This is a genomic window from Ruegeria intermedia (assembly GCF_900129345.1).
Lineage (GTDB): Bacteria > Pseudomonadota > Alphaproteobacteria > Rhodobacterales > Rhodobacteraceae > Ruegeria > Ruegeria intermedia.
Genome location: NZ_FQVK01000019.1, coordinates 1 through 54590 on the forward strand (window position 1 = coordinate 1; position 54590 = coordinate 54590).

Below are 54590 nucleotides of genomic sequence, written 5' to 3' on the forward strand. Positions count from 1 at the left end.
GTTAATTGGAGACTACGCAGCGTCGGGCCTGCTAACCACCAAAGGGGGTCAAAATTGGATGCCGATACAGGGTCAGTTTTGAATGCCGATTGACATGCTGACTTCAGACAATCAAGCGGAGAGTGCGATGCGACTCGGCGGCATTCGTTGACACGGGCTCGGAGCGCGAAAGGCCTCCCGTTCGGGGGCTCTTAAGCGGTTGTATCTTGTTGGGAAGTTTGGTTGCGGGGAGAGGATTTGAACCTCTGACCTTCAGGTTATGAGTCGTGTCAAACGAAACACGATGAAGCGCGACGAATCGCGCTTTCTTTCGCATATCTTGCCAATTGCGAGATAGGCCCACAAGCACAAACTGCGCGCGGATTGTCAGGATTGCGCAGCGGTTTTTCCCCTCGTGCTTCCACCATGCTTCCACTGGGTCGCGGAATGATTTTCCGGTAGCACGTCCATCATCCGTCCATCCGCGACCAGAAGCCGGTCTTCTTGCCATGCTCGGCCTTCAGGCGCGCGGCATAGGCAGGGTGCGGCTCGACCAGTCCGAAGTCCTCGATCCGTCCGGCCAGGTCGGCACAGGTTGCCAAGTGCTGGGCAGCATAGCCATAGCGCTTCTGCCTCCCCTCGGTCAGCGTGAAATCGATCATCGCCCTCAGCGCCACCGTCGCGGCCAGCGGATGCTTCTCGGCCAATGTCTCGGCCGCCGGGGCGAGGAATTCGTAGTGATCGCCGTCGACCTCGTCCTGCCTGTCGACCAGCAGGCGCGCGGCGTGTCCAAGCGATGGCCAGTTCAGAAAGAAGGCCAGGGCGGTCAGCAGGTCGGGATGGGCAGCGGCATGCGCCATCGCGCGCTCCTCGGCCTCGATGTCTTCGAAGTCCGGTAGCCGCTTTAGATAGGCCCGCAGGTGCTCTCCCGACAGGTCGCGCTCGAAACATGCCCAGCGGAACGCCTGCGCCTCATCCTTCCGGTCAAGCGCCTCCAGTACAGCCAACCGGGCGTCCTGCCACTCGGGCGGGATCCAGCGCGCATTGTCCACTTCCGCCCGCTCGATGAAGCCAAGCGCGTCCCCTGCCCTGCCAGCCGCCAGCAGGCGCTGCGCGATCTCGGCCGCGATCTTCGGCACCTTGCGGGTCTTCGGGTCATATTGCGCTATGAAGCCATCCACATCGCCCTGCACGTCGGCGATGTCCTTCAGCGCCATTTCGACCGTGCTCTGCCGCGCGCGTTCCTCCATCTCGTGGTCATAGCGCGTGCCGCCGCTGCCCCAGCCGACGGCTTGCCACTCACTCTTTGGCGGCACCGGCACCGGCGTTCGGCCGAGGTCTTCGACCAGCGCCTTCAGATGAGCGACGCCGTCGGGGCCCAGCGCCGGGGCGATGATCGCGATCAAACCGTCATACTGACCAAAGCCGTTGTCCTGCAGCGCATCGAGAACCTGCCGGGCCAGTGCCTCGGGCGCGGCATCAGCCGCCTTGGCCACCTCGCCCAGATCGGCGCAGGCCTGGTGGAAGATGTCGATGACCGTGCCGCTGCTGTCGTCGCACCGTTCGAACACGGGCGTGGCCAGTCCCATGAACCGCCACAGGAGCGCCAGCGCCTCACCAGGATCATGCGGGGCAATCTGTTCCATTATCGCGCTGCGCTGAGTCTGAAGATCCTTCACCAGCGGCTTGCGGTTCTGCCAGTTCACGAAGGTCCGCGCCTTTGCAATGCTGGTCAGCCGCTTGGTGATCTCCCGCGCCGCCTCCCTCGGTCCCTCAGCTCCGGCGAGCGCCAGCCGCAGCTTGCGCTTGGCAGCGGCATCGCCTGTGCTGATCTCGATCAGCAGCTGCGCCAGACGCTCAGTGCCGAGCGCCTCCAGGTTCTTTGCATTGAGGGTGGATTTCGACGCCATGTGGATTCCGTTTCTTTTCGTGGACCTTAGCAGCGCGACTGGGCGACCGGAACCTGCGTTCTGATTCGCGGCGACCAGAGTTTTCGCCCACGGCTGCGATTCACGCCCTGCGTGAGACTACGCTGATTTTCCTTTTTACACGCAATATCAATGTGTTCGTTGACTATCCATGCGCATTGCACACTGTGGAAGCCAGACAACCCGGAAGCCGATCTCCCATGCCCAGACTCACAAAGCGCATCATCGACGCCGCCGAGACCCAAGCCGCCGAATACTTCGTCTGGGACAGCGACATCCCCGGCTTCGGACTTCGGGTGCTGCCAAGCGGGCGGAAAGGCTATGTCGTGCAATACCGCGCCGGACGCCGATCCCGGAGGATCAGCCTCGGGCCCAGCACCGTGCTGACCTGCGAGCAGGCGCGCAACCGCGCCATCGCCATCATCGCCGCCGCGCGCAATGGCGAGGACCCCGCCGCCGCCCGCGACGCGGGACGCAAGGCTATCACGGTGAAGGAACTGGCGGAGAGGTTCGACCGGGAACACATCTCGGTGCGCCTGAAGGCCAGCACGGCGAAGGAATACCGGCGCAACCTGCGGCGCTTCATCCTGCCCGCGCTTGGGCAGCTTACGGTCACCGGAATCACCCGCGCGGACGTCGCGAAATTCCATCACGACCTGCGCCACATCCCCTATCAGGCGAACCGTTGTCTCGAGGTGATCTCGAAGATGTTCAGCCTCGCCGAGATGTGGGGCCTGCGTCCGGACGGCACCAATCCGCGAAAGCACATCCGGAAGTACCCAGAGGAGAAGCGCGAACGCTTCCTCAGCGCCGCCGAACTGCGCCGGATCGGCGAGGTGCTGCGCGAAATGGAAGCGGAAGGGGTGGAACTGCCCTCGGCCATCCTCGCCGCGCGCCTGCTGATCCTGACCGGATGCCGCCTGAACGAGATCATGACGCTGAAATGGTCATACGTCGATCTGGCCGAGCGCGTCTTGCGCCTGCCGGACTCCAAATCCGGCGCCAAGGTCGTCCATTTGGGCCAACCTGCTGTCGATCTGCTCCGCGACGCCCAGCGCATCGACGGGAACGCATGGGTCATCTTCGGCACCCTGCCGGGCAAACGCCTGAGCGATCTGCAGCCATTCTGGCAGCGCGTCCGCGCGCGCGCCGGCGTCAAGGACGTCCGCATCCACGACCTGCGCCACACCTTCGCGTCCACGGCCGTCGCATCGGGTCAGGGCCTGCCGATGATCGGCAAGCTCCTTGGCCACACGCAGGTTCAGACGACGGCTCGCTACGCGCACCTCGCTGCCGAGCCGGTGCGGATGGCTGCCGATGCAGTGGCGCAGAACCTCAGGCAATCCTTGGGATAATTGCTTGGCCTCCTAAGATCGAATGAACCCTCGCCAGCCGGCCCTGTTCATGGCAACATCGGTTTTCAGCGAGGGTCGGGAAGGAGTTTGAACGTGCACATAGTCGCTTTCGGCCCAAAGCGGCCGATCAGCCCTCCCGATTGCTGTGCCAATGACGCGCCAAAGTAGACACGTCAATAGTGGAGCGACCAAAACCGGTATGCGTCACCAGCCGGTAAACTCGGCAGGTGCCGTCTCGTCGATACGACCCGCCTCCAAGTCCAGAATGACATCATCCAGCAGGGATAAAGCCTGCCCGATGTCATGGTCTGTAATGGTCAGGGGTGGGGTCAGTTCGAGCACGTTGGAGGAAGGGCCGACGCAATAGACCACAAGGCCTCGCTCGTGAGCGCGGAACATTAGGCCAGCGGTGGCAGCGGCGTCACTGAGCAGTGTTGTTTCCGCACCCCGTATTTCAACACCGATCGCGAGGCCGCGCCCGCGTATCGCACGGATGCAAGGATGGCGCAGCGCAAGATCATTCAGACCTGCCATCAGGGTTTCGCCCTTGCGAGCGGCTTCTTCGGGTAGGGACTCGGCGACGATGGTGTCCAGCACCGCGAGACCCGCCGCGGCGCAGACCGGGTTGCCGTGCAATGTCTGCATCGCAAAGGAGGTTGCGCAATCCATCACCCATTGCGGCCCGATCACAGCAGAAAGCGGCAATCCTCCGCCCAACCCCTTGCCTAGAACAAGAATATCGGGCCGGAAGCCCTCATGCTCGAAGGCGTGCATGCGACCCGTGCGCCCCAGCCCAACCTTCACCTCGTCGCAGATCGTCAGGATGCCATGCTGGCGGCACAACGCATCCAGCCCGGCCAGAAAGCCCGTCGGCGGAACGACAAGCCCGCCATCCGACAGGATCGGCTCGAAGATGCAGGCCGCGATTGTGTCTGGCCCGGCCTCGGCCAGATTGCGTTCCAGCAGGGCAAGGATACCGCCGGCGTCGGGGCCATGGGGATCGGCGCCAGGATAGGGTAGCTGGATCAGGCCCGCCGCCTTGTCAGAGGCCAGCGTCGGATGGCCCGAAACCGCCATCGTGCCGAGGGTGCAGCCGTGATAGGCACCAGCAAAGCCAATAATCCCTTGCCGCCCGGTGGCACGGCGCACGGCGCGAATAGCCGTTTCATTGGCATCTGACCCGGAATGACCAAGCCAGACCCTTTGCGGCTGTTCCGATGGAAACAGCGCGATGAGTCGTTCCGCCAGCGCGGTGGCCTGGGAATTTGCCGCAGACAGGACCGAGGCCCCTGCCGGATCGGCAACGGCGGCGCTGACCGCTGCCACCAGCGCGGGGTGGCCATAGCCAAGGCTCGCCGCGCCCCAGGTCGCCGACAGGTCGATCAACGCGCGCCCGTCATCTGCGCGCAGCACCGCGCCCTTGCCGCCAACCACCGCCTGGGGAAAGAACCGCAGCTTCTGCAATCCCGCGACCGAGACCGCATCGCGGGCGTAAAGGCCGCTCATCTTCCGGCTTCCATCGACAGCCGTAGGCATCGCTCCAGCCGCACGGCCCATTCGGCAACGCCCTGCGCGTTGGAAATCAGGTCGTGCCGCACCTCGATCAGCAAGCCCGGCAGTCCACGAGCGTCACCATGCACCGGCACGGTATAGTCGTCATGGTCGATCCGGTATGGCTCGTTGTCGCCGATCACCAGCCCCTCTTCCTGTGCAAGCGCGCGCATCATCCGGCCGGCAAATTCAGTCGCTCCGGCATAGAGGATTCCCGCATGCCAAGGCCGCGCTACCCCCTTATAGACCGGCGTATAGCTGTGGATGCCGACGACAAAGGTCTGTTTGCTTGCGGCAGTGCGCAGGTCAAGTCGGCGGCTGATGGCAGAGTGAAACGGGTGGAAGAAGGTCTTCAGTCTCTCAGCCCGTTCGCTGGCACCAAGGTCGCGATTCCCCGGAATGGCGGTGGTTTCGCTGGTTTCCGGTATCAGTGACGGGTTGTCGAGCGGGCGGTTGCAATCCACCACCAGCCGCGAATAGCCAGTGTGAAAAAGCGGCGCGTCGAGCCGTGCCGACAGGTCGCGTGCCAGTGACAGTGCGCCGATGTCCCAGCCGATATGGCGCAGCCGTTCCGATTTCGGCAGGCCCAGATGCGCCAGCCGCCGGGGAATGCGCGGCAAGGCATGTTCGCACAACAGGAGCAGATCCGATGCGCCGTCCGGGTTGATGACGCCATAGGGTGGCGGCTCATCAAGATCCAGCATGGGTGCGGGGGCTGTCGAGGCTCGGTTCAGCATCAGTAGACCCCGGCATAGCGGCGGCAAAGTGCTGCGTCATCCAGTCCGTCGACGATCTCCAGTTCTTTCAGGCGCATCCCCTTCCAGCAATCAAGAAACGTGGGCGACATCCATCCGCAAACCACCGTGTCGGCCTCCAGAGCGGCCAGTGCCTCGTGCAGGCTGGTCGGAAGGCGACGGATGCCAAGGCGGGCGCGTTCATCGGCCGACATCTCTTCCGGGTCGCCCTTCACGATCGGCGGAGTGCTCAGGCCGGCCTTCAAGCCCTCGATCCCGGCGCGGATCAGCATGGCCAGCGCCAGATGCGGGCTGGCGGTGGCATCAGCGGCGCGGAACTCCATATTGAAGGCGCGCGAAGGGTCATGCCCTGGCCGTTCCGAGGTCGGGCAGATTCGCAGGGTCGCCTCGCGGTCCTTTTCACCCAGCGTGTTCCATGAGGCCGACCAATGGTGCGGCTTCAGGCGCTGATATGAGACGGCACTTGGCGCTGCGAGTGCCGTCAGCGCCGCCATGTGGCGCACGATCCCGGCGGCAAAGGCTCCGGCCTGCGCCGACAGCCGCCCCGGCCGTGCGGCATCGAACGTGACCGGATTGCCTTGCAGGTCGGTCAGCGACAGATGGATATGAACGCCGTTGCCCACGCCGTTCGGGTCGGTCTTGGGGCAGAAGCTGGCCCGCCAGCCCATCGTGGCAGCCAGTTCCCGGGTGACTTCGCGGATCGTCACGGCGCGGTCCGCAGCCTGAACTGCACCAGCGGGACCGCAGACGATTTCGAACTGGTCGCGGCCATACTCGGGCAGGAAACATTCCGGCGCGCAGCCCGCTGCGCCAAGTGCTGCCATAAGCATCGGCCCGAACGGATCGGCCCGCCGCTGAGCGGACAGCGCGAAGGACGGTGCCAGGGGCCAGCTGGCACCCAGTATTTGAAACTCCTGCTCAAAGGCCGCGACCACGCGCAGGCCCAGCGCCTCCAGATCGGCCACCGCCGCCTTAAGCATGGAACGAACACAGCCTTCCCACGGGGTGCCGTCAAGATTGGTGATGTTTGAATGGTAGAAGTGCAGCGGGGTCCGCCCGCCCAAGCCCTCGATACGCACCCCTGCCTCGGGATCAGGCATCAGCCGCAGATCGCCCGAGGATCCAAAGGGGTTGGGACTGGCAATCTCATCGAACGGGGTCAGCGACAGGTTTGCCGGCACCCATCCCACACCCTTGGACAATGCATCCGGCAGGTTGGCGGCAGCGACCGACCGGCCCCGGGTGATGGCGGCGATGTCGGTGGTGACAAAGGTCACCAGTTCTTCGGCTTTGATCATGATCCCCTCATGCACCAAGGGCCGCAAGGCGGGCCAGAACGGTTTCGGTATCGGTGATCCAGCAGTAGCCACCATAGGCGCGCAAGGCAGCCTCATGCCGTTCGGGCGTGTAGGTGGCGCAGGCATCCCTGACCACCGTCACCAGATAGCCCCGGTCTGCCGCATCACGCACAGCCATGTCAACGCACTGGTCGGTAACGATCCCGGCGATGACCAGAAAGCGGGTATTCAGGTTGCGCAGCACATAATCGGCGTTGGTCGAATTGAAGAGACCCGACGATGTTTTCGGCAGCACCGGCTCGTTTTCTGTCGGCGTCAGGGGTGCGATGATGGCGCCCTCGGGTGCGCCCCTCGGCACATGCATGTTCGACAGCTTGTGATCGAGCGAGCGGTCCCGGCCGTCGGCGGTCAGGCTTTCGATGATGGTGTGGCAGACGTTTTCCCCCGCCTTGCGGAAGGCATTCAGGATCTTCACCTGATTGGGGATGACCACTTCATGCACGCACTGCATGAAATAGCTGTCGGCGGGCATCGGATGGGTCGGGTCCATCATCGGCTCAACCCAGATGCGCTGCATGTCCACCAGCAGAAAGGTGCAGGCGCCCTTGGCGTAGGCGCTGTCCCGGCGGATGGTGTGGCCGCCATATTCGATGGAAATCAGGTCGCTCATCTCACTCTCCGGCTTGGTCCGCCTGGCGCGGCATTTTCATGGGGTTATCGACAGGTTGGTCGTCGGTGATGCCTGACAGACTGCGCAGCGCCTCGATCTCGGCGATGCGCGCGCGAGAGGTGGCCGACAGCCGCATGGTGACGGCGGCAATCAGCGCCTCGACCTGCGCAAGGGCGGGAACCATGGTGTCAAAGGGTGAGAGCCCTTCAACCGGGGCGGCCAGCACAACTTTTGCATGGGTCGCCAAGGGCGAGGCCCAGGGGTCGGTGAAGAGGATCACCTGCGCACCGCGCTCGGCCGCGGCGGTGACAAACTGGATCGTGTCGACCTGGTAGCGACGATAGTCAAAGGCAATTATCAGGTCACGCCGCCCGATGTCGATCAGCGAATCAACCCTGTCTGGCCCATTGCCGTTGACCATCTGACAATCGCCGCGCAGTTGGCGCAGGTGCTGCCACAGCATCCCCGCCAGATAGCCTGAGAACCGCCCGCCGATGAAATGCAGCCGCAGGGCAGGGTCAGTGACCAGCCGTGCGGCGGTGTCAAAATCTGCCGCCGGCACCATGCCCGAGGTCGCTTGCAGCATGACGACATAGGACCGGATCACTTCCCGATAGATCTGTTCCTGGGGCACCGCGGCGGCTTTGCCTGCGTCGATCATGGCAAGCGGAGAGTTCATCCGCGCCTGGACCTCTGACAGCAAAGCTTTCTGGAAATGGGGAAATCCGTCAAAACCAAGTCGCGAAACGAAACGCACAACCGTCGGCCCGGACACCCCGGCCAGCGCCGCCAGCTGCGCCACAGTATTCAGGCCTGCCGCCGGATAGTCCGCAAGCAAGGCTCGGGCAACCTTCAGCTCTGACGGGGTCAACTGAACGCTGCCATCGGTCAAGCGGTCGCGGATCGCCATAGTTTCTTCCCTTGCACGGTCGCACCCTTTGTTGCTCACTATGTAACATACGATACAAACGTCAATCGTTTTGATGTTTATGGAATGATATTGACATGATGACCATGGGTGCACCATACTTTGTGCAGCACCGGGCTGTCGCCGTGTTTGGGAGGGATGATGCCGCGAATTGGGATACAGGCTGTCAAGGGCACGATCACGCTGGCCCTGCCGCTGATCGCGCTTGCCTTCGTTGCCGAGTTTTTCTTGCCGGCGGCGTTGGCGCGGCTGGCAACCCTGTATTTGATTTATGTGACCGCCGTGGTCGGCATGCAGATCTACAGCGGCAATTCCGGGATCATCTCGTTCGGTCACGCCGGTTTCATGGCAGTAGGAGCCTACGGCGCGTCGCTGCTCACCATCCAGCCTGCAGTGATGTCCACAAGCCTGCCCGATTTGCCGGTATGGCTGGCCGGAATTGCCGGGGGGCAGCCGCTGCTGGTGGGTATGTTGGGTGCCCTGCTGGTTGTCGGCGTTGTCGCAGCCCTTTTCGGCCTGCCTCTTTCGAGGCTGGGTGGAGCAGCGGCTTCAATCGCCACCTTGGGATTTCTGGTCATCATCCATGTCACGCTGGTTGCGTCGGCCGACATAACCCGCGGCACCCAGACCTTCTTCGGCGTCCCGCGCGGTGTATCGACCCTTACCGCGCTTCCGGTGGCGCTGATCGCGGTGGCGGTCGCACGGATCTATCGTGACACCAGAGGCGGACTATCCCTGCGCGCCGCGCGTGAGGACGAGATCGCCGCGCGGGCCAGCGGGGTGAACGTGGTGCGCCAGCGGTTCCTGGCTTGGGTGCTGGGCGGCCTGGTTTCCGGCGCGGCGGGTGTGCTTCTGGCGCATTTCCTTGGCGCCTTCTCGCCCAAGGATTTCCATTTCAACCTGACCTTCCTTCTGATGGCTATGCTGATCCTTGGCGGCATTTCCACGGTATCGGGGGCGGTTGGAGGCACGGCCTTGATCGTGGTGATGGTGGATCTACTGCGCCGTCTGGAAGGTGGGGCCGAAGTCTTTGGCCTTCAACTGCCCCAGGTCTTCGGGCTGACCGACATCGGTGTCGGCCTCGTCATCCTTGCCGTGATGTATCGCCTGCGTGACGGCTTGTTTGGCCTTCGCGAAGTGGATGAGCGTCTGTTCCCGGAACCTGTCGTCAAAGCAACGCCTCCCGCGCAATCGGGTGCCTCCGATAACGTTTCGCTGGCTATCGAAGGCGTCGGGTGCCGCTTTGCCGGGCTTGTTGCGCTGGATGATGTCAGCTTCGCCGTGCGCCCCGGTCTTGTTACCGGGCTGATCGGCCCGAACGGTGCGGGCAAATCCACACTCATCAATGCGATCTCTGGCGTCGTCCCCCCTAGTTCCGGCCGTGTGCTGCTGAACGGCACCGATACCGCGCTTGTGCCGGTGCATGAGGTTCCCACGCGCGGTCTGGGCCGCACCTTCCAGAACATCCGCCTGTTCCGCAACCTTACGGTCTTGGAAAATGTCATCGTCGCCGCCGATGCCGTTGCTGGCCCGGGTGAGGACAGCCGCGCCGCGGCCATGGCGGCGCTGGCTGTCGTGGGCATGCAGGATCTAGCCAGCCGGCCCGCCACCTCTTTGCCCTATGGCGCGCAACGTCGGCTGGAAATCGCGCGCGCCCTTGCCCTGCGCCCATCGTTCCTGCTTCTGGACGAGCCCGCCGCCGGCATGAACCCGGCCGAGACCGATGCGCTGATCTCTGTGTTGCGCCAGATCCAAGCTGCTCATCGGATTGGGCTTCTGGTGGTTGAGCATGACCTGAAACTGATCATGCGGCTTTGCGACCGCATCGTCGTGCTCAACAAGGGCCAGATGATCGCCGAAGGAACGCCGGAGGAGATCCGCGCCAATCCCGCGGTGATCGAAGCCTACATCGGCAAGCGCCGTGCTGCCGCATGACTCTTACGCCCACCAACAGAGGAAGACCGAACATGAAAAAGAACAAACTCTTGCTGATCTCTGGCGCCTTCGCGCTGCTGGCATCGGTGCCGGCGATGGCCGAGGATCTGGTCATCGGCCTTGCGACCGCGCAGACCGGCGGCCTTGCCCCCTATGACCAGCCGAACCTTGCCGGCCTGCAAATGAAGATCGACGAGATCAATGCCGCAGGCGGCATTGCCGGGAAGTTTCCGATCAAGACCATCATCAAGGACACCCGGTCGGACTCGGCCCAGACCGCACTTGTGGCGCAAGAACTGGTGGATGCCGGAGCGCAACTCATCATCACGCCTTGCGACGCCGACCCGTCGATCGCGGCCGGCATGATCACCCAAGGTGCCGGCATCCCGGCGATTTCCTTCTGCGCCACCACGCCGACGCTGCCGCTAGCGGTGGGCGACTTCATGTTCTCGAACTATCCCGCCGACAACGTGCAGGCCGCGATGCTGGCCGCCCATGCCATCGAAAGCGGCTACAAGACCGCCTATATCCTGACCTCGCCTGACAGCGCCTATACCCTGAAACTGCCGCAGTATTTCGGCGAGGCATTCACCGCCAAGGGCGGCACCGTGCTGGGCGAGGGCACCTTTTCGATGGGTCAGCAGGATTTCAGCGCCGAGGTGACCAAGATCGCCGCAATGGACCCCAAGCCTGATGTCATCATGACCTCGGCCTATGAGCCCGATTTCCCCGCCTTTGTCCGCCAGCTGCGCGGCGCGGGCGTCATGACGCCGATCCTTGGATCAGACGGGATCGACAGCCCGACAACCTTCGGGCTGGGCGATCTGGTCGAGGGCGTCGTGTTCTCGACCGCAGGCCACGCCACCGCCGGCAGCCCGCTGGAAGCGTTCAATGCCAAGTGGACGGAAAAGACTGGTGCGGCCCCGGATACCATCTACATCGCCAACGGCTATGACCTAGGTAATATCATCGAGGCCGCCGTCACCGCCGCCGACAGCGTCGATCCGGCCGCCATCCGCGACGGCATCGCCAATCTTGAAAACCTTCAGGGTGTGACAGGGCCAATCACCTACAAAGGCACCATCGGCATGCCGCTGCGCTCGGTTTCTCTGGTGCGGATCAAGGCGGGCGATCGGGAACTGGTCGCTCAGGGTCAGCCCGATCCGGCTGACATCCCGGCCCCCTGAGCCTGTTCATCGCACGGCCCGGGCTCAGCCCGGGCCATTTCCAAACCCGTCAGCCCCGCAGGATGCCCATGACAACTTCGGATGAAATCCTTCTGTCGATCGAAGGCCTGACTGTCAGCTATGGCGCGGTCGAGGCGGTGCGCGGCATCGACCTGACGGTGAAACGGGGCGAGATCGTCACCCTTCTGGGCGCCAACGGGGCGGGCAAAAGCTCGACCCTGAACGCGCTGGTGGGGCTTGCGCCGCGCAAGGCAAGACGGATGCTGTTCGACGGCACCGACCTTCTGGCCTTACCGCCCGAAACCATTGTCCGGCGCGGAATGACTCTGGTTCCCGAAGGTCGCCGGGTGTTTTCCTCGCTGACGGTGGACGAAAACCTGATGCTGGGTGGCGCCAAGCATGCCGCCCGCGGCAACCCTGCTGCAGTGAAGACCAACATGCTGGAGCTTTTTCCCATTCTGGCCGAACGGCTGCACCAGAAGGCGGGCTCCCTTTCGGGGGGTGAACAGCAGATGCTGGCCATCGCGCGTGCACTTATGTCCTCACCGGATCTCTTGCTTCTGGACGAACCCTCGCTTGGCCTTGCACCGCAGGTCGTTGACCGAATCTTTGATCTGATCGGCAATCTGCGCGATCGTGGGCTGACCATCCTTCTGGTCGAACAGAACGTGGTGCAATCGCTCGAAATCGCAGATCGCGGCTATGTGCTGGCCAATGGCCGGGTTGAGCTGCAGGGCAGCGCAGCCGACCTGCGTGCTTCCCCGGAAATCCAAGACGCCTACCTCGGCGCATAAGGCCACGGACATGAGCATGGACATCTTCTTGCAGCAACTTCTCAACGCCCTCAGCCTCGGTGGGACTTACGCGCTTCTGGCGCTCGGGCTGGCGGTGGTGTTCTCGATCATCGGCCTGATCAACTTCGCGCATGGCGAGTTGATGACAGTCACCGGCTATGCGATCTGCTTCGCGCTGATCTGGGGCTTGCCTTTCCCCTTGGCCGTTATTGCCGGACTGGTGGTCGCTATAGCTGCGGCCCTCTTGATGGAGCGCATCGCCTTTCGCCCGGTGCGAGGGGCATCCGGCACAACCCTGCTGCTGACCAGCTTTGCCGTCAGCGCCATCCTGCGCGTTCTGTTCCAGAACATCATATCGGCCCGCCCGATCCCGGTTTCCATTCCCTCTTCGATGTCAGGCGTTGTGACCATCGGACCGCTGCATCTGGGCATGATCCAGCTGATCTCGATCGTCGTGACACTGGTCATGCTTCTCGGGCTTAACCTGTTTCTGCACCGCACGATGGCGGGCAGGGCAATGCGCGCCGCTTCAGAGGATTTCGCGGTGCTGCGCCTGATGGGGATACGCGCCAATTTCGTCGTGGCCACCGCCTTTGCGATCTCGGGCCTCCTCGCAGGGGTGGCGGGCCTTCTCTGGGTGGCGCAGCGCGGCAGCGTCGATCCGCTGATGGGGGCGCTGCCGGTACTGAAAGCCTTCATCGCCGCGATCATCGGCGGGCTGGGCAGCCTGTCAGGAGCGGTTGCCGGAGGCTTCCTTCTGGGGTTCATCGAGGTGATACTGCAAGCTTACCTGCCCGACAGCCTGCTGCCTTACCGCGATGCCTTCGCCATCCTTCTTGTGATCGCGGTCCTGCTGTTCCGACCTCAGGGCCTCCTGGCGCGCAAGACGCTGGTCAAGCTTTAATCAGCCTATCACCTTGTCCAAAGGAACGCCCATGAACGTCCAGACCCGTGCGCGGAACACGGTGCCCTTCGTCAGCGTCGAGAACATGATGAACCTTGTTCGCGACATCGGAGTGGAACGGTTCCTGACCGAACTGTCGCTCTTCATCGCCGAGGACTTTCGGCGCTGGCCGTTGTTTGACAAGACCCCCCGCGTCGCTGCGCATTCCCGCGACGGGGTGATCGAGCTGATGCCGACCTCTGACGGCATAGCCTATGGGTTCAAATATGTGAACGGTCATCCGAAGAATACCAAGATTGGGCTACAGACCGTCACCGCCTTCGGCGTCCTGTCCGATGTGGCGACCGGCTATCCCGTACTGATGACGGAAATGACCATCCTGACAGCGCTTCGCACTGCCTCTACCTCGGCGTTGGTGGCGCAATATCTGAAGTCTACTGGGGCGACGGTGATGGCGCTGATCGGCAACGGCGCCCAGTCGGAGTTCCAGGCGTTGGCCTTCAAAGCGATCTGCGGGATCGACGAGGTCCGGCTTTACGACATCGACCCCTCGGCTACTCGGCGTTGTGCGGCAAACCTTGCGGGCCGTGGCCTGAAGGTGACCGCCTGCAACAGTGCGCCAGAGGCTGTCCTAGGGGCGGACATCATCACCACGGTCACAGCGGACAAGACCAATGCCATGATCCTGACCGATAACATGGTTGGCGAGGGCGTGCATATCAACGCGGTGGGCGGCGACTGTCCGGGCAAGACCGAGCTGCACCGCGATATCCTCACCCGGGCGCGCATCTTTGTCGAATACTCCCCGCAGACCCGGATCGAGGGTGAGATCCAGCAGCTTCCTGCCGATCATCCGGTCACCGAGTTCTGGCAGGTGGTGAACGGCACTGCCAAGGGGCGGACCTCGGACAAGGAGATTACCCTGTTTGACAGCGTCGGGTTCGCCACAGAGGATTTCAGCGCACTTCGCTATGTGCAGGAATTGCTGCAGGATCACCCGCGATGCGAAGATCTTGATCTGTTGGCCGACCCGGACGACCCGCGCGATCTGTTCGGAATGCTTCTGCGCGCAGGAGTTGCCTGACCGCACCACCAATCGGCACGTTCAGCCTTCGAGTGTCCGCTCTATCTCCCTCACGAAAACCTATTGCCTTGTGGTCAAGGACCGCTTGCCGCACAGATCGACGGAAACCCTCAACCGCCGTTCGCTTGCCAAACCAAACAGTTCGACCGTCTCGCGCTGGCCGCTTCGCTTATCCACAGTTACATTTTCTTCACCCTCTTGCTCCGAATCGAGCGCCCGTGCAGGTTGTGCGAGTGGGGAGAGCAGTCCTCAACCAAAAGCAAAACAGGTCTATCGGAAAAGCAGTTTCGGCGGCTGAAGGCGCGACAGCGTCTCTTATGTCGTTGTGTCCGGTCACTTACCCCGCGCCGTCGTGGCGCGGGCTGCAGGCGGTTTGAGCACAGATCATCCTCGGTTCATTTGAGGATGTTGTAGACATGGCTTTACCCGCCCGCGTTTATCTGACCCTTCACGAAACCTCAGCGCGCTGGGGGTGCAACATCGCAGATATCGCGGGGTGGGCCGATGCAGGCAGGTTCCGAATCCTGACCGGCATTACCGCAGTCCGCTGTGGCGACGAGGTCATCGCAGGCAAGGTTACCTTGTCGCCAATGGAGTTGATGCCGCTTTTCCGGCGTGAGAACGGCGGTGAGAAATTAGGCCACGGAAGCGGCGGCATGGAGCTGCTGCGGGCGGCGTAAAAGTCGTCCACCCTTTCCCTTTCTGCGACAGCAGGGAGGGCGCGAGGATTTTCAGCGTGGAACTATATCTCAGGGTTCGCCAGGCCTGCGCGGCAGGCATGAGCCAGCGTCAGGCGGCGAAGGCCTTCAACATCTCCCGTGATACGGTTGCGAAGATGATGACGTTCTCGGTGCCACCGGGCTACCGGCGGACGGCCGAGGTCAGGCGGCCGAAGCTTGATCCCTTTATCCCGATCATTGAGGGCTGGCTTGAGGCGGATCGCTCCATGCCGCGGAAGCAGCGGCACACCGCGAAGCGGGTGTTCGACCGGCTGCGTGACGAATGCGGGTTCACCGGCGGCTACACGATCATCAAGGACTACATTCGGGAGCGGGAACGGCGGGGCCAGGAAGTGTTCGTGCCGCTGGCGCATCCCCCGGGCCATGCGCAGGCTGACTTCGGCGAGGCGATGGTCAGGATCGGCGGTGTCGAGCAGAAGGCCCACTTCCTTGTTCTGGATCTGCCGCACAGCGACGCCTGTTACGTCCGCGCCTGTCCGGCGGCTGTGGCCGAGGCCTGGGTGGACGGCCATATCCACGCCTTTGCCTTCTTTGGGGCGGTCCCCCAGTCGATTGTCCATGACAACGACCGGTGCCTGGTGGCGAAGATCCTGCCCGATGGCACCCGCAAGCGGGCCGCCCTGTTCAGCGGGTTTCTATCCCATTACCTGATCCGGGATCGCTATGGCCGCCCCGGCAAAGGCAACGACAAGGGGAATGTCGAGGGCCTGGTGGGCTATTGCCGCCGCAACTTCATGGTGCCGCTCCCCGAGTTCGCGACCTGGGAGGCGTTCAACCTCTGGCTGGAGGAGCAATGCCGCAAGCGCCAGCAGGATGTCCTGCGCGGTGAGGGCGAAACGATCGGCGAGCGGCTGCAGCGCGATCTGGCAGAGATGCGATCCTTGCCTGCTTCACCCTTTGACGCCTGCGATCAGGACACCGGCCGCGTCTCGTCGCAATCGCTCGTGCGCTACAAGACCAATGACTACTCGGTGCCGGTCGCCTTTGCCCATCAGGATGTCTGGATCCGGGCTTATGTCCATGACGTGGTGATTGGCTGTCGGGGCGAAGTCATTGCCCGCCATCCCCGGTGCTGGGATCGCGATGAACTCATCTTCAACCCGATCGGTCGTGTCTCGGAAGTGGTAGAAATTGGATGGCGGCGTAATCTCCGGGTGAACTGACACCCACCCAGCCGGCGGCTGCAACCGCCAGGGAGATCACGCCATGAAGCAGATTACCGACAGCTCGTCCTTTTCGCTACTGCCCGACGCAGGCGGGTATGATCCGATCGAGGACCGCCTGCGGGCGAATGTCCGGGCCACCATTGAGGCCATGTTCGAAGAGGAACTGGCCGACTTTCTTGGTCGGCTTCGTTACGGCCGCGGCAACGAGCGGGCCAAGGGCTACCGCCACGGGCATCGCGATCGGCAGCTGACCGGCACATTCGGCACTGAGACGGTGCGGGTTCCTCGTGCCCGGATCGAGAACGAAGCCGGCAAGATCACCGAATGGCGCTCGAAGGCACTGCCCCGCTACAGGCGGCTGACAAAGAAGGCCGAGGCCCTGATCGCGGCGGTCTACCTGGCCGGCACCAACACGCGCCGGGTCAAGCGGGCGCTGTTCGGACTGTTCGAGGGGGCGGTGAGCAAGGACGTGGTCAGCCGGGCCTGGCGCAAGGTGAAGGTCGATTGGGACGCCTGGTCCACCCGCGACCTGGCCGAGGAGGATATCGTGCGGCTCATCCTCGACGGCACCGTCATAAAGACCCGGCTGGACCGCAAGGCCACCAACATCTCGGTGCTGGCGGCGATCGGTGTTCGGCGCGACGGACAAAAGGTGCTCCTCTCAATCAGGAACATGGGCGGCGAAAGCACGGCTGCCTGGAGCCAATTCCTCGCCGATCTGGACGCGCGGGGCCTGAGGCGGCCCGAGTTCGTGATCGTTGACGGCGCCCCCGGCCTTGAAGCTGCGCTTGTGGCACTCTGGGGCGAGGAACTGGCCATTCAGCGCTGCACGGTTCACAAGCACCGCAACCTGCTTGGCCACGCGCCCAAGCGCCTGCATGACGAGCTGAGCGAAGATTACCGCGACATGATCTACGCCGACAGCGCCGCCGAGATCGAGACGCGCCGCAAGGCCTTCCTCCGCAAATGGAAGCTGAAGTGCCGGGCCGTGGCCGACAGCCTTGAAGAAGCGGGCGACCGGCTCTTCAGCTTCACCCGCCTCGACCCGTCGCAATGGAAGTCGGCAAGGACCACCAATGCCATCGAGCGTCTGAACGAGGAGTTCCGCCGCCGCATCAAGACCCAGACCGTGCTGCCCTGCGCCGAAACCGTGCCGATGCTGCTCTGGGCGCTGCTGGCTTCCGGTCAGATCCAGATGCGAAAGGTCGATGGCTGGGAAACTCTGTCCCAGCCTCTCGAGCCAATGTCCCTTGACCTCGCGGCCTGACTGGAGCCATCGTTACATGCCCGGAGCCCGCTGCTCGGCAATTTCCACCACATTCGCGACACGACCCCCGATCCACTACCTTTGAAACTCAATGAGTCCAGACCCTAGGGTACGAGCGGCAGGATGGCGGATCGGGTCTCGGCTAAGGCGAACCCCTGGTCGGATCGGGGGGGCTTCGACATCTCCCACCGCCGCTCACCCCACCTTCACGCCCCAGAAGGACGTATGGTCGGCGGCGAAATATCCATCTGCCGCCCGAAAGGTGCCCTGCAGCTCAACAGTGTCGCCTTGGGCGAGTGACGCCATGGTCTGCAGCCAGAGCGCCGTCGCCTCGGAGGTGTGCGCCCCGGATATCTCGCCGAACGATCCTCGGATCTCGGTCGAGCCGTTCAGCACGAGTCGTCCGCGCATCCGCGCCGTGGTGCTGGAATTGACCTTGTAGAGCAGCGTGGCGCCGAAGAGGTAGGTGCCGGCAACCGGTGCGACGAAGCGATTGTTGCCGGCATCGAATGCGCCCTGATCGTTATAGTCGGTGTTGTTGATGCCGATCTTCGTCCAGGTGTCGACAGCGACATAATTGTCGTAGTTCGTATACGCCTTGAAGCGCGGCAGCCGAGGCTGATCGACGATCCCGCTCGTGTTGTCGACAATGAAACCGTCGAAGAAGGTGCTGCCATCGGTCGAGACAGCGAGGCGAAAGCCGTCTGAGCCAAAAAGACCGAGTAGCGCCTTGGTCGTGAAACCTGTCTGCAGCGAGAGGCCGAGGTCGTCACCGGCCGCCTCCTTGTTCATCGTGTAGAACAGATTGCCGGTGCCGCCCTCGGCCTTGGGTCTAGCCGTCCAAAGCGCGGCGTTCAGCTTGGCCGAGAACGGGTTCGACGCATCCGCGGTCGTGCCGAGCCCCAGCAGCGCCATGTTCTGCAGCGCGTCCGGGGTCGTGCCGACCCAACCGGCGCCATCGTGGACAAGCAACAAACCTTCGTCCTCGACCCAAGCCCGCCAGCCGATCCGCGGCGGAAGCCGCAGCCACGCGCCGTCCGTCCAGAGCGCGACGTTCAGGTCCCAGCCGGCCCAGTCGCCACTCGCACCCGAGGCGACGATGTAGCGGTCGCCGTCGGCGGGGCTTGCGGGCGGCGTGGCCAGGTCGCGGTCGAGGACGGAGAGCTGCACGAGCCCGTCGAGGATCCGCAGCGCCTCGTTGTGGGTGACGTGCTTCTGGGCCTGCGCCGCCAGGATGTAGGGCAGCAGGAGATGGGTCGTGGCGTCGGACATGGGGTCCTCACAAGGTCAGTGTGACGGTCTTGGGCGCGCCCCGCCCGACGAGGGCGGAGAGCTGGTAGATGCGGATGTCGAGGCTATCGCCGGGGCCGAGCGGCGCGCCCCAGTCGGCGGTCTGCTGTGCGGCGGTGTAGACCACGCTGGTGGTTGCGGTGCTCAGCACCCGCTTTACGGTCGTGCCGTCGAGGATCTCGACCTCGTAGGCTTCCATTTCCTCGGCCAGCGGCACCTCGAGCCCGCCCCAGCTGTCGGCCGCGAGTGCGCGGGATCGGCGCGTCCAGCGAATGGTGAGGTCGCCGGGACTGCGCGCCTTGCGCCACGGCTGCTCGACATGGACGACCGAAAACGGCCGCAGCCCGACGCCCTCGGGCGTAAAGGCCTGCGCGACATAGGTCTCGTCGCTGACGGGGCGGCTCGCCGGGCCGATGCGCCAGTTCCACGGGATGCCGAGATCAGCCTCGGCGATGGGCAGCGATGCGAGGCTGTCGTCGAGCACCATGACCCGCGCGCCGGCGGGCGCCGGATTGCCCATTGCACCCTCGGTGCCGCGCTGGCCGCGGAGGAGCCGGGTGAGACGATACCGGCCGGGAGCGATCAGTTCGGCCGCGCCTGCCTGCACGATCTCCCAGACTCCGGGCGCGCTCTCGATGGCCAGCGCGTTGGCGCCGCCGAACAGGGTCAAGTCGGTGACACTTTCGAGCGTGCCGGTCAGCAAGTCGACCACCAGCGCATTGCCGAGATCGAAGCGCGACGTCGGCCCGGCGTAGAAGTCCGAGATCAGCGTGCCGATCCGGGCGCGCGCGCCGAACGTGGTCAGCAGCTCGAAGCCATCGGTCGAGGGGCTGCGGAACACCGCCATCTCACCCGGCCAGGGAACCGCGTGCGCGGCGACCAGCGGTCGATGCGCGGGCTGGTCCTCAGTCAGCTGCGGCAGGTCCATCAGCACCGCATCCGGCGCGCCGAACACCACGGCGCGCGTCAGCGACGCCGCGCGGGGATCGCCGGGCGGCAGATCGTAGGTCGCCCGGTCCTGGCGCACCGCTTCGACGCCACGCGCCTCGGCGTCGGCGATGGAGACGAGCCGCAGATCGATCAGCCTCCCGTCATGCGCGAGCCGGATCGCATCGGCCGGGTCAAGCGCGAGGCGCGAGGGCGGCAGACGAAACGCCGCGGTCTCGCGCCCCACCCACGCCTCCATCAGGGCGCGGCGGCAGCGGCGTTCGGCCTCCTCGGGCGGCACGGCCATCGGGAAGGACTCGGACGCGATGCGCGTCGTGTCCACCGTGATGCGCCGGGCCTCGACGAGGGCCGCGTCGTAATCCTCATCGGCCCGCGCGATCTGCCACTTCAGCGCCTGCGGCAGTTCGGTTTCCTGGCCGCGCGTCAGCTCCAGCACGTCGCCTTCGCGAGCGGCCACGAGATCGTCGGGCGCGAGGGTCGCGACGGAGGCCCGGCCGCGCATGACGAAACGGATCACCCCCTCGGTCTCGACCGCGTCGAAGCCGAAATGCCGCGACAGCGTGGTGATCGAGGCGCGCGGGCTTTCCAGCGCCGTGATGGCGTAGCCCTCGACCGCTCCCCAGAGGCCCGTGACGTCGATGCGACCCTCGGGCAACCCGGCGCGCAGGCAGAGGTGCCGGACTAGCGCGACCAGCGACACCGACCCGAGGCGGCCGGTCAGCCAATGGCCGAGGCGCCAGTTGGGGCCATCGGTCCAGACATCGGTCAGTTCGGGGAAAAACGGATACGGCCGCGCGTCCCAGGTCCAGGCGGCGCATTCAGGGACGTGCACCATCCGACCGCCGTAGACCGACGAAACCGGGTTGTTCGCCGCATCGCCCCAGAACAGGTAGGTCGCCTCGAGATAGGCGCGCTGGATGGCGTCGTCCCGCCAGCCCCGCGAGAAATACGGCGTGAAGCTTTCGGAGGACTTCGGATCGAAGAACACGTTCGGCTGGTTGGTGCCCCGGTCGATGGCGGGGCAGCCGAGTTCGGTGAACCGGATCGGCTTCGACTGCGGGACCCATGCCGTCGGCGTCGCGCTCTCCACCCCGCCCGGGCGGTCGTAATGCTGGTTCGACCACCAGGCGCGCAGATCCTTGTAGCGGAAGACCCACGGCTTTCCCGCTGCACCATCGGTGATCGGCGTTCGCACCTGAGCCGACCGATCGGCGGCGCTGGCGTAGAACCAGTCGAAGCCTTCGCCACCCGCGATGTTCGCCTGCAGATACGCCCGATCGTAGATCGCGGGCCAGCTATCGGCGGCGTCGAGATGGTCGAACCCGTCCCGCCAGTCCGACAGCGGCATGTAGTTGTCGATCCCGACAAAATCGATCTCCGGATCGGCCCAGAGCGGATCGAGGTGAAAGAACACGTCGCCGCTGCCATCGCTCGGCTGGTGCCCGAAATATTCCGACCAGTCGGCAGCGTAGCCAATCTTCGTTCCAGTGCCCAGAATGGACCGGACATCAGCTGCCAGATCCCGATAGGCCTGCACGGCCGGATAGGTGGATACGCCCGAGCGGATGGTGGTGAGCCCCGGCATTTCCGAGCCGATCAGGAAGGCGTCCACACCGCCTGCGGCGGCGCAGAGATGGGCATAGTGCAGCACCATCCGCCGCAGGCCCCAATCGCCCGATGGGCCGGTCCAGACGACCGATTGGCCCGAGACGCTGAAATTCGCTGGCGTCGCCGTACCGAAAAGCGCCGAAACCTGTGCCGCGCCGGCGGCGGTCTTGTCGACCGATCCCACATAACCCGCTGCGGGGGAACAGGTGATCCGCCCCCGCCAGGGGAATGCGGGCTGGCCGGTCTCGGCAGCATTGTCGGAATACGGGTTCGGCAGCGCGTTGCCGGGCGGCACGTCCATCAGGATGAACGGATAGAAAGTCACGCGAAGCCCGCGCGCCTTCATCTCCTGGATCGCCTGCACCACCGCGAAGTCGGACGGCGTCCCACCATAGACCGGGCGGTCCTCGTCGTCGCGGCTGACGAGGAAGGCATTGGCGCGGCTGACGCCATTGACCGACCAGCTGGTGGGCGTGGTCGACTTGGCGGACACCTCGACGCCGGGCCGCACCTTGCAGGATCCCGCACGCAGATCGTCGCCGAACCAGGCCACGACGAGGCTGACGCTTGTCACAGCCGGGGCCATCGCCTGCAGCCGGTCCAGCGCCTCGACCATGTCGGTGGAGTCGGCCAGCGCATTCAGGTTCTCGGGCACCGTCGCGCCGCCATCGGTCTTGCGGATCGCCTGCGTCGCATAGGTGAACTCGCCCGAGGCCGGGATCATGGTGACAGCGCGGGTCAGCCCCTCGGCGGTGTCGGGGTCAGCCAGCGGCCGGAACACCTCGAAGGACAGCTGCGGCAGGCGGTTGCCATAGGTCGAGAGCGCCAGTTCCTCGAAGACCACATAGGCGGTGCCGCGATATGCGGGCGTGCTGGCCGCGCCCATCCTGGCCGCGATGAACGGGTCCGCCGTCTGCGCCTCGTCGCCGGGATACCAGCGCCAGGTGACCCCGGAGAGGTCCATCGGCTTGCCGTCGGCCCAGATGCGGCCGATGCCGGTGATCGGGCCCTCGCACAAGGCCACGGCGAAACTGGCGTAGTAGAGATACTCGGTGGTCTTGACCTTGCCGCCCCCGCCACCCTTGCCGCCGCCCTGCGTGGTGGTCATCGTCTCCTCGCGGAAATCGGTCGCCCAGATGATGTTGCCGCCCATCCGCATGCGCCCATAGAGCCGCGGGATGACCGCGCCCTCGGTGGCCGACGTGATGCGCAGCGTGTCGAGCCGCGCGCCCTCGATGCGCTGCGTCGGCGCCAGCGACGAGATGATCCAGCTGTCGACGACAGAGCCGATGGTGGAGCCGATGAAGCCGCCGATGGTCGCGGCGCTGACGCCGAGGATCGCACCGCCAATCGAACCGCCGATGGCGGCACCGGCAGCGCCGAGAATGAGGGTGGCCATGTCGGGGTCTCAGCGTTGCGGGAACAGGAAGGCGAAGGCGATGCGCCGCCGCCAGGCTTGGGTGAGCGGTTCCTCGATCACGCCGAGCCGCTCATAGGCGTGGAGGAAGCTGTCGGGGCCGGTCAGGATCCCGACATGCTTTGCGATGGCGCGCGGCTTCATCCGGAAGAGGACGAGCGCGCCGGGCCCGGCCTTGGCAGGCGGCACCTCGATCATCATCCGGCGTGCGCCCTCGGCCAGCACCTCGCGCGGGCCGGTCTCGCCCCAGTCGCGACTGTAGGCCGGGATCGGGAACGGCTCGGGGCCGACGACCTCGCGCCAGACGCCGCGGGCGAGCCCGAGGCAATCGCAGCCCACCCCCTTGAGGCTCGCCTGATCGTGGTAGGGCGTTCCCAGCCACGCGCGCGCCGCCACGATCACCCTGCCATTATCGGCCGGCGTCACAGCACGCCCCCATCATGCCCGCCATCCTTGGTGGCGTAGCGCAGGATCGTGTCCTGGCCCGGGATGTGCGGGAAGCCGCGGAAGTTGGCCGTGTTGGCGAACTTCGCCCCGCAGGTCTCCATGCGCTTGTCGCAGCCCGCGCGGATGATGAAGGCGTCGCTTTCGGCGATAGACCGCACCGGCGCTTCGAGCAGGGTCAGCACGGCGATGCCGTCCGTGACGTCATGGCCCAACACCTCGGCTTTGCGCCCCGCATTCGCGCCGCTGGTCCATTCGACCGTCCCGAAGGTGAACCAGCCGGAGGCGAACCCGCCAAGCCCGGAGGCGGTGAAGGCCCGGTCGCGCAGGAGATCGATGACGGCGCCCGTGCCCTTGAAGGCCGGGTCCTCGAGATCGACGCCGCAGCGCGCATCCCCAAGCGCGGCGTCGCAGGTCGCCTGAAACGTCCGCCCGACCGTCTGGCCGAGGATATGAGCGAGCGAGCGGACCTCGGCGACGAAGGCAAGCCGCCCGCGCCGGATCTGTCCGATGGCGCCGCGCCGCATCAGCACGCGATGGCTGGTGTCCGCCCAGTTCACGCGCCAGACCTCCACCTCCGCGTTGTCCCAGCGGCCATCGAGGATGTCGGTCTCGGTAATCCGGTCGGAGGTCAGCACGCCCTCGGCATCCTGAGCATCGACCGAGAGGTCCGAGCCGGAACGGACCTCGGACGCCGTGAGCCCGCTCTCGGGCTCGAACTCCGTGCCGTCGAAGCTCAGCGTCCTGTCGTGGTCGGTGAAGCCGAGGGTGACGCCGTCGGCGCGACTGATCCGCCAGCACCAGGCGAGCGTGGTCGTGCCCTCGTCGAGATGGGCCTGCAGGGCGGGAGCGAGGGTCTTCATCGGCAGGTTCCCGTCATGCGGTCGTCAAGATCGGCGATCCAGTCCGCCCAGTGCGGCGGCACGGCTGCGACAGTCTCGGCGGGCGGCCGGGCGAGCCGCGCCTCGGCATAGGAGGCGCAGCCGGCGTCACCAGCGCCCATCGTTGCGGCGCAGCCGGTCAGCAGGATTCCCGGCACCGCGGCCATCGCGAACCGCATCCCGCCCGCGCTCGATACGCTTGTTCTTGTCTTCCATCGCATCGCGTTCCGCCTCCCGTTTGCCCATGCGTTCACCTTCCGCACGCCCCCAGACCCGTCCGAGGACGACGCCGCCGACCGCGCCCAGAGCTGCGACCAGCCAGATCAGGAGATCAGCCATCATCCCGCTCCCCGCGCGCGGCGGCGACGCAGAGGGCTGCGACGAAGACGCCGAGGCAGCCGCCCACGACCAGACCTGCGAGGAACTCAAGCATCGCCGCGGAACCCGCGCTCGATCCGGTCGCGCAGGCCAATGAGGCCGAGACCGAGGAACATCAGCCCGGCCGGCGAGGCATCGCCCGAGCCGGCGAGCAGCGCGACGAGCCGGGACACTTCCCCGAGCGGCCCGGTGGCGGGCAGCGCGAGGGAGGCGATGCCGGTGAGCATGGCGAGCAGGCCCGCCCACCACGTCATGGAGTTGGGTCGAACGTAGCGCATGGGGATCAGGCCCTCCGGATCAGGGTGGAGAAGACGGCGGCCAGCCGGGCGAGCCAGCCGGTCGGCGCATTTGGTGCAGGCTCGAGGACCGGCGGCGACGGCGACGGCCCGCGAGCCAAGGCCAGAGCCTCATCCTCGGTCAGGCGACGGATCGGCCGCGAGAACTCCACCCGGCCCATGCGATCCACGGACCAGACCGGGATGGTTCCGCCGGGATAGCGGCCATGGCGGAACAGGTCGCGCTCGGCCTCCCGGCGCGGAATGATCGAGGCCGGTCGCCGCCAGTTCAGAAACGCGTCGGCGGCTGCATCGCGATTGCCGGCGTTGAGGTGCCGGGTCAGCGCAGCCTTGGCGATGCCGCCGGTGTTGTAGTGAAAGCTGACCAGCGCATCGAACTCGTGCGGTGCAAGCGGCACCTTCACGGCGCGCAGGACGGCGGCCTCGTAACGCGCGAGGTCGGCCCGGAAGACCCGGAACGCCTCCCGGATCCCGGCGTCGAGATCGGCGGGCATGCCGCGCGGCATGGTGGCGGGATCGGGCGGCCCGGCCGCGGCCGTGTGGCCGATGCCGAAGGTCCAGACCTGTTTCACATCGAGATAGGGCCCGGGCACGAGTCCTTCGTGCCGGACGAGGGCCAGCAGGCCCCGGTCGGTCATGTGCATGGGATTACCGGAGAAGAGAGAGGACGAGGATCAGCGCCGCGACGGCGAGGCCGATGCGCAGGCGGTGGGTGAAGGCGTCGCGCGGGTCGTCGGTCAGCCGGCGAAGGCCACGCAGAACACGGACGAGCTCAGTCATCGCCGCCCTCCCGCGCATCGCGCAGACGGGCGAGCACCAGCTCGATCACCGCCGGGCCGAAGACGCCGACCAGGTAGGCGGCCGACCCCGCGGCACCGCCCGCCGGGATCGCTTGCGGCGGCAGGCCGAGCCACGAGGTGATGACAGCCATCGAGAGGCTGCCCATCCCGGCCGCGATCAGCCCGCCCAAAAGGATGTGACGCAGCGCATCGCGCAGGCGCATCTTCGTGGTCAGCGCGTTCGTCGCCCCGCCAAGCGCGCCCCAGGCCGCGAGGATCACGGCCGTCGAGGTGGCAAGCTCGCGCAGCACGGCATCGAGGAAGCTGCCAGTGTCGTTCATCGCCGGATCTCCAGGAGCGGGATGGAGGTGATCGAGCCGAGCCGCTCGAGATCGAGCGTCACGTCGAGCGCGTCGGTGTCGAAGCGGACGGCCACGTCGAACTCGAAGCCCGCGGTGACGGCGACGCCCGTGGCGGGAGCCGTGTCGAAGGTCACGACGCCGGTGGTCGTGTCGATGGACCACCCATCCAGTTGCTCCGCGCCGTCAAGCGCGACACGCACCGTGCCGGCGACCGGCTTGGTGATCGTCCGCACCCATGTCTGGCTGCCCGAGGCATAGCGCTTGACCAGCTGAAACGCCGTTGTCACCCCATCGCCGGTGCCGATCGCCTGGTCGGTCGGTGCAGGCGTGCCCGACGGCAGGCAGGACTTGTAATCGGCCCAATCCTTGAAGCGGAAGCCGTAGAGCCGCCCGTTGCGCGCCTCGAAGAAGGCGATGACGGCGGCGAGTTCGTCGGCGCGGCGAATGCCATAGGCCACATCGTAGCGCCGTCGCGAGTTGGCCCAGCTGGCATTCCTCTCCTCGTCGCCGGAGGCGAGCTCGACGATCTGCGTGCGCCGCTCCGGCCCGCCGCGCGCACCCCGGCTGATGTTGTCGGGAAACCGGACCTCGTGAAACGCCATCAAGTTTCTCCATGGATCGTGCTCTGGCCCCCGCAACCGGTTCCCACTTGCGGGGTCGCACTCATAGGCCCCTCCGCCCGAGCGAGACCGCGCGGGCAATGTCGGCCGCGATCTGCGTGCGCGACCGGCGGAAGCTTTCGGCATCGCGGGAATTGATGTTGATCGTGACGCCCCCGCCCGCGCCATAAGCCTGCGCCTCGCGGCGCGAGAGCACGCGCTCACCGCGTTGCAGGATGGCCGGCACCTCGTCAGGACGCAGCCCGGCCCAGCCGCCGGAATGCATCCTTGGCGCGGCGGCGAAGGCCATGGCCGGAACCATGCGCGAGGGCCCGGCAGAGCCGACCATCCCGCCCGCATGCAGGACGTTGGCAAAAATACCGCCCGCGCCGGAGAACACGCCGGAGAGCGCATTGGCGATCGGCCCGAGGATGAAGCGCCGCGCCGCCAGCTGGGCGAGATCAGCCAGCAGCGAGGTGACGAGGTCGCGGAAGTTCAGCTTGCCTGTCTTCACGAACTGGCCCACCGCGTTCTCCGCCGACTGGAAGGCGCCGACGAGGCTCTGGCCGATATCGCCGCCGATGTCGCGGGCCTTGCTGGCATAGTCGGAGAGCGCAGACGTGACCGCCTGCCAGCCGGTGACGGCAGCCTCAGTCGCGGGCTCCGCTGCCGCAGCTGCAGCCCCTGCAGCCGCACCGGCTCCCGCGGCGGCACGTCTGGCATCGCCGAGCGCCGTTTCCAGCCGCTCGGCCGCACCGGTGGCCTCGGTCAGCGCATCCGCGCTCGCCCCGTCGGTGCTGCGCACGGCATCGCGCAGGGCCTGCCAGCTTTCGAGGGGCGCGCGGGCCCCTTCGGCCAGATCGCGCGCCGCGCCGCGATAAAGGTTCGCGGACTCGAGCGCCCTGCTCGCCGCCTCGGTCAGACCGAGATCGGGCGCAGTGAGCGGGTTGTCCTCGAAGGCCCGGTCGAACGCCGCCTGCGCAGCTGTCGTGGCGGCATTGGCCGCGCCCTCGAAGCGGTTCTCGATCTCGCCGAGGTCGAGGTCGGGCACCAGCGAGATGCGGCGCTCCGACCCGAGCGCTTCGAGCCCTTGATTGATGCCGCCGATGAAGCCGTTGATGCGCGAGACCACGCCGTTCAGCATCGCCTCGACGCCGTCGACCAGGCTGTTGGCCGCCTGGAACGCCAGATCGCCGATGGCGGCGGGCAGCAGGCCCCAGATCGCCTTGATCGCCTCATAGGCGCCCTCGAACGTGTTCGCGGCCGTGTTGCCGAAACCCACCATGCTCTCGATGGCGCTCTGCATGCCCGAGGCGGCGTCGGCCTTCAGGTCGAAGAACATCGCCGTGGCCGCAGCGCCCGCCGCCGCCGCGCCCATGCGGATCCGCTCCCAGACCTCGACCGCGAGGTCCTTCAGGAGCGACATCGCCTCGCCGAAACCGCCTGCGCCGGAGACGAGACGGGTGAACTGGTAGACGAGTTCGCCCGCGCCCACGATCAGCGCCCCGATGCCGGTCCGGATCAGCGCCCCGCGCAGCACGACGAGCGCGGTTGCGAACCCACGGACCGAGAACGCGGCAGCTGCCAGCCCGGCGACCCAGCGACCGGCGAGGAAAGCTGCAAAGGTCGCGGCATAGGTGGTCAGGCGGCCGATGTTGTCGAAGAGCCCGCGGATCGCGATGCCCAGCGGCCCGGTGCGGCTTGCAACAGACGCCATCGCATCTGCGACCGCTTCCAGTGCGGGTGCCGCAGCGACGGCCAGCTGGTTCGAGAGACCGCGCCAGATGAGGCCGAGGCGCGAGATCGCGTCGTTGGTCCGCTCGATCTGGTCGGCGTCCTGCTCCGACACGACGACGCCGAAGGCAAGAACGTCCTCCGTCGCCTGGCGCAGCGTCGCGGTGTCGATCCGCGACATGGCGATGGAGCCTTCCTCGCCGAAAAGCTGGCCTGCGACAGCCGCGCGTTCGGCGGCAGGCACGAAGCTCTCGATGGCGGCGTTGATCGCGCCGACGCGCTGGTCCAGCGGCAGGGCGATCAGGTCGGTGGCGGAAAGCCCCAGCCGGTCGAGCGCGTCGGCGGCCGGTCCGGTCCCGGCGGCCGCCTGGCTGAGACGGCGGGTCAGATCCTTGGTGGCCTGTTCGATCCCGGACATGGAAACACCCGCCAGTTCGCCCGCGCGCTCGAGCGTCTGGATCGAGGCGACCGTAGTGCCGAGCGACTGCGCGAGCTTCGCCTGCGCATCGACGGTCTGGAGTCCGGAGCGCACCATGGCCACCCCGGCGGCGGTGGCAGCGGCGACGGCGGCCGCGGCGGCCACGCGAACCCGGCGCGAGAAGGCCGCGAGCCGGGCATTAGCCGCCTCCATCTCGCGGCTGAGCCGTCCGAAGCCGCGCGACCCGGCCTCGCCCACGCCTTCCAACTCGGCGCGCACCTGCCGTCCGCCCACGGCCGCGAGGCGGACGCTAACCCGTTTTTCCGCCATGAGAGTGATCCATCTGTTCGTTGAGTTTGGCGACCATCACCGCTTCGATGACGGGCAGCAGTTCGGCCATGGCGAGCGGCGGCACGCCGAGGGCGTCACCGAGCGCTAGTGCCGCCGACATGTCCCAGCCGATCACCGCACCGGGCAGGACGCGCAGTTGGCCGCCGAGACGGCCGACCAGGTCCCAGACCTGCCAACCCTCCGGTGTTTCCGGACGGTTCAGCCGCGCCGGGCAGTCCGGGCAGGCTTTCGCGCAGGCTTCGCAGTATCGGTCGCCCCCGCCGAAGGACCATTCGGCGAGGGCGCGGAGGCGTTTTTTTCCTGTTCCAGCAGCAGGCCCTTCGAGACATAGGTCAGCTGGAACGCCTCGAAGATCGGCCAGACATCGAGAAGCGCGTCGATGGCCTCGGGGCTTGGCTCGATAGGTTTGCCGTCCGCGTCGCCGATGCCGTCCCAGGCGAGCACCGCCCGGCGCGCCAGCGCCTTGGCGAAGGCAACGGCGCGTTCCTCGTCGGAGGCGTCCTCGGGCACGGCTTCCACGGCCGGATCGCTGCGCGTCGCCACCATCAGCGCGGTGGTCAGCGGGCGCATCTGCACCCTCACGCCGGGCGAAAGCTCGTGCCAGCGCGGCGCGTTCGTCAGATCGAGCGTCAGCATCAATAAGTCTCCACATCGTTCACGAGGGTGGCGGTGCACATCCGGCCGACCACGCTGTCGCGCGCGGCCTGCCAGTCGAAGGTGGCCTGCACGCCCTGCGGCCCGGAAATCTCGATGCGCGGGCGCGGCAGGTAGACGGCGTGCACGGTGAAGGTGAAGCTCTCGCCCGAGGGCAGCACGTAGGCGAACTCCATCTCGCAGGCCTCGCCGTTGATGGCCTGCGTGACCAGCGTCTGGTCGGCGAAGCGGACCTCGATCCGGCCGGTCAGCGCGGCGATGGAGGGGTCCGCACCGTCGATCCTGCCATCACTCCGGATCGTCTCGATCCGGTCGAGGTTGTTGGCATAGGTGATCTCGGCCGAGACCACGTTGCCGAGGGCGGAGCCATTCCGCGTGATCGACCCGTTGAAATGGCCGAAGCGCTTCAGTTCCAGCGCGGCGGGTGTCCCGGCGCTGGTGGTCGTGCCCACCGTCTCGCCCTGCGCGACCAGTCGCGCAGTTGCCGTCAGCAGGCCGGAGCGCTGCATCTGCCAGGTGATCTGGTCGAGCACGCAGCCGGAATACATCGCATAGCGCGGCACCTCCGGCATGCCGGTTTCGATCGACATGCTGGGCAGCGTCCACGACCCCGACTGGAACTCGTGCGTGAACGGCCCCGGAGCCGTGCCTGTCGTTGCAGGTGGCCCGAACGCGGCTTTCAGCCAGAATCCGAAGGCCCCGGCGTCGAGCGGCACGACGACGTCGCCATCGGCGGTCACCGCGTCCCTCACCGGGGCCAGCGGATCGCGGCCATAGCCGAGAAGCTCCGAGTTGAGCAGCGGCTGCTCCGCGCCGAGCGAGGTGCTGGCGAAGGGCATGCGGGTGAAGCCGCTCACGGGCGGCGTTCCATAGGTCGTCTCGAACGCAAGCGCCATCTGCGCCCGCGCCCCCTGGGCTCGTGCCATGGTGTTCTCCTGGGGTTGTCGGGGTCAGGCCAGCGGATCGGCCGTGGAATAATGCAGGACCACCGGGATCACGGCGGCTTTCAGGCTCGCCGCGCCCTCGATGGGCAAATCGACTGGCCTCGGCGCTTCCGCCTCCACCCAGTCGCAGAGCCCGCCAAGAGTGCGATCGGTGGCGAGCGCCGCGCCGATGCTGGCGGTCAACGTGTCGAAGGCGGCGTCACGGTCGGCACCCTGCACGACCGCCTCGATCTCGGCGCGGTGCTGGTAGTGGTAGGCGAGCGGCGACAGCGTCACCTCCGGCTCCCCCGGAACCCCATCGCGCAGGATCAGCAGCCCCTCGGCCGGAACGCGCTCGGGCAGCACCTCGCCGCGGAGCGCAGTGGCGGGCAGCGCCGAGAGCCGCGCATGCAGCGCGGTGAGGATGGTTTCGCGAGGGGTTGGCATGGCATATTTCTCGAGGCAGAGCGCTCAGCGCCAGTTCCGCAGATAGGCGACCGGAAACCAGAGCGAGCGCAGGATCAATCGCTTTCGACAGCCTCGGGAAAATCCGTGGCGGAGCATCGGATGCCGTCAGCTCGCGTATAGAGCATGCTTCCCTCCACGCCCGCGAGGATGTCGCCATCCACCTCGAACTCGGGGAACTGACGCAGGAACGGCGTTGCACCGCAGCCCGGTACGGCGCATTCCGGCCGGGACTTCGGGCAACGATTGAAGTTACAGAGCCTGCCGAGATAGGCGTCGCTGCCCGGCTCGAACAGAAACACGTCGACCTGATGGTCTGCCACGCCGAAATCCTGTTGACGTTCGTGCTCGGCCCTCAGCGCCGCCGCCTTCGCGCGCCTCAACTCGCCGAGGACGGTCAGGTCGTCGAGCCACAGAGCGAGGTCGAGATCCTTGCACTCGTGCCAGAGTGGAATGCCACGGCGACGATACGGGGCGAAACGCGGCACCTCCTTCCACAGGGGCTTGGCAACCGATCCGATGACCGCGATCGCGACAACCTGCGGGAAGCTGCACCAGGCATTCGTGATCGCGTCCGCCGCACGCCGGAAGTGCCGTTGCGTCCGTAACAGATGGGCGTTGTCCTGTTTCAGTCGGTCGGTTGATGGCATTGCATAGCTCGGCATGGTTCGGCGCCCAGTCTGACCTTGTCCGGCTGCCGGCGCCAGCACGTTTGCTTTCAGGATCTCATCGAAGACGCCCCGCTATCCAGTTGGCCACGATCAACCCCGGCACGCTTTCCAACGCCCGGTCTGCATCCCGCGCGAGGTCCAGCCGCTTCGGCAACTTGACCTGCGGCACCAGCATGAAGATCGGCACCGTTGTGCGCCCACGGCCCGTCTTGGAGCGCGAAGCAACCCCGAGACCCCGACTGTTCAGTCGTCCCTCCGCGACAAGCAGGCTCGGGCCGCGGCGTCGGTAGACGAAGCGGAGGCGCAACCCACGGCGCCGCTCCCATTCGCCCGGGGTGATCCTGCCGCCGCGCATGCCCCGCCCGGCGGCTTCGGTCGGGATCGCCAGCCAGAACCCGTCCTTCGAGCGGATCAGCGGGCCGGTGTCGTGGGCGCCGACGATGACCGGGGCCTTCGACCAGACCAGAGCCGCGGCGTTCAGGCTCTCGCCGGCCTTCGGGTAGGTCTGGCTGCGGATCGAGTTCGCCAGCCGCCGTCCGAGCCCTGCGCCGGTGATCTGACCCCGCCAGGCGGTCTTGAGCCCGGTGCCGGCCTCGCGCATGGCGGCAGTCACGGCCTTTTCGCCGGCCTTCACCTCGGCGGCCATGGCGGCGACGAGATCGGGGGTGATGTCGAGCTTCAGCTTCATCGCGATCAGGCGGGGCGCAGGTCCACGGTCCAGACCAGCCGCTCGCGGTCACGGACAGGCTCGCCCTGGATGAGGAAGGCCTCGCCGTCGATCTCGATGCGATCGCCGGGGCGCGGGTTTGCGACCTCGGACACGCGCAAATCCAGTCGGGTGGTTTCCGACCAGATCCGCCCGTCGCCGAAGCCGGTGACATCGTCCGGCCGGCGCAGGATTGCGCGCACGAGCGACGGCGCCCCGCCCTCGGCGGTGTAGACCACGTCGCGCGCAAGATGCGCGTCGGCGAAGAGCGCGTCGAGAGCGGCAGCGAAGGCGGTCATCAGAACGCGCCGTTCAGCCGCACCCGGCCGATTGTGTCGCCTGCCCCGCCGGCGACCGCCTCGACCGCCACACCGATGAGCGTGTTGTCGGTGGCAACCGTGGTGCAGCGCTTGTTGGTGTCGTCCCAGTAGACCTTGTCGCCGACGGCCCATGCCTGGCTGCCGACCTTGGTGATGTCGAAGACGCCGACGAGCGCGGTCTCGATGGGATCGCCGAGGGCGGCGTCCCCGGCGGCGATGCCGAAGATGGAGCCGACGAGCAGGCCATCGCCGGAGGCGACGGCATAGGGCGCGGTCAGGGTGATGGTGTTGCCGGGCTGGACGTAGGTTTTCATGACGGGGTTCCTTTGGAAAGACGAAGGGCGGCCCGTCTGGACCGCCCGCGTGTCAGGGTTCAGCATTGGGTGCAGGTTACGCCCCAGGATTTTTGTAGAGGCCGCGCCAGTCGATGGCCTTGGCGCCGAAGTCGAGGCGGCACTTGATCTCGACGCCGTCGACGTCGAAACCGTTGCGGGTCTCGATATAGGCGCCCTGCTGGCCCTCGAGATAGGCGTATTCGATGGTGTCGATCTGGTTCGGCGAGGCCGCCAGGTACCAGGCCTTGTCGCTCGCCGCATCCAGCCGCGGCTCGGCAATCGGCGTGAGCGTGCGGATCGATTGCGGCACCACGTTGCCGCTCTGGGCGGGCACGAGGTTCTGGGCCACCAGCTGCTCGGCCTTCAGTTCCAGCGCCGCCGGGACGATCAGGAAGGCGGGCCGGATGTTCAGCACCGTCTTCTTGTCGAGCCCGGTCTGCTTGCGCATTGCCGCGCGCGCCGCGCCCACGCTGTCGACCCCGAGCGCCGTGCCGCTGCCGGCGAGGTTCTTGTGGGTCGAATGGAACAGCGCCGTGCCATCCGCCATGGCAGGGTTCGACGTCACGATGTCCCAGACCACGTCCGACTCCAGCTGGGCGATGGAGTTGCCGTACATCGCCGGGATCCGGGTGAAGGCGTCGAGGTCGTCGTTGATCAGCACCTGCCGGGTGATCGCGACGACGCGGCCGTAGGTCTCGATGCGGTAGCTCTCCTTGCTCTCGCCGAGCGTGCCGCGCTTGAACTCGCCGCTCTCGCCGACCTTGAGGAGCTGCGGCGCTTCGCCCAGCTGGACGCGGTGCATCGCCTTGAAGTCGGTGGCCAGCACCTGCCGGCAGAAGAGCGGGAAGGTCCGCGGATAGGCCTCGTAGGCCTGGCGCAGCGTCTTGTTGGTGACGGCTGCGAGGATCTCGGGGAAGTCCGAGGTCGAATGCAGCGCCCGCGTCGCCACCTCGTCGCGGGAGAGGCCGCGGGTGCTGACGCCCGCCGTCTCGAGGCTTTCGCGGGCGAGTTCCATCAGTGTCATGCCGCGATACTCGCGAGCCGCGTCCTCCAGCGGGAACAGCGTCGGGCTGTAGCGGTGCAGCAGCGCGTTCGAGATCGCCTCGCGCCGCGTGACCGTGGCGTCGCGCCCGCCGAGCGGGATCGAGACATGGGGAAAGGTCCGCGTCTCGTCGGCCTTGGCCGCAACCTGGTCGAGGATCAGCCGGCGCGCTTCGTCGATGGAGACGCCGCGCTTGATCAGGTCGTCGGCAAAGCCGCGCTCGAGCTGGAGCTTGTCGGCGAGGCCATGGATCGTGGAGACGCGCTCGCGCTCCTGCGCGCGGGCCTCGCTGACCAGAGCGTCGGTGTCAGCGCTGCGGCTGCGGTCCGCCGGCGCCGGGTCGGCCGCGGGCTTCGTCGCCTTGGGCCTGGTGTCGGCGGCGCGGGTCTGCGTGTCGGCAGCGCCGGTCTTGTCGTCGGTCATGCTCGTCTCCTCGGGCACTGCGGTGTCACTCGTCTGTTCGGCCGTCTCGGCCGTGGTCGCGGTCCTGTCGGTCATCGGGGATGCTCCTTCGCTGGTGGGGGCGTCCCGGCGGTGGAGGACGCATGTCTGGTGTTCGCGGTGCGCACGGAAGCCGGCGGCGGGATCGGCGCCGACCGGCACGGCGGAGATCTCGAAGGGCGTCCAGTCCACCGCCCGCCAGAGTTCGCGCTGGCCGTCAGGCTTCGAGATCTCGAAGCGGTGGACCTGGTAGCCGATGGAGACCGCGCGGATGTGCCCGGCCTCGATGTCGCGCCAGATGTCGCCGACGGCGTCGCGCTCCGAGAGGCGGATGCGGGCGATGCCTTGTCCGTTCTCGATCCGGGCCGAGCCTGGGACGACCGAGCCGATCACCGCGTCGAGATCGTGCGCCTCGTGCACCTTCAGGAATGGCGCGCCCGCGTTCAGCCGCTCGAGCCGCACATGCTCGGGCGCCATGCTGAGTTCCTCGTCATGCGGCTCGCCGAAGAGCGCGGCGCGCCGCACGCGGGCGCCGGTCGACCAGATCACCTCGACGCTGCGGGTCTCCGGGTCGATGCTGGCAGGCCGCAGCTCCGCCGACCGGCGGAACGCCGGCAGTTCGATCGTCTGCTCCATGAATGAATCCTCGTCAGGCCGCGTCAGTTTCCGGATCGTCCGGATCGGTCGCGGGGTCGGCCGGCACATTCGACTGCGCGCTGCCAGTCTTGGTGACGCGGCGCGGGTCGCTGTCGAGCACGAGACCCAGCTCGTCGAGCTTGGCGTTCGTGGCCGCGATCTCGGCCAGCACCGCGTCGGGGTTGCGGCCCTGCCGGGCGATGGCCTCGGCAAGCGTCTTGGTGCCAGAACGGATGGCGAGCAGGTCGGCCATCGCGTCCTTCTGCGGATCGACCGCCTCGAACTTCGGCGGCGACCACTCGACCGGCACCTCGGGCGTGGGAATGCGCCCCGCCGCCCATGCGGCCTCGGTGAACCAGCGCCAGACCGGCGCACAGAACATCGGGATGAAGAGCTGCCACTGCACCGCGTCGATCATCCGGCGGAACTCCACGAGGCCCGCCCGGATCGAGGAATAGTTCACCTGGCTGAGATCCCCGGTCAGCAGCTCGTAGGGCACGCGGAACCCGGCGGCGATGGTGTGCAGGCTGGCCCGCTTGTATTCGCCATAGCCGCCGGTGGCAGCCGGCTGGTTGAAGCGGATGTCCTTTCCGCCGCGTGCATAGGCGATGAGGCCGGGCTCAAACTGCTCGACCCGATTGCCGTCGGCATCGACCACCGCGGGCGCGATGCCCTGCTGCGCCTCCTCGTCGCCGAAGACGATGGCCGTGACGCAGGCTTCGGTCTTCTTGCGCACGATCTCCGCCACCTCGTAGTCGTCAAGGTCGCGCAGGGCCCGGATCACCGGCGCGCCCCAGGGCACGCCGCGCGCCTGCGTGCGCTGCTTCTCGTAGACATGGGCGATCTCGCTGGCCGGCACCGCGCGGCTGGTAAGCCCGCCCGTCAGGCTGAGCGTGGCATCGCCTGGATGGGCGCCGAAGAGCCAGTAGGCCCGGCGCCGGCCGAGTGCGTCGAACTCGATCCCTTGCACCGCCTGTCCAGACCCGAGCGCGCCGTTGCAGGTGGCGTCGAGGAAGTCGGCCTCGAGCAGTTGCAGCTGCACGGGTGGCATGACGCCGTCCCCCGGGCGCCGCGGGCGGCGGCGCACCAGCACCTCGCCGGCCTCGACCATCTCGCGGCAGGCGAGCGTCTGCAGCCCGTAGAAGTCGAGCTGGCCGTCCGCGTCGCAGTCCGCTGTCCAGCGGGTGAACAGGGCGTCGGCCTTCCCGTCCAGCTTGTCGTCTCCGCTCGCGGCGCGCGGCATGATCCCCGCGCCGACGATGTTGTTGACCAGCACCGACACCGCCTTGGCGGCGTGCGGGTTGTTGCGCACCAGATCCCGCATCCGGTCCCGCAGAAGCGCTCCGGCCCGGCCGATCTCGGCATCCGCCGAGGATCCCGGCGCGTGCCAGCCGTCGGTGCGCCGGCCGCGGGCCGCACCCTCGTAGGAGCGGGCGAGCCCCTCGAAGGCCTGCCGCGCAAGCACGCGCCGCGTGGCCGTGCGCGGGGCGACCGAGGCGATGGCCCTGTCGAGCCAGGAGACCATCAGCGGTCCCCGCGCGAGAAGCCGGCGAAGCCCGCGATGGGCCGCGCCGTGGCGCCGGCGATCTGTCGTTCGATGGTGCGGATGCGCCCGAGCAGGTCCTCGGCCGAGCCGTAGTCCACGGTCTTGCCGTCATAGCTCACCCGTGTCGTCCCGCTCGCATAAGCGCGCCGCAGCGCCGCCAGTTCCGCTTCCGTCCAGGTCATGCCCTTCGCTCCCGCTCAGTGCGTTCGTCCCTCGCGACGCTCCACTGGAGCCTCGCGTCCGCTGCGCGGACCGGTCCTCACCATCAAAACCATCCTTCCCGCCGCCCGAGCCAATCGGAGCGGCGCTTGCCTTGCATGCACTGATCGGGCCGCCCGATCCGACCGGCCGGGCTGTCCATTCCACTCGGCACGCCGAGCTGCGCTTCCAGATCGGCCCATGTCGCCTCGGGCCAGCGGTCCGCCCCCGCGATCCAGGCCGCGGCACGAGCATAGACCCGGCAGTCCAGCGCCTCGTTACGCTCGCGGATCTTCTGCCATTCGAGCTTCGCGAAGCCGCGGCGATTGCGCACCGTCACCAGCTGCTCGGCCGTCAGCTGCCGGATCCACTCGGTGTCGGCCCAGCCGGGCAGATGCAACGTGCCCGGCGGGAACGCAGCACCTTCCTCCAGCTCTTCCGCGGTCGGCCGCGCCAGCCGCAGGAAGCGATAGGTCTCGGCCTTGAAGGTCGAGGTGGCCACGGTCCAGAGCCGGGCCCCACGGCGCAGGCGCTTCCCGCCGGCGGTCGCGTCCACGAAAGTCGGCCCCGAAACCGGGCTGGCCCGGTTGAAGCCCTCGAGCCCCTTCACGGGCGCCACCTGCGCGAAACCAACCGAGCGCGACCAGGCGTAAACGGCGGCCGTCTCATAGCCGGTGTCGATGGCCAGCTTTGCCAGGCCCAGTTCCGCGCCGCCGGCATGTCGCCAGTTGCGGCCCAGCAGATCGGTCAGCGCCTCCCAAGCCTCGGGCTGGGCCGGCCCGCCCTCGATCACGACATGATCGACGAGCCAGCTTTCCAGCCCACGACCCCAGGCCCAGACATCGACCTCGATCCGATCCTTCTGCACGTCGGCGCCGGCGGTCAGGAACAACCCACCAGCGGGAACTGTGCCCGCCGGCCAGTCCTCGCGCCGTTCGGCGATCCGCTGCCAGTCCGGCGCGTCGCCGGTCTCGATCCAGGTCTCGCCGAGCACGGTGTTGCGGAACACGCGCTCGGCCTCGTCGGACCCCGTCGCCGCCTCCTTGTCGCGCGCGATGTCGGCCCAGCTCTTCCACCCCGGCGGCGAATAGAGCGCCGAGAGATGAAACCCCACCGTCCGCGCATCACGAGCCTCGGCAGTCGCGCGCCATTCGCCTGCCGCCAGCATCGCCGGCTTGTGGTGTTCCTCGATCGCGGTCTCGCAGGCATCGCAATGATAGGCCGCCGTCTCCGGTTTGCCCTTCTGCCAGCGCAGCCGCTCGAACCGCAGCCACTGCATCGCGCCGCAATGCGGGCACGGCACGAAGAAGCGGCGCTGGTCGCTCGCCTCGTACTCCCGCTCGATCCGGCTGACGCCGCGGATCGTCGGCGTCGAGACCAGGAACACCTTCCGGCGGTGCGCGAAGGTCAGCGAGCGCGCCTCGGCGAGCCCGACCGGGTCGCCTTCCTCGTCGGCCGAGGCCGGATAGGCGTCGACCTCGTCGAGGAAGACGTAGCGCGCCGGCATCGAGCGCAGGCCCACGGCCGAGTTCGCGCCGGTCATCACCAGCACGCCGCCGGGGAAATCCTTCGACAGCTGCGTGTTGCCGCTGTCGCGCGCCCGCGCCGGGCGGACACGCTCCTTCAGCGCCGGGCTCTCCTCGATCAGCGGGTCGATCCGCTGGCGCGAGTTGCGCTTGGCCAGTTCCACCGTCGGCTGGACCGCGAGCATCGGCCCGGGCGCATGGTGAATCACGAAGCCGATCCAGTTGTTGCCGGCCTCCGTCGCGCCGACCTGCGCGGCCTTCATGAACACGACCCGCTGCGCAGGATGGCCGGGCGAGAGCGCATCCATGATCGCCCGCATGTAGGGCGTGCGCTCGGTGCGATAGCGGCCGGGCTCGGCGCTCGCGCGCGAACTCAGCCAGCGGTGCCTGTCCGACCATTCCGAGACGGTCAGCCAGGGATCGGGCGTGAGCCCGTGGCCCCAGGCCCGGAGCAGCGCCTCCGCCCCGTCAAAGGTCGCGATATCCTCAGAGGGCGATCCGGGGCTGGGCGAGTTCCTCGAGATGGGCGCGGACATGGGCCTCCAGAACCTTCTGCATGGCCGCCGTCTCCGTTCCCAACTCCGCCGCCATCAGCGCAGCCACCCGCGCCGGCCAGTTGACCCACGCATCGCGTTCCTCGCGCGCGAGCCGGAAGACCAGCGCCGTGGCGCGGTCGCGGTCGACGAGCTCGCCCTTCAGCTTCGCGAGCCGGATGCGCCGCTCCTGCGCCTTCAGCACCTCATGCGCCGTCTTCGCCTGCAGGAAGGTCGTGCCACCGCCGGTGACCGGCGCGGCCATGCCCTGTTCCCGCAGCGTGTCGCCAACCGCCGAGACCGCCGCCTCGGGCACGGGTTTCATCTTGGGCGCCGGCGCCTTCCTGGTCTTCGACGGGTCGGTTGCGTCCGCCCGCCGCTTGTCGGAGGCCGCGGCGTCGATGCTGCCGTCCTCGTGCAGGACGAGCCGGCCGGCGGCCTTCGCCTTCTGGATCGCGCCCCGCGACAGCCCGACATGGGCGGCATACTGGCGCTCGCTCATGCCCTGCATCGCCAGCCCCGATTATCATTCAAAGTCAGTCGCTTATCGAGTTGATAAGCTGGACGCGTGGAGCGAACGTCCGATCACAAGGACGATGTAACTCACCCGGAGCCACCACGATGACCACCCGCCTGAACCCGATCACCACCCCGCGCTTTGAGGCCCGCGCCGAGAAGGCGCGCCGGAACAAGGAAGCGGCACTCGCCGCCTTCATCGGCAAGAAGGCCGAGATCGACGAGATGCTCGCCCGCCTGCAGGCGCTCAGCGACAATCATTTCAACTGCCACCCTGACGAGGTGGGCTGGGCCATGGTCGGCACCCTCGAACACTACGCCAGCCTCCTCAAGCGCATCACCGACAGCGCCTTCGGCGAGGGCGAACACGCCCGCTGATCTCCGGCCCAGCCGGAACTCCTGCCGCGCGCCCTGCGCGGCTCGGGGTCGTAGAAGGCGCCGCATGACGCGGGCCCGAATACGGAGACGACCCCATGACACAGATCCAGCTTTCCGACGCCCAAGCCGTCATCCTGTCCACTGCCTGCGCGCGCGAGGACGGAGCGGTGTTTCCCGTCACCGCCAGCCTCAAGGGCGGCGCGGTCGGCAACGTCTGCAAGAGCCTCCTCAAGCAGGGCCTGATCGAGGAAATCGCCGCCACGGACCTCAACACGGTCTGGCGGCACGACGAGGAGCGCGGCCCGATCACGCTGCGCGCCACCCCGCTCGCCTACAGCACCCTCGGGATCACGGACGAGCAGGATGAGACGCCGCCGGTGGAAACGCCGACCGCCCCGATCCAGCGCCGGAAGGGCACCAAGCAGGAAACCCTGATCGAGATGCTCCGCGCCGAGGGCGGCGCGACCATCGATGAGATCGCCACGGCCCTCGACTGGAGGCCGCACACCATTCGCGGGGCCATGTCCGGCGCGCTCAAGAAGAAGCTCGGCCTGACCATCACCTCGGAGAAGGTCGAGGGGCGGGGAAGGGCCTACATGATCGCCGACGACTGACGCCGCACACCAGCACGGACCCGATGTCGCCGTCCCACATGGGGCGGCGGCATGTCATCGTGCCCCGCGCACCCGGATCGCCTCGAAAAGCCGCCGCAGGGCGAAGGAGCGTGCGATCGACACGATGGTGAAGATGCCGCCCATCTTCAGGTTCTGCGCCAGCGTCGTGTGCAGCCCGAAGACCGGGAATATCAGTATCTGCGTCATGACGGCGACGCTGTAGCCCACAGCGACGTTGGCGATGGCCTCGACCAGCGACATGAAGCGGGATTGCTTCATCTCGCCACCTCATCCATCGGCCAGCAATTCAGCTGCCAGAGTTCGCAGCGCATGCGCCGCGACCAGCGGGACCACTCCGTTGCCACATAGCCGAAGCCGGTCCACCCGGTGGGCCAGCCCATCAGCGCCTCGACGAATAGCGGGTTCAAGGTCCGGGGCGTGTCGCAGGAACGCCCGCCAGCCATCGGCGTCGCGAGGACCTGGCGGCCAAGCAGGCCGTTCACCGGCGTGTTCGCAAGGCTCGTCGCCCCGTCCTTGTGATCCCGCGCTGTTGGCGTCATCCACATCCGGCTCACCCCGGTCAGATCGGCCGCCTTGCGCTTGCCCGCACTCGGCTTGTGGCCATCGCCCGCCAGCGGCGTCGGCCAGAGGCGCAGCATCTCGGTCCGGTTCCCGCCGCTCGACCGCGTCCCGGAGCAGGCGCGCGGGGTCGGCCAGTTCGCAGCCTTCTCGGTGGGCGAGGATGAACAGCCGCTCACGCTTGTGGGGCGCACCGACTTCCGCCGCCGTGAAGAGGCCCGCCGCAAGGCGGTAGCCCATGTTGACCAGTCCTCCGGCGACTTCGGGAAAGCCGAGGCGGAGATGATGGGCGACATTCTCGAGGAACACGAAGGGCGGCTCGACCTCGCCGACGATGCGGGCGACATGCGGCCAGAGGTGGCGCGGGTCGTCCGCCCCACGCCGCTTGCCTGCAACGGAAAACGGCTGGCACGGATAGCCCGCTGTGACGATGTCCACCGCGCCGCGCCACGGGCGGCCGTCAAAGGTGGCAACGTCGTCCCAGACAGGCGCCGGATCCAGGGCCGTGTCTTCCATCCGCGCCACGAGGATGGCCGCGGCGTAGGCGTCCCGCTCGACGTGACCCACAGTGCGATATCCGGGGCATGCGAGGTGCAGCCCGAGGTCGAGCCCGCCGGCGCCGGAGCAGAGCGAGAGGCCGAACAGGCACGCGTCGCCGGCTCCGGCAGGCAGGCCGGAGGAAGGTAGAGCCACGCCATCCACGACATCAGGCCGCGTGGGCCCCCTCGGCCGCCGCCGGGGGCTCGCCCAGCCGCTCGGCCTTCACTTTGGCGAAGGTCCGGCCGTCGCCGTCGAGTATCGCCTCCTTGCCGGTCTCCGCCTGCCAGCGTTCGACGGCGACATCGACATAGGCGGGGCTGATTTCCATCGCAAAGACGCGGCGGCCGTTTGCCTCGCCCGCCATGATCTGCGAGCCCGAGCCCGAGAACGGCTCGTAGCAGAGTCCGCCGCGCGCGACGTGCTGGCGCATCGGGATGCCGAAGGCGTCCAGCGGTTTCGGCGTCGGATGGTCGGGCCGCTCGTCCTTGGCGAAGCTCGGCATCTCCCAGGTCGAGGGCAGCGTTTCCTCGGCCACCTTTGGCGGGCGGTGCGGCCGGCGCCAGCCCATGAAGCAGGGCTCGTGCTTCCACAGGTAGTGCGAGCGGGTCAGAACACCTCGGTCCTTCACCCAGATGATCTGCTGGTGCACGAAGGCGCCCGCCCTTTCCCAGCACTCTTCCAGCATCGCCTGGCGGCGCGAGGCGTGCCAGCAATACCAGGCGGCATCCTCGGTGATCGCCTCGGCCACGGCAGCGGCGATGAAGCCGTCATAGAGCTCGGCCCCCTGAGAACTGTCGTCCCAGGTGGTGCCGTAGGACGCGGACCAATCCTTGTTGCGGGTCGGATGGTTCGAGCCGTCGTAGTCGACGAGATACGGCGGATCGGTGGCGAAGAGGATCGCGCGCTCACCGTTCATCAGGCGGCGGACATCCTTGTGGTTGGTGGCGTCGCCGCAGAGCAGCCGGTGATCCCCAAGAAGCCACAGATCGCCCGTGCGCGACGCTGGATTGCGCGGCGGCTCGGGGATGGTCACCGGCGGCACGGAGCCCCCGGCGCCGCCCTCTTCTTCACCGCCCTCGTCCGCGTCGAAGGCCAGCAGCTTGTCGAGTTCGCCATCGGAGAAGCCGACCAGCGACAGGTCGTAGTCGTCGGCGAGCAGATCCTTCAACTCGGCCGACAGCAGCGCGTCGTCCCACGGCGCCTCGGTCAGCTTGTTGTCCGCGATCCGGTACGCCCGCCGCTGCGCCTCGCTCAGGTGCCCGAGCACGATCACCGGTGCCTCGGTCAGTCCGAGCTGCGTTGCCGCCAGCACGCGCCCATGGCCTGCGATCAGTTCGCCGTCCTCGCCGACGAGGCAGGGCACGGTCCAGCCGAACTCGGCCATGCTGGCGGCGATCTTCGCGACCTGGTCGGCCCCGTGCACCTTCGCGTTCTTCGCGTAGGGCTGGAGCTTGGCCAGCGGCCAGGTTTCGATCCGCTCGGGGGCGAAGCTCAACGTCATGGGCGTGCGGTTTCCGGTGTTCAGATGGATGCTGGCCGGACTCCGGACACTGGATGCCGCGCTGGACTCCACGCAGGGTCCACCGGCATCCGGGGTATCCGGCTCGAGGGCCAGCGTTCATTGGGGTTTGCGCGGGTGGCGGGTGGCTCCGGCTTCCGGGTGGCTTCTCAAAAATCCGGCCCTGACGCTGGCGAAATGCCGAGCCAAGCCCGCCAGCATACGCAGGTCGCGGAGAAGGAACCGCGAACTCGGCCGGGGAGCTTGCAAGCGGCGGACAGCGACCCTCAAGGAAAGGATCAGCGCCTTTCCTTTTGTAACGGCCCTCGCCAACGAAAGGATGGTTTCGTTCGGGGCTGCGCCGCGCGCGCCTCTCCCGAGCTTATCCCGAACCTAGCCCCTGAACCGGTTTTCTGTCCCGTCGAAAACTGTCCGCCGCACACCTTCCCCTCTGGCGCGCAGGGTTACGCGCCACCGGCCAGCTCGATCACCTTCCGCTTCGACAGGTTACGGTTGAACCGCCGCCGGTTGAGCCTCAGCGAGATGACGCAGAGCCCGTAGAGCCAGTGCTGGTGCGCGGCCGAGCGCTGGAGACCGACCGTCCAGCAGATGGTCTTCCACCGCTCGCCATGGGCGCGCATCCAGACGATCTTGCCGTCGACGGGGTCGAGGCACGCGGTCCAGGTCAGCGTCTCCTCCATCCGGCTGATTGCCTGCGGCGAGGGCAGCACCCGCATGGGCTTGGGCTCCTGGCCCACCTTGTCGGCGAAGCTGTGGATGATCTCGGGCCACGTGCTGAAATAGCCCTGCCGTCGCGGCTCGGGCAGCCGCTTGAGCACGAAGGCCGCTTCCGCGAGACGGGCCTCGACGAGGGACGGGGTCCACTTATCCATGGCGCCCTCCTTCCTCGGAGGGGCGTGGGCCATAGAGCTTTTCGCCGAGCTGGCGGACGAGTTCGCGTTCCGGCCAGGTCAGCCGCGTGTCCTCGAGCGAGACGGCAAGCAGACCCTGCTCGCGCCAGCCGTCGCGCTTCACCTGGTCCGGATCCCGGCGCTGGCCGCCGTAGCCCTTGGGATGCCACCTCATGCGACACCCCCATTCGTCTCGATCGCCCAGAGCAGGATGGCGATGGCGTCGGCCTCGTTGTCGTCGACGGGGCTGAAGCCCCGCGCCCGCGCGGCTGCGATCATCGCCTCCTTCGGCGCGTTGCCCTTGCCCGTGGCGTGGCGCTTGATCGTGCCGACAGGAACACCGGCATAGGGCACGCCCCGCAGTTCCGCCCATGCGGTCAGCGTGGCCATGAGCCCGCCATAGACATGGGCAGCATCGGTTCCGGCGTGGCGGCGCACCTCCTCGAACCAGATCGCCGCGATCGGCCCCGAAAGCCTGTCGATCTCGGTAAGCCAGTTGGTGAAGCGCAGGTAGCGCATGCCGCCACCGTCATAGCGGCCGGGGCGGAAGCTCGCGGTCCCGCTGGTGATCAGCCCGTCCGGGGCGCGCAACGCCCAGCCGGTGCTGGTGCCGAGATCCAGCGCGAGAATGCAGCGGTCGAGAGTGCCGGCAGCCGTGAGGGACGCCGGGGCGATGTGTGGGGAACGGTCCATGACGACCTCCTCTTCGATTGAGAGGCCGGGGCGGCACGGTTGCCTGGTGAGGGCAGGACGCGCGCCCGGGCCGGGATCGCGAGGTCTGGTCAGGGTCACGTTGTCATTGCCGGGAGCGCCCGGCGCTTCCTTCAATGGCTTCATCCCTTCCGCTTGAAGGAAGTGGGGCCGCAAGCCATTGGCAGAATGAGGATAAATCTCTTCTTTCAATATTTCAGTTACTTCATGGGGTATGTGTCTGGCTTCCATCCCCACCCACGCGCGCGAGGGTCTCTGCGTGAAATATTGAAAGAAGCCCCGCGCGCCGGATTTCCGTTGCGGGACGGAGGCTTGGGCGCGAACTTCCTTCAAATGAAGGATTGGGGCCTTTGAAGGAAGCATCGTCCCGGCCCTCACCGCATCGCCCGGAAGCGCATGGCCTTCCGCCCCCCGGTCTCCTGCTCGACCGTGGCGATGTCGCCGCTCTCGACGAGCGTGAGCAGGATGTCGTCGCGGTCGCGCGCCCGGAGCCATTGCGAGGCGCGGGTCAGCTCGGACTTGGTGACGCCGGTCGCCCCTGCCTTGCGGATGATTTCGCGCACGCGTTTCAGATGCGCCTCGGTCTCGGTGTCGGCGACGTGGCGCTCGACGGCGTCGATGGTGCGTCGGGCAAAGTGGCGCACGAAGTCGATGGCCCATGCGGCCTCTTCAAGCCCGATGACGGGCTGAACCGGATCCCTCCCCACGGACAGGACAAGCGCGACCTTGGCCGCGTTCTCCGCGATCCGGGCGAGGATCGGCGTCTGAAACGTGCCCGCCGCAGCCCTGAGCTCCGCGGTGGTCTCCTCGCCGAGTGCATCGAAGCGCGCCTGCGCCGCATCGTCCATCGGCACGGTCATCGGGTCCACGGCAGTCTCGGGTCCGGAGGTCCGACCGGCCAGGTTGCCGCTGGCCCGGCCACCCCCTTCTGCGAGCCGCTGCAGCCCCGCGATCAGCCCGGGCGGAGACCGGCGCAATCCGACGGACCGGTTCTCGTCCGGGTAGTCGTCGTCCGTCACGAGGATGATGAACCGGGCGAGCGAGCCGTCCACCACGTTGGCGCCCTGCAGCGACCCCCAGAAATGCAGCGGCGTCGTGGTTCCATAAACGCACAGACAGGGCTGGACGATGTCGCGCCGCTCATTCGAGCCATCACGGTTGGCGTATTCCGCGCCGAGAAACACCCCGCTCGCCGCGCTGTAAAGCTCGGTCATGTTGTCGAGAATCTCGGTCACATGGCGCGGGCTGCGCTTGCGGTCGGCCGCCGCCGAGAGGAACATCCCGAACTCGTCGATCTGGAACAGGATCGCGGGCTGACGGTGGAGCGCGGTCAGGAGCCCCGCGCCGGAGGCGATCTTGTTGCCGCCCAGGTGGTGCGCCAGCCCCGCCGCGAAGAACAGCTCGTTGACGACCTCGCGGGCGTGGTTCTTGCCCGATCCGCTGTCCGCGATGCCGACGATGTAGAGGTTCGTGCGCAGGTCGGTCGTCGTGCGGTAGCGCCGCCCCATCAGCGCGCCGAGCGCGCAGAGGCTGGCGCCCACCGCCAGAAGCGGCTGCGGCCTGCGCGCGGTGTCGATCATGTAGCGCGCGAGATCGCCCACGAGCCCACCCGGGATCGTCATCGTGAACGACGGTGAAGGCGCGAGGATCGGGATCGGGGCTTCGGGCTGGGCGAGCCGCGCCAGGAGGCCCGCCGCGGGATGCTCGTCGGCCGCACAAGCCTTCTGGCTGCCGTCGAGCAGGAGGTCGGGATCGGGGCGCCAGCCCTTCTCCATGGCGAGGTGATAGATCGTGCCGGCGCCGATCCGCGCGGGCTTGAAGCTCTTCCACGCCTTCTCCGTCGCTGCCGGGTCGTTCTTGGCCGCCTGCGCCGACCAGTCGGCAAAGAGCGTCGCGCCCTCCTCGCCAAGCGCGCCCTTCAGCGCCATGCCGATGCGCATCCAGCTGTCGTAGTCGAGCTCGGCGTTCGGCAGCCACGCTAGCGCGCTCCGGATCGCGGCCAGCGTGCCAGCCTGTGCATGGGCCGGCAGACACGGATGTCCGGACCCGTTCGCCCCCTTTCCGCCGAGGCTCTTTGGGCGCAGCTCGGGCGGGATCAGCGCCAACGCCTCGTCGAGGAAGGCCGCTGCCTGTTCGGCGTCGATAGCCGGCAGGCTCTCGATGTCGAGGTCCGCGAGCCCCTCGTCCGGCCAGGCATAGGGCTGGCCGGTGTCGGGATGCTCGGCATAGGCCACGAACTGCTGTCCGAGGCAGAGCACTTCCAGCGGCGCGCGCCGGATCCCGGCGAAGGGCTCTTGCGTGCGATAGACCAGCACCCGCTTCGGTGCCTTGCCGATCCTGAGCGCGGGCGTGTCGCCCAGCCGTTCGCGGGCGAGCCGCTCGATGCGCAGCGCCAACTCGCCGTCCTCGGCGATGTCGATGTCGAGCGCGGCGACCGCGCCGCCGACGATCCCGACCCCGCAGTCGGGCCAGCTGGACCAGGTCGCGACCTCGAGTTCGGTCGTGGCGCGGCTCGCATGCCGGTTCCACTGCGGGTAGTCGTGCCAGGCCGCGCGGGCGAACTGGCCGGGCTTCTTGGTGCCGGGCGCGATCGGCAGGATCGCGTAGCCGTTGGTCACGAGACGCGCGCCCACGCGCGCCATCCACGAGGTGTCCGCCATCAGAAGGGCACCTCCGGGATCATGCCGTCGAGCCGCGCGCGGTCCTTCGCCGCCAGGTCACGCAAGGCATCGCAGTAGCCGGTGACGATCACCTCGACGAAGGTGTCCCACTCGTGCTCGGTCAGCTGGGCGAGATCGGTCCGGCCGAGGCTGTCGAGATAGGCGCCGCCGGCCTTGCCGCCCTCGACCATGGCCGCCGTCTCATTGGGGGTCGGATCGATCATGCCCGACCTCCGGTGGCAGATGTCCTGGCAAACCCGGCTGCAGAGGTCTCGGCGGCTCGTGTCGCGCCGCGGGTCGGAGACGCGGAAGCGCGCGTCGAACCAGCCCCAGCCGCGGGGTTCTCGGTGGCAGACGGCGCAGAGCCCGGCACGGCTGTAAGGCATGGGGCGAACCTGTAGGCGGTGATTTCGGTGAAGCGGCCCGCGGGGCGGACGGCGATCTCGGTGGGGCGGCGCAGCCGGTCCGCCAGCAGGAGCGCCTCGTCGATGGAGTCGGGCACGTCCATCTCGGGCGCCCGTTCGCGCCACCAGCTCGCGGCCTTGCGGCGCGGATAGCCCTCGTGCTCGAAGCAGACCCATTCCGTGTGGAAGGCGAGACCGCAGCGGTAGGTGACCTTCAGCGAGACCCGCCCGCCGCGCTTCTCGTGGCGGCTGTAGGTGACGTCCGTGACGCCGACCCATTGCGGCTTGCCGGTGGACAGCACCTCCAGCGTCGAGGCGGTCGGCTCGAGCTTCACCTCGCGGCCGGGGAACTCGAAGCCGCAGCCAGGGCATTCGAGCGCCGCGATGGCCACGATGGTCCCGCATTCGGGGCAGATCTTGGTGGGTGGCGGGCCGTCGCCGGGACCGCCTGGCCGCTTCGGCCGCACGAGATCGATGGGGCCGTGCCGACGGACGTTGCCCGCGAAATCGAGAACGAGGCAGTTCTCCTTGCCCTCGGCGAGCCGCGTGCCCCGACCGGCCATCTGGACATAGAGCCCGGCCGACTTGGTGGGCCGCAGCATCGCGATCAGGTCCACGGCCGGCGCGTTGAAGCCCGTCGTCAGTACGCCCATCGAGGCCAGCGCCCTGATCTCGCCGCGCTTGAAGGCGGCGATGATCGCGTCGCGCTCGTCCTTCGGCGTCTTGCCGAAGATGGTGGCGCAGCTCACCCCGCGGCGGCGGAACTCCTCGGCGACATGGGTGGCGTGGCGAACGCCGGAACAGAAGGCGAGCCAGGACCGGCGCCTCTCGCCATGGGCGATCACCTCGGCCACGGCCGCACGCGTGATGGCGTCCTGGTCGACCGCGTCCTCGAGGTCACGCGCGATGAACTCGCCGCCGCGCGATCCCACGCCGGTCACGTCGAGGCGGGTCTTCGTCTGCTTCGAGATCAGCGGGGAGAGATAGCCCTGATCGATCAGGTCGCGGACCGACACCTCGTAGGCGATGTCGGTGAAGAGCGCGTTCTCGCCCTCGTGCAGCATGCCGCTGTCGAGCCGGAAGGGCGTCGCCGTCAGACCGATCACCTTCAGCGTCGGGTTGATCGCCTGCAGATCGTTGAGGAAGCGGCGATACATGGTGTTCGACCGGCCGGGGATCAGATGGGCCTCGTCGATCAGCACCAGATCGGCATGGCCGATGCGCGTCGCCTTGTCGTGGATCGACTGGATGCCGGCGAAGAGGATCCGGGCCCGCGCGTCGCGGCGGCCGAGCCCGGCCGAGTAGATGCCGGCCGGCGCCTCGGGCCAGAGCCCCAGCATCTCGGCATGGTTTTGCGCGATCAGTTCGCGGACATGGGTGACGACCAGCACGCGCTGGTCCGGCCAGGCCTTGAGCACGGCGTCGATGAAGGCGGCCATGACGAGGCTCTTGCCGCCGGCCGTGGGGATCACGACGAGCGGGTTGCCGCTCTCCTTCTCGAAATAGCCGTAGATCGAGGTGATCGCGGCCCGCTGGTAGGGGCGCAGGGTCAGCATGCGGCGGCCTCCTCTTGGCGGGCTTCGTTGGTCCAGACCGAGCCGTCGCGCATGCGGTAGGAGACGAAGTCCTCGCCTGCGTCGGTCACCTCGCCGGGGACGAGATCGGGGATGAACAGGTGCCGGGGGCAGGCTCGGCGCTGGTCGGCAGGGTCGAGCAACCGGTCGTGGCGCGCGCAGTGCCAGCCGCCTTCGATGGGCGTGGAATGCAGGCAGGACCGACAGGTGACAGCCGCGGCGTCCTCGCCGTGGCAGAGCCCGTGGTGGTCGCAGAACCGGCACTCGAACCAGGCGGGATCCGCGCTGATCCGCTCGGGCGGGTGCTGGGCGAAGATGATCCGCCGCGCCTTTTCCATCAGGCGCTCGCCCATCTCGGGGTCGGCCGGGACGCGCTCGATGTGCAGCGCGTCGGTGTCCTTGCAGACCGCGACGTACAGCGCCCGCGTGATGCCGGTCAGGTGCATGTACACCTGCATCTGCGCGGCGTGCTGGGGCTTGGCGAGCGCGACGCCCTTGGCGATCAGCTCGGCGAAGCTCTTCGCCGAATGCGTCTTGAACTCGACGACGTGCCAGGTCTTCGGCGCCTCGAGCAGACCGAGGGCGACGGCGTCGAGCGAGCCGCCGAAATGCCCGCCATGGGCCTCGACGCGGAACTGCCGCCCGGTCTCGGGATCGACCTCCAGCACCGTCGCGCCGGTGGCGCGCAGGTCGCGGACGAGCCGGGCCTCCTCCAGCTGGCCGGTCTCGAACAGCCGCAGGATGCGGCCGGTGTGCCGCGCGGGCGTCGCCCAGCGGAAGTCATACCAGAGCGCACGGGCACAGGACTTGCCGATCAGCGAGGCGCCAAGATGGTCGCGGAAGCCATCGCCCTGCCGGGCCTCGTAGGAGGCGTAGATCGCGGAGAGGGTCGGCGTCGGGGGTTCGGGGAGCTCGGCCATCAGCATGCCTCCTCCCGCTCGAGCCGCGCCCGCGCCTCAGCCAGCACCGCAGCCCAGGCGGCGACGTCATGGCGCTCGCGCAAGACGGCGATGATCATGTCCTTGAGCCGTTCGCGCCGGCGGCGGCCTCCCTGACGGGCGACGATCTCTGCGCGCTCGCGATTGAGGTGGCGCAACGCAGTGCGCGCGCGGTGAAACCAGTCGGGGTCGATCGGCTTCGCCGTCCGCTGCCGCGTCAGATCGGCGGTCGCGATCTGCGTGCGGATCTTCGCAATGGCGTCCTCGATCTCGATCAGGCGCCGGGTGTCGTCGGGCAAGCCGGGTGCGTTCACGGCCGCGCAGGCCGCGTCGGTGGTATTGGTCATGGTCTGTCTCTCGGGTCTGCCGATGTCCGGGCCGCCGCAGGTTTCAGCCCGCGGCGGCCGAGGGCGTCAGCTCTTGCGGTTCCAGGGCGCAGTGGCCGGGCGGGCGGGCGCCGACTGAGCGGGCGCGCTGGCCAACTGCGTCGCGGCGGGCTTGGGCGGGGTCGCCTGCGCCGGGGCCTCCGGCACCAGGTAGCGGATCGTGTTGCGCTCGCCGTAGCCGTCCTTCGGGGGCTTCACGCCGACCTGGATCGTCATCGGGATCAGGTGCAATTCCTCGCTGTCGTTGACCTGCAACTTGCCCGTGGCGTGGCAGATCGCCGACAGCGTGCGCTGCGCGATCTCGACCGTGGTCGGGTGGGCGTTCACCAGGTTCAGCTGGTCGAAGACCTTGCGCCCCTGCTGCGGCCCCTCGAGGATGTCGAGCATCAGCCAGAGATACTTCCCCATCCCGTTCTTGGTGACGCGCATCTCGCTCTCGACGATCTGGGCGCGGTACTTGCCCGCAGGCAGGATCTCGTAAGCGGTGGTGGGCTCGATGCCGGCGGCGTCAAAGGCGGTGTCGAAACGTGCCATCGTGCTGTCCTTTCAGTCGTAATCAGGCGGATTGGGGCATGGCGGCCAGGAACTCGGACCACTCGAGCGGGAGGGTTTCCGGAAGGCCGTAGCGGTTCTTCGCGAGGAAGGCGGGGCGCTCCTCGGTGTGCATGACGCGCGCACCGGACCCGAGCGCCCGGGTCACCTTCTTGTTGAAGCCGACGTCGGACTTGCTGACCGAGATCCGGTAGTTGGCGAACAGCACCACATCGGAGTGCTCCTGAAGCAGCGCGGACGCGCGGGCCTGCAGCTTGATCACGTACCGGTCGTAGGGTTCGTGCTCGGGGCTGTCGAAGCGCTTGATGTCGGTGTGGGCGATCTGGATGACCGCCATTCCTTTCTGGTCGCGGAGCGCGTTCAGCCTGTCGATGTATTCGCGCCAGATGGTCAGCGCCTCGGCATAGCCCTTGCCGAAACCGGGGCTTTCGATCGACTGCCAGCCGTTGCGCCGGCAGGCCTCGGCCCAGATCAGCGGCTCCAGCCAGTCCACGCTGTCGACCACCACCGTGGAATAGGGATGGTCCTCGTCAAGCAGGGCGTCGAGCGCCTCGGCGACCTCCGCGTAGCTCGTCGCCAGCGGGAAATGCGGCACCTGGAGCTTGCCGAGACCGTCCTCGGTGAGGACGAACACCGGCGCGTCGGCGGACGCGGCGAAGGTGGATTTGCCGATGCCGGCGACGCCGTGGATCAGCACGCGCGGCGGCCGCAGTGACGTCGAGGTTTGCAGGGATGCGAGCGAGATGGCCATCAGCGCGCCTCCTCGCCGAGCAGCAGCCGGAACTTCGGCTTGGCCGTCCGAACCGTGCGCGCGGGCTCAAACTCCTGGCGGATGTCCGTGGGCCAGGCGGTGTACTTCCGCTCGGGGACGCTGAGCGCGATGTCCACGTACTCGGCGGGATCGGCGCCATCCGCCCGGATGCGCTCGACCAGACCGGCGAGCAACGCCTGATCCCAATCAACGCGCTTCGGCAGCTCGGCGACCACGGTGACCGGACCATCCTGCAGCCGGACGGTGCCGGTGTCCTTGCCCTCCACGCGGCGGGCGTCCTGCGCTTGGTCGCCGTACTTCAGCGCGATGGCGCCATCGAGCCAGTCGCAGAGGGTCTTCGCAGCGCGCAGCCGCTCGTCGGCGTCCTGCTTCAGGAGCGCCAGCTGGTCGCCCGGCAGAGCGGCGATCTCGCCGACCGGCATGGTGGGCAGATCGTCGAGGGTGATGTGGTTGGGGATCGTCATGGCCGCCCCCTCACGCCAGCTTCACTGCGGGCTTGTCGGCCGTGCTCGAGCAGTGCCGGTTGGCCTCGTAGGCCTCGACATCCTCGAGCCGGTACACGACCCGGCCGCCGATCTTGATGAAGGCGGGGCCCTCACCGGTCCAACGCCAGCGCTCCAAAGTGCGCGGGCTGATTTTCCATCGAGCCGCCAGCTCGACCTGGTTGAGATGTGTGACTGACATCGTCGTCTCCTTCGCGATTGGCCGAATGCCTGCGAAGGACGATGGGGGAGCGCCTAGGAGGGCAGCGGGAGGAGCCAAGGAGGAGAGACGGGAGGAATGCAAATCAAGGTGCCCGAAAACGAAAAAGGCCGCCCCGAAGGACGGCCTTTCGCGTCACCCATTTGCGGTCAGCCTTCGATCCAGCAACTCGCGCCGCTTTCGAAGATGACCCGCTTCCAAGCGGGGTGTCCCTTGAAGAGCTCGGACAGTCTCCGAACGGTTCGACCGCAAGCGGCCGCCTCTAGAACTGCATCCGTCGAGAGCCGGTGTTCCCCCGCGATGAAGGCCTCGGCCATCATAAGCACTGCAGCCTTCTGCTTCGTGCCTTTGAACTCAAAGCGTTCACCGTGGACGATCAGGATCGCTCCGTCACCGGAGACCCAAACCGGCCCCTGATCAGAAGGACCCGTCAGCAGCCGCGCCGAAAGGATTCCGGGGTTCGCGGCGATCCCGTCTTCATGATCGACCACATCTTCAAGCGGCACGATCTCGTGGCCTTTCAGGGTCGAGCGGCAAGTCCGCTTGGCCGGATCAAGGGATATAATTAGCCGCAAGCCTTCGGACGGACGGCGCGCGGCGAGCTGGCGGAACTGGTCGAAGGCCCCTGGAACGCTCAAGCCGCGTACCACCCAGATCCCGACGCGCGCTGTACGGTTCGGTAGCCGCGCAGCTCCGAAATCCAACACCACGCCATCGAGATACGGCACCGGGTCCTTGCCGAGTGAGCAATCGAGCCGGGCGACCACTCGCCGAGCTGCTGCCGCCATGTCCAGCGCATAGACTTGGCGGCGGGCGCTCGCCCGTTCGTCGTGCCAGACTGCGTTGCCGAGATGACCATGATGGCCAGTGATCGGGTGGGCGATGACTGACGTCGGGGTGTCGTCCAAGTCGTCATCGGCAACGACGGACATCAAGCTGCCCCGCTGCACGATCAGTCCGGCGTCCATCAGCGTCTTGCCGGCGCCGCGCATGTGCGCCAGCGCCATGGCCGAAACCCGCGCGTCGCGGGTTCCGGCGATCGAAGAGAGCAGTCTGCGGGCGGCGGGATCAATCCTCGAAGAGCTGCAGGTCATCGACCAGGGTCCCCCAGCGCCGCAGGTACTTCTCGCCGATCATCTGCTCGGTCGCAGTGCGATCCTTCAGATCGCAACCATGCGGCCAGGTGATCGTCAGGGTCAGCGTGCGCCGCCTGTCGCCTCCCGGCCGGCGGGCGAGCTTCACGGCGATCTTGGCCCGCGTGACCACATACCCCTCGCTCAGGGGCGTGCGATCCCCGAACCTTTCCTCCGCCTTCGTCCAGATCGTCTCGTCGGCGCGCGCGGGCTTCTCCAGCGTCACCCTGAAATCGCTGTCGTCGATCGGCATCAGGCGCAGCTCGCGCACCTCGACGCCCTCGATCCCGTCTTCCGGATCAACCGGGAAATCGTAGGGCGCCAGCAGCACGGACAGGTCGTAGCACCGCAGCGGCAGGCGGTTCTCCTTGAACTCGATGCCGAGGATGTGCGTGACCGTCGCCCTCACGATCTCGTTCCGCGTCGCCTTGTCGTTGGCGATCACCTCGATGCCGCCGGTCGCGGGCTCATAGGTAACGGCGGCCTCGAACACGGGACGATAGGCCTGCCGGACAAGCAACCCCTTGTCGTCGAAGCGGAGCAGATCGTCGGGCCGTCCCTCTCGGTAGATCGTCACCTGCACTAGGTCGCATTCGTCGCCCTCATGGGTCGTCCTCACCCGGTCGAAGATGTCGACATGGGCATGGGCAGCGCCCGAGAACTCCTTGATCGCGGAAACG

Annotated in this window: 57 protein-coding genes and 2 pseudogenes (1 of these 59 running past the window's edge); 11 read left to right on the forward strand and 48 right to left on the reverse strand. The window is 67.3% G+C overall.

The window, feature by feature from the left end:
- Positions 1 to 449 precede the first annotated feature (449 nt).
- Entirely contained in the window at positions 450 to 1889 is a 1440-nt protein-coding gene (locus F3H26_RS13440) for a DUF6880 family protein (RefSeq protein ID WP_188127772.1), read from the reverse strand.
- A 218-nt stretch (positions 1890 to 2107) separates the two neighbouring features.
- On the opposite strand from F3H26_RS13440, the gene F3H26_RS13445 reads away from it, so the two are divergent.
- Complete coding sequence (locus tag F3H26_RS13445; protein WP_149776608.1) at positions 2108 to 3262, forward strand: tyrosine-type recombinase/integrase; 1155 nt, start codon at positions 2108 to 2110, stop codon at positions 3260 to 3262.
- A gap of 204 nt (positions 3263 to 3466) precedes the next feature.
- Here the strand turns inward: F3H26_RS13445 and F3H26_RS13450 are convergent, their stop codons facing one another.
- Genes F3H26_RS13450 through F3H26_RS13470 form a run of 5 tightly spaced genes read right to left on the reverse strand, consistent with a single transcriptional unit; the run spans position 3467 to position 8563 of the window.
- On the reverse strand, positions 3467 to 4768 hold the full coding sequence (locus F3H26_RS13450) for an aspartate aminotransferase family protein (protein WP_149776551.1): 1302 nt from the start codon (positions 4766 to 4768) through the stop codon (positions 3467 to 3469).
- Entirely contained in the window at positions 4765 to 5517 is a 753-nt protein-coding gene (locus tag F3H26_RS13455) for an N-formylglutamate amidohydrolase (protein WP_223162504.1), read from the reverse strand. Before F3H26_RS13455 ends, F3H26_RS13450 begins: the two co-directional genes overlap by 4 nt.
- 32 nt (positions 5518 to 5549) lie before the next feature.
- Complete coding sequence (locus tag F3H26_RS13460; RefSeq protein ID WP_149776553.1) at positions 5550 to 6866, reverse strand: type I glutamate--ammonia ligase; 1317 nt, start codon at positions 6864 to 6866, stop codon at positions 5550 to 5552.
- Between the two features lie 7 nt (positions 6867 to 6873).
- On the reverse strand, positions 6874 to 7536 hold the full coding sequence (locus F3H26_RS13465) for a cysteine hydrolase family protein (RefSeq protein WP_149776554.1): 663 nt from the start codon (positions 7534 to 7536) through the stop codon (positions 6874 to 6876).
- Position 7537: 1 nt separating this feature from the next.
- The gene (locus F3H26_RS13470; protein WP_223162506.1) at positions 7538 to 8563 is read right to left on the reverse strand and encodes a MurR/RpiR family transcriptional regulator; all 1026 of its coding nucleotides are present in this window, start codon (positions 8561 to 8563) and stop codon (positions 7538 to 7540) included.
- Between the two features lie 42 nt (positions 8564 to 8605).
- Here F3H26_RS13470 and F3H26_RS13475 point away from each other — a divergent pair, with 42 nt between their 5' ends.
- The 8 genes and pseudogenes from F3H26_RS13475 (at position 8606) to F3H26_RS13510 (ending at position 17541) form a co-directional block, all read left to right on the forward strand.
- Complete coding sequence (locus F3H26_RS13475; protein WP_149776555.1) at positions 8606 to 10399, forward strand: branched-chain amino acid ABC transporter ATP-binding protein/permease; 1794 nt, start codon at positions 8606 to 8608, stop codon at positions 10397 to 10399.
- A gap of 32 nt (positions 10400 to 10431) precedes the next feature.
- A complete protein-coding gene (locus F3H26_RS13480; protein ID WP_149776556.1) occupies positions 10432 to 11586 on the forward strand; it encodes an ABC transporter substrate-binding protein in 1155 nt (384 codons plus the stop codon).
- Positions 11587 to 11654: 68 nt separating this feature from the next.
- On the forward strand, positions 11655 to 12380 hold the full coding sequence (locus F3H26_RS13485; protein ID WP_149776557.1) for an ABC transporter ATP-binding protein: 726 nt from the start codon (positions 11655 to 11657) through the stop codon (positions 12378 to 12380).
- Between the two features lie 10 nt (positions 12381 to 12390).
- Complete coding sequence (locus F3H26_RS13490) at positions 12391 to 13284, forward strand: branched-chain amino acid ABC transporter permease (RefSeq protein WP_223162507.1); 894 nt, start codon at positions 12391 to 12393, stop codon at positions 13282 to 13284.
- A gap of 31 nt (positions 13285 to 13315) precedes the next feature.
- Entirely contained in the window at positions 13316 to 14368 is a 1053-nt protein-coding gene (locus F3H26_RS13495) for an ornithine cyclodeaminase (RefSeq protein ID WP_149776558.1), read from the forward strand.
- A gap of 416 nt (positions 14369 to 14784) precedes the next feature.
- Positions 14785 to 15048 carry a hypothetical protein gene (locus F3H26_RS13500; protein WP_188127773.1) on the forward strand — a complete coding sequence of 88 codons (264 nt, stop codon included), beginning with the start codon at positions 14785 to 14787 and terminating at the stop codon, positions 15046 to 15048.
- 56 nt (positions 15049 to 15104) lie between these two features.
- A pseudogene (gene istA / locus F3H26_RS13505) lies at positions 15105 to 16214 on the forward strand (IS21 family transposase); the annotation flags it as partial.
- Positions 16215 to 16314: 100 nt separating this feature from the next.
- The gene (locus tag F3H26_RS13510) at positions 16315 to 17541 is read left to right on the forward strand and encodes an IS256 family transposase (RefSeq protein WP_149776559.1); all 1227 of its coding nucleotides are present in this window, start codon (positions 16315 to 16317) and stop codon (positions 17539 to 17541) included.
- Positions 17542 to 17736: 195 nt separating this feature from the next.
- Here the strand turns inward: F3H26_RS13510 and F3H26_RS13515 are convergent, their stop codons facing one another.
- The 24 genes from F3H26_RS13515 to F3H26_RS13620 form a co-directional block, all read right to left on the reverse strand.
- The gene (locus tag F3H26_RS13515; protein ID WP_149776560.1) at positions 17737 to 18813 is read right to left on the reverse strand and encodes a DUF2793 domain-containing protein; all 1077 of its coding nucleotides are present in this window, start codon (positions 18811 to 18813) and stop codon (positions 17737 to 17739) included.
- A 7-nt stretch (positions 18814 to 18820) separates the two neighbouring features.
- Entirely contained in the window at positions 18821 to 22786 is a 3966-nt protein-coding gene (locus tag F3H26_RS13520) for a baseplate multidomain protein megatron (RefSeq protein ID WP_149776561.1), read from the reverse strand.
- A gap of 9 nt (positions 22787 to 22795) precedes the next feature.
- The gene (locus F3H26_RS13525) at positions 22796 to 23230 is read right to left on the reverse strand and encodes an NlpC/P60 family protein (RefSeq protein WP_149776562.1); all 435 of its coding nucleotides are present in this window, start codon (positions 23228 to 23230) and stop codon (positions 22796 to 22798) included.
- Positions 23227 to 24111 (reverse strand): DUF2163 domain-containing protein, encoded by an 885-nt coding sequence (locus F3H26_RS13530; RefSeq protein WP_149776563.1) that lies wholly within the window; start codon positions 24109 to 24111, stop codon positions 23227 to 23229. The genes F3H26_RS13525 and F3H26_RS13530 overlap by 4 nt, the downstream gene beginning before the upstream one ends.
- Positions 24112 to 24237: 126 nt before the next feature.
- On the reverse strand, positions 24238 to 24468 hold the full coding sequence (locus F3H26_RS13535) for a hypothetical protein (protein WP_149776564.1): 231 nt from the start codon (positions 24466 to 24468) through the stop codon (positions 24238 to 24240).
- An 86-nt stretch (positions 24469 to 24554) separates the two neighbouring features.
- Positions 24555 to 24761, reverse strand: coding sequence for a hypothetical protein (locus F3H26_RS13540; protein WP_188127774.1), 207 nt, complete (start codon positions 24759 to 24761; stop codon positions 24555 to 24557).
- A gap of 29 nt (positions 24762 to 24790) precedes the next feature.
- Positions 24791 to 25447 carry a lysozyme gene (locus F3H26_RS13545; RefSeq protein WP_149776566.1) on the reverse strand — a complete coding sequence of 219 codons (657 nt, stop codon included), beginning with the start codon at positions 25445 to 25447 and terminating at the stop codon, positions 24791 to 24793.
- A 4-nt stretch (positions 25448 to 25451) separates the two neighbouring features.
- Positions 25452 to 25583, reverse strand: a complete 132-nt coding sequence (locus F3H26_RS19860) for a hypothetical protein (protein WP_262504559.1) — start codon at positions 25581 to 25583, stop codon at positions 25452 to 25454.
- On the reverse strand, positions 25576 to 25923 hold the full coding sequence (locus tag F3H26_RS13550) for a hypothetical protein (RefSeq protein WP_149776567.1): 348 nt from the start codon (positions 25921 to 25923) through the stop codon (positions 25576 to 25578). The genes F3H26_RS19860 and F3H26_RS13550 overlap by 8 nt, the downstream gene beginning before the upstream one ends.
- Positions 25920 to 26546: a DUF2460 domain-containing protein gene (locus F3H26_RS13555; RefSeq protein WP_149776568.1), complete on the reverse strand. Its 627-nt coding sequence runs from the start codon at positions 26544 to 26546 to the stop codon at positions 25920 to 25922. The genes F3H26_RS13550 and F3H26_RS13555 overlap by 4 nt, the downstream gene beginning before the upstream one ends.
- Before the next feature lie 61 nt (positions 26547 to 26607).
- A complete protein-coding gene (locus tag F3H26_RS13560) occupies positions 26608 to 29025 on the reverse strand; it encodes a phage tail tape measure C-terminal domain-containing protein (protein WP_149776569.1) in 2418 nt (805 codons plus the stop codon).
- Entirely contained in the window at positions 29006 to 29161 is a 156-nt protein-coding gene (locus tag F3H26_RS19490) for a DUF7697 family protein (protein WP_188127777.1), read from the reverse strand. Before F3H26_RS19490 ends, F3H26_RS13560 begins: the two co-directional genes overlap by 20 nt.
- An 83-nt stretch (positions 29162 to 29244) precedes the next feature.
- Positions 29245 to 29682, reverse strand: a complete 438-nt coding sequence (locus F3H26_RS13565; protein WP_072747932.1) for a hypothetical protein — start codon at positions 29680 to 29682, stop codon at positions 29245 to 29247.
- Positions 29682 to 30626: a phage tail tube protein gene (locus F3H26_RS13570; RefSeq protein WP_072747933.1), complete on the reverse strand. Its 945-nt coding sequence runs from the start codon at positions 30624 to 30626 to the stop codon at positions 29682 to 29684. Before F3H26_RS13570 ends, F3H26_RS13565 begins: the two co-directional genes overlap by 1 nt.
- A gap of 24 nt (positions 30627 to 30650) precedes the next feature.
- Complete coding sequence (locus F3H26_RS13575) at positions 30651 to 31070, reverse strand: acyl-CoA transferase (protein WP_149776570.1); 420 nt, start codon at positions 31068 to 31070, stop codon at positions 30651 to 30653.
- A gap of 74 nt (positions 31071 to 31144) precedes the next feature.
- Complete coding sequence (locus tag F3H26_RS13580) at positions 31145 to 31738, reverse strand: hypothetical protein (RefSeq protein WP_072747935.1); 594 nt, start codon at positions 31736 to 31738, stop codon at positions 31145 to 31147.
- Between the two features lie 76 nt (positions 31739 to 31814).
- Positions 31815 to 32447 carry a DUF6441 family protein gene (locus F3H26_RS13585; protein ID WP_072747936.1) on the reverse strand — a complete coding sequence of 211 codons (633 nt, stop codon included), beginning with the start codon at positions 32445 to 32447 and terminating at the stop codon, positions 31815 to 31817.
- Positions 32448 to 32452: 5 nt separating this feature from the next.
- A complete protein-coding gene (locus F3H26_RS13590) occupies positions 32453 to 32764 on the reverse strand; it encodes a head-tail joining protein (protein WP_072747937.1) in 312 nt (103 codons plus the stop codon).
- Complete coding sequence (locus F3H26_RS13595; protein ID WP_072747938.1) at positions 32764 to 33099, reverse strand: DUF2190 family protein; 336 nt, start codon at positions 33097 to 33099, stop codon at positions 32764 to 32766. Before F3H26_RS13595 ends, F3H26_RS13590 begins: the two co-directional genes overlap by 1 nt.
- Before the next feature lie 76 nt (positions 33100 to 33175).
- Positions 33176 to 35239, reverse strand: a complete 2064-nt coding sequence (locus F3H26_RS13600) for a prohead protease/major capsid protein fusion protein (protein WP_072747939.1) — start codon at positions 35237 to 35239, stop codon at positions 33176 to 33178.
- A gap of 13 nt (positions 35240 to 35252) precedes the next feature.
- Positions 35253 to 36764, reverse strand: coding sequence for a phage portal protein (locus tag F3H26_RS13605; protein ID WP_223162508.1), 1512 nt, complete (start codon positions 36762 to 36764; stop codon positions 35253 to 35255).
- Entirely contained in the window at positions 36764 to 36967 is a 204-nt protein-coding gene (locus F3H26_RS13610; RefSeq protein ID WP_072747941.1) for a phage head-tail joining protein, read from the reverse strand. The genes F3H26_RS13605 and F3H26_RS13610 overlap by 1 nt, the downstream gene beginning before the upstream one ends.
- 83 nt (positions 36968 to 37050) lie before the next feature.
- Positions 37051 to 39045: a phage terminase large subunit family protein gene (locus F3H26_RS13615; protein WP_149776572.1), complete on the reverse strand. Its 1995-nt coding sequence runs from the start codon at positions 39043 to 39045 to the stop codon at positions 37051 to 37053.
- Entirely contained in the window at positions 38996 to 39553 is a 558-nt protein-coding gene (locus F3H26_RS13620; RefSeq protein WP_149776573.1) for a hypothetical protein, read from the reverse strand. The genes F3H26_RS13615 and F3H26_RS13620 overlap by 50 nt, the downstream gene beginning before the upstream one ends.
- A gap of 110 nt (positions 39554 to 39663) precedes the next feature.
- Here F3H26_RS13620 and F3H26_RS13625 point away from each other — a divergent pair, with 110 nt between their 5' ends.
- Both F3H26_RS13625 and F3H26_RS13630 read left to right on the forward strand, forming a co-directional pair.
- Complete coding sequence (locus tag F3H26_RS13625) at positions 39664 to 39936, forward strand: hypothetical protein (RefSeq protein ID WP_149776574.1); 273 nt, start codon at positions 39664 to 39666, stop codon at positions 39934 to 39936.
- Positions 39937 to 40031: 95 nt separating this feature from the next.
- The gene (locus F3H26_RS13630; protein ID WP_149776575.1) at positions 40032 to 40550 is read left to right on the forward strand and encodes a DUF3489 domain-containing protein; all 519 of its coding nucleotides are present in this window, start codon (positions 40032 to 40034) and stop codon (positions 40548 to 40550) included.
- 54 nt (positions 40551 to 40604) lie between these two features.
- On the opposite strand, the gene F3H26_RS13635 is transcribed toward F3H26_RS13630, so the two are convergent.
- The 18 genes and pseudogenes from F3H26_RS13635 to F3H26_RS13715 all read right to left on the reverse strand — a co-directional run.
- A complete protein-coding gene (locus F3H26_RS13635; RefSeq protein ID WP_072747946.1) occupies positions 40605 to 40829 on the reverse strand; it encodes a DUF7220 family protein in 225 nt (74 codons plus the stop codon).
- Positions 40826 to 41209 (reverse strand): hypothetical protein, encoded by a 384-nt coding sequence (locus tag F3H26_RS19685; protein WP_223162512.1) that lies wholly within the window; start codon positions 41207 to 41209, stop codon positions 40826 to 40828. The genes F3H26_RS13635 and F3H26_RS19685 overlap by 4 nt, the downstream gene beginning before the upstream one ends.
- A 115-nt stretch (positions 41210 to 41324) precedes the next feature.
- Positions 41325 to 41831 (reverse strand): annotated as a pseudogene (locus F3H26_RS19690) (DNA cytosine methyltransferase); the annotation flags it as partial.
- Between the two features lie 4 nt (positions 41832 to 41835).
- The gene (locus tag F3H26_RS13645) at positions 41836 to 43170 is read right to left on the reverse strand and encodes a site-specific DNA-methyltransferase (RefSeq protein ID WP_149776577.1); all 1335 of its coding nucleotides are present in this window, start codon (positions 43168 to 43170) and stop codon (positions 41836 to 41838) included.
- 461 nt (positions 43171 to 43631) lie between these two features.
- Positions 43632 to 44060, reverse strand: a complete 429-nt coding sequence (locus F3H26_RS13650; RefSeq protein WP_149776578.1) for a DUF6362 family protein — start codon at positions 44058 to 44060, stop codon at positions 43632 to 43634.
- Positions 44053 to 44253 (reverse strand): hypothetical protein, encoded by a 201-nt coding sequence (locus F3H26_RS13655; RefSeq protein WP_149776579.1) that lies wholly within the window; start codon positions 44251 to 44253, stop codon positions 44053 to 44055. Before F3H26_RS13655 ends, F3H26_RS13650 begins: the two co-directional genes overlap by 8 nt.
- A complete protein-coding gene (locus F3H26_RS13660; protein ID WP_149776580.1) occupies positions 44250 to 44771 on the reverse strand; it encodes a crossover junction endodeoxyribonuclease RuvC in 522 nt (173 codons plus the stop codon). Before F3H26_RS13660 ends, F3H26_RS13655 begins: the two co-directional genes overlap by 4 nt.
- 392 nt (positions 44772 to 45163) lie before the next feature.
- A complete protein-coding gene (locus F3H26_RS13665) occupies positions 45164 to 47449 on the reverse strand; it encodes a PriCT-2 domain-containing protein (RefSeq protein WP_149776581.1) in 2286 nt (761 codons plus the stop codon).
- Positions 47449 to 47673, reverse strand: coding sequence for a DUF6511 domain-containing protein (locus F3H26_RS13670; protein ID WP_149776582.1), 225 nt, complete (start codon positions 47671 to 47673; stop codon positions 47449 to 47451). The genes F3H26_RS13665 and F3H26_RS13670 overlap by 1 nt, the downstream gene beginning before the upstream one ends.
- Positions 47670 to 49409 (reverse strand): DEAD/DEAH box helicase, encoded by a 1740-nt coding sequence (locus tag F3H26_RS13675; RefSeq protein WP_149776583.1) that lies wholly within the window; start codon positions 49407 to 49409, stop codon positions 47670 to 47672. The genes F3H26_RS13670 and F3H26_RS13675 overlap by 4 nt, the downstream gene beginning before the upstream one ends.
- Entirely contained in the window at positions 49403 to 50347 is a 945-nt protein-coding gene (locus F3H26_RS13680) for a PD-(D/E)XK nuclease family protein (protein ID WP_149776611.1), read from the reverse strand. The genes F3H26_RS13675 and F3H26_RS13680 overlap by 7 nt, the downstream gene beginning before the upstream one ends.
- On the reverse strand, positions 50347 to 50712 hold the full coding sequence (locus F3H26_RS13685) for a hypothetical protein (protein ID WP_149776584.1): 366 nt from the start codon (positions 50710 to 50712) through the stop codon (positions 50347 to 50349). The genes F3H26_RS13680 and F3H26_RS13685 overlap by 1 nt, the downstream gene beginning before the upstream one ends.
- 66 nt (positions 50713 to 50778) lie before the next feature.
- Entirely contained in the window at positions 50779 to 51285 is a 507-nt protein-coding gene (locus F3H26_RS13690; RefSeq protein ID WP_149776585.1) for a DUF669 domain-containing protein, read from the reverse strand.
- A gap of 22 nt (positions 51286 to 51307) precedes the next feature.
- Positions 51308 to 52054, reverse strand: a complete 747-nt coding sequence (locus tag F3H26_RS13695; protein ID WP_149776586.1) for an ATP-binding protein — start codon at positions 52052 to 52054, stop codon at positions 51308 to 51310.
- The gene (locus F3H26_RS13700) at positions 52054 to 52539 is read right to left on the reverse strand and encodes a hypothetical protein (protein ID WP_149776587.1); all 486 of its coding nucleotides are present in this window, start codon (positions 52537 to 52539) and stop codon (positions 52054 to 52056) included. The genes F3H26_RS13695 and F3H26_RS13700 overlap by 1 nt, the downstream gene beginning before the upstream one ends.
- A 10-nt stretch (positions 52540 to 52549) precedes the next feature.
- Positions 52550 to 52759 (reverse strand): helix-turn-helix transcriptional regulator, encoded by a 210-nt coding sequence (locus F3H26_RS13705; RefSeq protein ID WP_021096360.1) that lies wholly within the window; start codon positions 52757 to 52759, stop codon positions 52550 to 52552.
- 167 nt (positions 52760 to 52926) lie between these two features.
- On the reverse strand, positions 52927 to 53871 hold the full coding sequence (locus tag F3H26_RS13710; RefSeq protein ID WP_149776588.1) for a hypothetical protein: 945 nt from the start codon (positions 53869 to 53871) through the stop codon (positions 52927 to 52929).
- Positions 53846 to 54590 carry the 3' portion of a hypothetical protein gene (locus tag F3H26_RS13715; RefSeq protein WP_149776589.1) on the reverse strand. Its footprint extends 443 nt past the window's final position, so 745 of the gene's 1188 nt are visible here — the last part of the coding sequence; its start codon lies off the right edge, out of view — the gene reads right to left on this strand; it ends in the stop codon at positions 53846 to 53848. Before F3H26_RS13715 ends, F3H26_RS13710 begins: the two co-directional genes overlap by 26 nt.

What these genes read in the sequence shown, in the direction of transcription:
- F3H26_RS13440 (WP_188127772.1), bottom strand. Translation starts at nt 1,889, where the DNA reads ATGGCGTCGAAATCCACCCTCAATGCAAAGAACCTGGAGGCGCTCGGC.
- F3H26_RS13445 (WP_149776608.1), top strand. Translation starts at nt 2,108, where the DNA reads ATGCCCAGACTCACAAAGCGCATCATCGACGCCGCCGAGACCCAAGCC.
- F3H26_RS13450 (WP_149776551.1), bottom strand. Translation starts at nt 4,768, where the DNA reads ATGAGCGGCCTTTACGCCCGCGATGCGGTCTCGGTCGCGGGATTGCAG.
- F3H26_RS13455 (WP_223162504.1), bottom strand. Translation starts at nt 5,517, where the DNA reads ATGCTGGATCTTGATGAGCCGCCACCCTATGGCGTCATCAACCCGGAC.
- F3H26_RS13460 (WP_149776553.1), bottom strand. Translation starts at nt 6,866, where the DNA reads ATGATCAAAGCCGAAGAACTGGTGACCTTTGTCACCACCGACATCGCC.
- F3H26_RS13465 (WP_149776554.1), bottom strand. Translation starts at nt 7,536, where the DNA reads ATGAGCGACCTGATTTCCATCGAATATGGCGGCCACACCATCCGCCGG.
- F3H26_RS13470 (WP_223162506.1), bottom strand. Translation starts at nt 8,563, where the DNA reads ATGGTGCACCCATGGTCATCATGTCAATATCATTCCATAAACATCAAA.
- F3H26_RS13475 (WP_149776555.1), top strand. Translation starts at nt 8,606, where the DNA reads ATGCCGCGAATTGGGATACAGGCTGTCAAGGGCACGATCACGCTGGCC.
- F3H26_RS13480 (WP_149776556.1), top strand. Translation starts at nt 10,432, where the DNA reads ATGAAAAAGAACAAACTCTTGCTGATCTCTGGCGCCTTCGCGCTGCTG.
- F3H26_RS13485 (WP_149776557.1), top strand. Translation starts at nt 11,655, where the DNA reads ATGACAACTTCGGATGAAATCCTTCTGTCGATCGAAGGCCTGACTGTC.
- F3H26_RS13490 (WP_223162507.1), top strand. Translation starts at nt 12,391, where the DNA reads ATGAGCATGGACATCTTCTTGCAGCAACTTCTCAACGCCCTCAGCCTC.
- F3H26_RS13495 (WP_149776558.1), top strand. Translation starts at nt 13,316, where the DNA reads ATGAACGTCCAGACCCGTGCGCGGAACACGGTGCCCTTCGTCAGCGTC.
- F3H26_RS13500 (WP_188127773.1), top strand. Translation starts at nt 14,785, where the DNA reads ATGGCTTTACCCGCCCGCGTTTATCTGACCCTTCACGAAACCTCAGCG.
- F3H26_RS13510 (WP_149776559.1), top strand. Translation starts at nt 16,315, where the DNA reads ATGAAGCAGATTACCGACAGCTCGTCCTTTTCGCTACTGCCCGACGCA.
- F3H26_RS13515 (WP_149776560.1), bottom strand. Translation starts at nt 18,813, where the DNA reads ATGTCCGACGCCACGACCCATCTCCTGCTGCCCTACATCCTGGCGGCG.
- F3H26_RS13520 (WP_149776561.1), bottom strand. Translation starts at nt 22,786, where the DNA reads ATGGCCACCCTCATTCTCGGCGCTGCCGGTGCCGCCATCGGCGGTTCG.
- F3H26_RS13530 (WP_149776563.1), bottom strand. Translation starts at nt 24,111, where the DNA reads ATGAAGACCCTCGCTCCCGCCCTGCAGGCCCATCTCGACGAGGGCACG.
- F3H26_RS13535 (WP_149776564.1), bottom strand. Translation starts at nt 24,468, where the DNA reads ATGGCTGATCTCCTGATCTGGCTGGTCGCAGCTCTGGGCGCGGTCGGC.
- F3H26_RS13540 (WP_188127774.1), bottom strand. Translation starts at nt 24,761, where the DNA reads ATGACGTGGTGGGCGGGCCTGCTCGCCATGCTCACCGGCATCGCCTCC.
- F3H26_RS13545 (WP_149776566.1), bottom strand. Translation starts at nt 25,447, where the DNA reads ATGCACATGACCGACCGGGGCCTGCTGGCCCTCGTCCGGCACGAAGGA.
- F3H26_RS19860 (WP_262504559.1), bottom strand. Translation starts at nt 25,583, where the DNA reads ATGACTGAGCTCGTCCGTGTTCTGCGTGGCCTTCGCCGGCTGACCGAC.
- F3H26_RS13550 (WP_149776567.1), bottom strand. Translation starts at nt 25,923, where the DNA reads ATGAACGACACTGGCAGCTTCCTCGATGCCGTGCTGCGCGAGCTTGCC.
- F3H26_RS13555 (WP_149776568.1), bottom strand. Translation starts at nt 26,546, where the DNA reads ATGGCGTTTCACGAGGTCCGGTTTCCCGACAACATCAGCCGGGGTGCG.
- F3H26_RS13560 (WP_149776569.1), bottom strand. Translation starts at nt 29,025, where the DNA reads ATGGCGGAAAAACGGGTTAGCGTCCGCCTCGCGGCCGTGGGCGGACGG.
- F3H26_RS13565 (WP_072747932.1), bottom strand. Translation starts at nt 29,682, where the DNA reads ATGCTGACGCTCGATCTGACGAACGCGCCGCGCTGGCACGAGCTTTCG.
- F3H26_RS13570 (WP_072747933.1), bottom strand. Translation starts at nt 30,626, where the DNA reads ATGGCACGAGCCCAGGGGGCGCGGGCGCAGATGGCGCTTGCGTTCGAG.
- F3H26_RS13575 (WP_149776570.1), bottom strand. Translation starts at nt 31,070, where the DNA reads ATGCCAACCCCTCGCGAAACCATCCTCACCGCGCTGCATGCGCGGCTC.
- F3H26_RS13580 (WP_072747935.1), bottom strand. Translation starts at nt 31,738, where the DNA reads ATGCCATCAACCGACCGACTGAAACAGGACAACGCCCATCTGTTACGG.
- F3H26_RS13585 (WP_072747936.1), bottom strand. Translation starts at nt 32,447, where the DNA reads ATGAAGCTGAAGCTCGACATCACCCCCGATCTCGTCGCCGCCATGGCC.
- F3H26_RS13590 (WP_072747937.1), bottom strand. Translation starts at nt 32,764, where the DNA reads ATGACCGCCTTCGCTGCCGCTCTCGACGCGCTCTTCGCCGACGCGCAT.
- F3H26_RS13595 (WP_072747938.1), bottom strand. Translation starts at nt 33,099, where the DNA reads ATGAAAACCTACGTCCAGCCCGGCAACACCATCACCCTGACCGCGCCC.
- F3H26_RS13600 (WP_072747939.1), bottom strand. Translation starts at nt 35,239, where the DNA reads ATGGAGCAGACGATCGAACTGCCGGCGTTCCGCCGGTCGGCGGAGCTG.
- F3H26_RS13605 (WP_223162508.1), bottom strand. Translation starts at nt 36,764, where the DNA reads ATGGTCTCCTGGCTCGACAGGGCCATCGCCTCGGTCGCCCCGCGCACG.
- F3H26_RS13610 (WP_072747941.1), bottom strand. Translation starts at nt 36,967, where the DNA reads ATGACCTGGACGGAAGCGGAACTGGCGGCGCTGCGGCGCGCTTATGCG.
- F3H26_RS13615 (WP_149776572.1), bottom strand. Translation starts at nt 39,045, where the DNA reads ATGTCCGCGCCCATCTCGAGGAACTCGCCCAGCCCCGGATCGCCCTCT.
- F3H26_RS13620 (WP_149776573.1), bottom strand. Translation starts at nt 39,553, where the DNA reads ATGCAGGGCATGAGCGAGCGCCAGTATGCCGCCCATGTCGGGCTGTCG.
- F3H26_RS13625 (WP_149776574.1), top strand. Translation starts at nt 39,664, where the DNA reads ATGACCACCCGCCTGAACCCGATCACCACCCCGCGCTTTGAGGCCCGC.
- F3H26_RS13630 (WP_149776575.1), top strand. Translation starts at nt 40,032, where the DNA reads ATGACACAGATCCAGCTTTCCGACGCCCAAGCCGTCATCCTGTCCACT.
- F3H26_RS13635 (WP_072747946.1), bottom strand. Translation starts at nt 40,829, where the DNA reads ATGAAGCAATCCCGCTTCATGTCGCTGGTCGAGGCCATCGCCAACGTC.
- F3H26_RS19685 (WP_223162512.1), bottom strand. Translation starts at nt 41,209, where the DNA reads ATGCTGCGCCTCTGGCCGACGCCGCTGGCGGGCGATGGCCACAAGCCG.
- F3H26_RS13645 (WP_149776577.1), bottom strand. Translation starts at nt 43,170, where the DNA reads ATGACGTTGAGCTTCGCCCCCGAGCGGATCGAAACCTGGCCGCTGGCC.
- F3H26_RS13650 (WP_149776578.1), bottom strand. Translation starts at nt 44,060, where the DNA reads ATGGATAAGTGGACCCCGTCCCTCGTCGAGGCCCGTCTCGCGGAAGCG.
- F3H26_RS13655 (WP_149776579.1), bottom strand. Translation starts at nt 44,253, where the DNA reads ATGAGGTGGCATCCCAAGGGCTACGGCGGCCAGCGCCGGGATCCGGAC.
- F3H26_RS13660 (WP_149776580.1), bottom strand. Translation starts at nt 44,771, where the DNA reads ATGGACCGTTCCCCACACATCGCCCCGGCGTCCCTCACGGCTGCCGGC.
- F3H26_RS13665 (WP_149776581.1), bottom strand. Translation starts at nt 47,449, where the DNA reads ATGGCGGACACCTCGTGGATGGCGCGCGTGGGCGCGCGTCTCGTGACC.
- F3H26_RS13670 (WP_149776582.1), bottom strand. Translation starts at nt 47,673, where the DNA reads ATGATCGATCCGACCCCCAATGAGACGGCGGCCATGGTCGAGGGCGGC.
- F3H26_RS13675 (WP_149776583.1), bottom strand. Translation starts at nt 49,409, where the DNA reads ATGCTGACCCTGCGCCCCTACCAGCGGGCCGCGATCACCTCGATCTAC.
- F3H26_RS13680 (WP_149776611.1), bottom strand. Translation starts at nt 50,347, where the DNA reads ATGGCCGAGCTCCCCGAACCCCCGACGCCGACCCTCTCCGCGATCTAC.
- F3H26_RS13685 (WP_149776584.1), bottom strand. Translation starts at nt 50,712, where the DNA reads ATGACCAATACCACCGACGCGGCCTGCGCGGCCGTGAACGCACCCGGC.
- F3H26_RS13690 (WP_149776585.1), bottom strand. Translation starts at nt 51,285, where the DNA reads ATGGCACGTTTCGACACCGCCTTTGACGCCGCCGGCATCGAGCCCACC.
- F3H26_RS13695 (WP_149776586.1), bottom strand. Translation starts at nt 52,054, where the DNA reads ATGGCCATCTCGCTCGCATCCCTGCAAACCTCGACGTCACTGCGGCCG.
- F3H26_RS13700 (WP_149776587.1), bottom strand. Translation starts at nt 52,539, where the DNA reads ATGACGATCCCCAACCACATCACCCTCGACGATCTGCCCACCATGCCG.
- F3H26_RS13705 (WP_021096360.1), bottom strand. Translation starts at nt 52,759, where the DNA reads ATGTCAGTCACACATCTCAACCAGGTCGAGCTGGCGGCTCGATGGAAA.
- F3H26_RS13710 (WP_149776588.1), bottom strand. Translation starts at nt 53,871, where the DNA reads ATGACCTGCAGCTCTTCGAGGATTGATCCCGCCGCCCGCAGACTGCTC.